At 28.2% G+C, this 44,260-nt stretch carries 42 protein-coding genes, 1 tRNA gene, 2 pseudogenes and 1 riboswitch; of the genes and pseudogenes, 42 read left to right on the forward strand and 3 right to left on the reverse strand.

From position 1 onward, the window contains the following. From B3603_RS06455 to yfcE, 7 genes and pseudogenes are all read left to right on the forward strand, one after another. Positions 1–1,269, forward strand: a 1,269-nt coding sequence (locus B3603_RS06455; protein WP_291562163.1) for an FtsW/RodA/SpoVE family cell cycle protein, incomplete at its 5' end; no start/stop codon positions are given. Positions 1,270–1,420: 151 nt separating this feature from the next. Then, positions 1,421–1,759, forward strand: a complete 339-nt coding sequence (locus B3603_RS06460) for a PadR family transcriptional regulator (RefSeq protein ID WP_291562166.1) — start codon at positions 1,421–1,423, stop codon at positions 1,757–1,759. Then, positions 1,759–3,033 carry an FtsW/RodA/SpoVE family cell cycle protein gene (locus tag B3603_RS06465; RefSeq protein ID WP_291562168.1) on the forward strand — a complete coding sequence of 425 codons (1,275 nt, stop codon included), beginning with the start codon at positions 1,759–1,761 and terminating at the stop codon, positions 3,031–3,033. Before B3603_RS06460 ends, B3603_RS06465 begins: the two co-directional genes overlap by 1 nt. A gap of 276 nt (positions 3,034–3,309) precedes the next feature. Continuing rightward, positions 3,310–4,251, forward strand: coding sequence for a hypothetical protein (locus B3603_RS06470; protein ID WP_291562170.1), 942 nt, complete (start codon positions 3,310–3,312; stop codon positions 4,249–4,251). Positions 4,252–4,665: 414 nt separating this feature from the next. Then, a pseudogene (locus B3603_RS06475) lies at positions 4,666–5,081 on the forward strand (MaoC family dehydratase). A 168-nt stretch (positions 5,082–5,249) separates the two neighbouring features. Further along, on the forward strand, positions 5,250–6,065 hold the full coding sequence (locus B3603_RS06480) for an alpha/beta fold hydrolase (RefSeq protein WP_291562173.1): 816 nt from the start codon (positions 5,250–5,252) through the stop codon (positions 6,063–6,065). A gap of 59 nt (positions 6,066–6,124) precedes the next feature. Then, on the forward strand, positions 6,125–6,676 hold the full coding sequence (gene yfcE / locus B3603_RS06485; RefSeq protein WP_291562177.1) for a phosphodiesterase: 552 nt from the start codon (positions 6,125–6,127) through the stop codon (positions 6,674–6,676). Between the two features lie 655 nt (positions 6,677–7,331). Here the strand turns inward: yfcE and B3603_RS06490 are convergent. Beyond that, positions 7,332–8,315, reverse strand: a complete 984-nt coding sequence (locus B3603_RS06490; RefSeq protein WP_291562180.1) for a haloacid dehalogenase-like hydrolase — start codon at positions 8,313–8,315, stop codon at positions 7,332–7,334. 635 nt (positions 8,316–8,950) lie between these two features. On the opposite strand from B3603_RS06490, the gene B3603_RS06495 reads away from it, so the two are divergent. From B3603_RS06495 to B3603_RS06650, 32 genes and pseudogenes are all read left to right on the forward strand, one after another. Beyond that, complete coding sequence (locus tag B3603_RS06495) at positions 8,951–9,238, forward strand: SIS domain-containing protein (protein WP_291562182.1); 288 nt, start codon at positions 8,951–8,953, stop codon at positions 9,236–9,238. An 800-nt stretch (positions 9,239–10,038) separates the two neighbouring features. Next, positions 10,039–10,215: riboswitch (cobalamin riboswitch) on the forward strand. Positions 10,216–10,332: 117 nt separating this feature from the next. After that, entirely contained in the window at positions 10,333–11,835 is a 1,503-nt protein-coding gene (locus tag B3603_RS06500) for a cobyric acid synthase (protein WP_291562184.1), read from the forward strand. Between the two features lie 15 nt (positions 11,836–11,850). Then, positions 11,851–12,813, forward strand: a complete 963-nt coding sequence (gene cbiB, locus B3603_RS06505; RefSeq protein WP_291562186.1) for an adenosylcobinamide-phosphate synthase CbiB — start codon at positions 11,851–11,853, stop codon at positions 12,811–12,813. A 26-nt stretch (positions 12,814–12,839) separates the two neighbouring features. Next, a complete protein-coding gene (locus B3603_RS06510; RefSeq protein ID WP_291562278.1) occupies positions 12,840–13,949 on the forward strand; it encodes a pyridoxal phosphate-dependent aminotransferase in 1,110 nt (369 codons plus the stop codon). A 24-nt stretch (positions 13,950–13,973) separates the two neighbouring features. Beyond that, positions 13,974–14,618, forward strand: coding sequence for an NAD(P)-dependent oxidoreductase (locus B3603_RS06515; protein WP_291562188.1), 645 nt, complete (start codon positions 13,974–13,976; stop codon positions 14,616–14,618). Then, entirely contained in the window at positions 14,587–15,459 is an 873-nt protein-coding gene (gene hemC, locus B3603_RS06520) for a hydroxymethylbilane synthase (protein WP_291562282.1), read from the forward strand. Before B3603_RS06515 ends, hemC begins: the two co-directional genes overlap by 32 nt. An 8-nt stretch (positions 15,460–15,467) precedes the next feature. Then, positions 15,468–16,937, forward strand: a complete 1,470-nt coding sequence (gene cobA, locus B3603_RS06525) for a uroporphyrinogen-III C-methyltransferase (protein ID WP_291562191.1) — start codon at positions 15,468–15,470, stop codon at positions 16,935–16,937. A gap of 20 nt (positions 16,938–16,957) precedes the next feature. Continuing rightward, positions 16,958–17,926, forward strand: coding sequence for a porphobilinogen synthase (gene hemB / locus B3603_RS06530; protein WP_291562194.1), 969 nt, complete (start codon positions 16,958–16,960; stop codon positions 17,924–17,926). Between the two features lie 21 nt (positions 17,927–17,947). After that, positions 17,948–19,279, forward strand: coding sequence for a cobyrinate a,c-diamide synthase (locus tag B3603_RS06535; protein ID WP_291562196.1), 1,332 nt, complete (start codon positions 17,948–17,950; stop codon positions 19,277–19,279). A gap of 252 nt (positions 19,280–19,531) precedes the next feature. Beyond that, complete coding sequence (locus tag B3603_RS06540; protein WP_291562199.1) at positions 19,532–20,158, forward strand: precorrin-8X methylmutase; 627 nt, start codon at positions 19,532–19,534, stop codon at positions 20,156–20,158. Positions 20,159–20,180: 22 nt separating this feature from the next. Next, positions 20,181–21,278, forward strand: coding sequence for a cobalt-precorrin-5B (C(1))-methyltransferase CbiD (gene cbiD, locus B3603_RS06545; RefSeq protein ID WP_291562202.1), 1,098 nt, complete (start codon positions 20,181–20,183; stop codon positions 21,276–21,278). Between the two features lie 2 nt (positions 21,279–21,280). Further along, entirely contained in the window at positions 21,281–21,883 is a 603-nt protein-coding gene (cbiE, locus tag B3603_RS06550) for a precorrin-6y C5,15-methyltransferase (decarboxylating) subunit CbiE (protein WP_291562206.1), read from the forward strand. A gap of 14 nt (positions 21,884–21,897) precedes the next feature. Beyond that, positions 21,898–22,464, forward strand: a complete 567-nt coding sequence (cbiT, locus tag B3603_RS06555; RefSeq protein WP_291562210.1) for a precorrin-6Y C5,15-methyltransferase (decarboxylating) subunit CbiT — start codon at positions 21,898–21,900, stop codon at positions 22,462–22,464. A 27-nt stretch (positions 22,465–22,491) separates the two neighbouring features. Beyond that, positions 22,492–23,175, forward strand: coding sequence for a cobalt-factor II C(20)-methyltransferase (locus tag B3603_RS06560; RefSeq protein WP_291562213.1), 684 nt, complete (start codon positions 22,492–22,494; stop codon positions 23,173–23,175). A gap of 16 nt (positions 23,176–23,191) precedes the next feature. Next, positions 23,192–23,968, forward strand: coding sequence for a precorrin-4 C(11)-methyltransferase (gene cobM / locus B3603_RS06565; RefSeq protein ID WP_291562217.1), 777 nt, complete (start codon positions 23,192–23,194; stop codon positions 23,966–23,968). Continuing rightward, on the forward strand, positions 23,928–24,944 hold the full coding sequence (gene cbiG, locus B3603_RS06570) for a cobalt-precorrin 5A hydrolase (RefSeq protein WP_291562219.1): 1,017 nt from the start codon (positions 23,928–23,930) through the stop codon (positions 24,942–24,944). Before cobM ends, cbiG begins: the two co-directional genes overlap by 41 nt. A 16-nt stretch (positions 24,945–24,960) precedes the next feature. Next, positions 24,961–25,677, forward strand: a complete 717-nt coding sequence (gene cobJ, locus B3603_RS06575) for a precorrin-3B C(17)-methyltransferase (RefSeq protein WP_291562222.1) — start codon at positions 24,961–24,963, stop codon at positions 25,675–25,677. 12 nt (positions 25,678–25,689) lie between these two features. Continuing rightward, entirely contained in the window at positions 25,690–26,460 is a 771-nt protein-coding gene (locus B3603_RS06580; protein ID WP_291562225.1) for a cobalt-precorrin-6A reductase, read from the forward strand. Positions 26,461–26,585: 125 nt separating this feature from the next. Further along, on the forward strand, positions 26,586–27,089 hold the full coding sequence (locus tag B3603_RS06585; RefSeq protein ID WP_291562228.1) for an ECF transporter S component: 504 nt from the start codon (positions 26,586–26,588) through the stop codon (positions 27,087–27,089). Positions 27,090–27,192: 103 nt separating this feature from the next. Next, the gene (locus B3603_RS06590; RefSeq protein WP_291562230.1) at positions 27,193–27,978 is read left to right on the forward strand and encodes a sirohydrochlorin cobaltochelatase; all 786 of its coding nucleotides are present in this window, start codon (positions 27,193–27,195) and stop codon (positions 27,976–27,978) included. Positions 27,979–28,235: 257 nt separating this feature from the next. Beyond that, positions 28,236–28,808: a GDSL-type esterase/lipase family protein gene (locus B3603_RS06595; protein WP_291562233.1), complete on the forward strand. Its 573-nt coding sequence runs from the start codon at positions 28,236–28,238 to the stop codon at positions 28,806–28,808. A gap of 100 nt (positions 28,809–28,908) precedes the next feature. After that, positions 28,909–30,363: a catalase gene (locus B3603_RS06600; protein WP_291562236.1), complete on the forward strand. Its 1,455-nt coding sequence runs from the start codon at positions 28,909–28,911 to the stop codon at positions 30,361–30,363. A gap of 330 nt (positions 30,364–30,693) precedes the next feature. Further along, positions 30,694–30,768, forward strand: a tRNA-Glu gene (locus tag B3603_RS06605). A 604-nt stretch (positions 30,769–31,372) separates the two neighbouring features. Beyond that, the gene (locus B3603_RS06610) at positions 31,373–31,507 is read left to right on the forward strand and encodes a hypothetical protein (RefSeq protein ID WP_291562239.1); all 135 of its coding nucleotides are present in this window, start codon (positions 31,373–31,375) and stop codon (positions 31,505–31,507) included. Further along, the gene (locus B3603_RS06615) at positions 31,504–31,800 is read left to right on the forward strand and encodes a GNAT family N-acetyltransferase (protein ID WP_414632367.1); all 297 of its coding nucleotides are present in this window, start codon (positions 31,504–31,506) and stop codon (positions 31,798–31,800) included. The genes B3603_RS06610 and B3603_RS06615 overlap by 4 nt, the downstream gene beginning before the upstream one ends. An 860-nt stretch (positions 31,801–32,660) precedes the next feature. Next, positions 32,661–33,440 (forward strand): GNAT family N-acetyltransferase, encoded by a 780-nt coding sequence (locus B3603_RS06620; RefSeq protein ID WP_291562245.1) that lies wholly within the window; start codon positions 32,661–32,663, stop codon positions 33,438–33,440. 677 nt (positions 33,441–34,117) lie between these two features. Beyond that, the gene (locus B3603_RS06625; RefSeq protein WP_291562248.1) at positions 34,118–34,564 is read left to right on the forward strand and encodes a GNAT family N-acetyltransferase; all 447 of its coding nucleotides are present in this window, start codon (positions 34,118–34,120) and stop codon (positions 34,562–34,564) included. A gap of 314 nt (positions 34,565–34,878) precedes the next feature. Then, positions 34,879–35,696, forward strand: a pseudogene (locus B3603_RS06630) (alpha/beta fold hydrolase). Positions 35,697–35,895: 199 nt separating this feature from the next. Then, positions 35,896–36,768: an aminoglycoside 6-adenylyltransferase gene (locus B3603_RS06635; RefSeq protein ID WP_291562251.1), complete on the forward strand. Its 873-nt coding sequence runs from the start codon at positions 35,896–35,898 to the stop codon at positions 36,766–36,768. 312 nt (positions 36,769–37,080) lie between these two features. Continuing rightward, on the forward strand, positions 37,081–37,608 hold the full coding sequence (locus tag B3603_RS06640; protein ID WP_291562254.1) for a flavodoxin domain-containing protein: 528 nt from the start codon (positions 37,081–37,083) through the stop codon (positions 37,606–37,608). Between the two features lie 709 nt (positions 37,609–38,317). Continuing rightward, positions 38,318–38,557, forward strand: coding sequence for a PepSY domain-containing protein (locus B3603_RS06645; protein WP_291562257.1), 240 nt, complete (start codon positions 38,318–38,320; stop codon positions 38,555–38,557). 408 nt (positions 38,558–38,965) lie between these two features. Next, positions 38,966–39,550, forward strand: coding sequence for an ATP-dependent Clp protease proteolytic subunit (locus B3603_RS06650; protein WP_291562260.1), 585 nt, complete (start codon positions 38,966–38,968; stop codon positions 39,548–39,550). A 171-nt stretch (positions 39,551–39,721) separates the two neighbouring features. Here the strand turns inward: B3603_RS06650 and B3603_RS06655 are convergent, their stop codons facing one another. Continuing rightward, positions 39,722–40,087: a YmaF family protein gene (locus tag B3603_RS06655; protein ID WP_291562263.1), complete on the reverse strand. Its 366-nt coding sequence runs from the start codon at positions 40,085–40,087 to the stop codon at positions 39,722–39,724. Positions 40,088–40,553: 466 nt separating this feature from the next. Between B3603_RS06655 and B3603_RS06660 the strand changes: the two genes are divergently transcribed. Next, positions 40,554–40,718: an aspartyl-phosphate phosphatase Spo0E family protein gene (locus B3603_RS06660; RefSeq protein WP_039629872.1), complete on the forward strand. Its 165-nt coding sequence runs from the start codon at positions 40,554–40,556 to the stop codon at positions 40,716–40,718. Between the two features lie 795 nt (positions 40,719–41,513). Here the strand turns inward: B3603_RS06660 and B3603_RS06665 are convergent. Beyond that, entirely contained in the window at positions 41,514–42,215 is a 702-nt protein-coding gene (locus B3603_RS06665; RefSeq protein WP_291562269.1) for a 5'-methylthioadenosine/adenosylhomocysteine nucleosidase, read from the reverse strand. A gap of 149 nt (positions 42,216–42,364) precedes the next feature. On the opposite strand from B3603_RS06665, the gene B3603_RS06670 reads away from it, so the two are divergent. After that, positions 42,365–43,039, forward strand: a complete 675-nt coding sequence (locus B3603_RS06670) for a response regulator transcription factor (protein WP_291562272.1) — start codon at positions 42,365–42,367, stop codon at positions 43,037–43,039. A gap of 218 nt (positions 43,040–43,257) precedes the next feature. Further along, positions 43,258–43,974 (forward strand): sensor histidine kinase, encoded by a 717-nt coding sequence (locus B3603_RS06675; RefSeq protein ID WP_291562275.1) that lies wholly within the window; start codon positions 43,258–43,260, stop codon positions 43,972–43,974. Positions 43,975–44,260: the final 286 nt, after the last annotated feature.

A 44,260-nucleotide genomic window follows, 5' to 3' on the forward strand; every position in this document is an offset into this window, starting at 1 on the left:
GTTAACTCTTACTTAGAAGAAATTTGTAGTGTTATTAAATGTAAAGAAGTCCATGATGAAATAAAAGAGGAGATGAAAAGCCATATTGAAGAATTGTCCTTAGAATATATAGACAATGGATATGAAAAAAATGAAGCTTATAAATTAGCTATAAAAGACATGGGAGATTCAGGAGAAATAGGATTTAAGCTTAATAAGGTATATGAGAAAAAAATAGAATATAAAACTTTGATTATTGCTATATTATTAAGTTTGTTCGGCCTTAGTTTTACATTTATTTTAAATAATAAATTAAGTAGATATACTTCTCCAGCAGTAAATCAAATGATATCTTTTATTATAGGAATAGGGGCATTTATAGGTCTCTATTATTTTGATTACAGAAAATTAGAGAAATATTCTTATCATATATTTGGAATTTCTATATTTTTTTCATTTATTCAAGTAGCATTTGGAAATCTAATAAAAGGAAGACCAACTTTTATAGTTGCAAATTTTGAAATATTTACTTTAATAGGATTTTTAATTTCTATTAGTGGGATTATTAAAGGCTTTAATTTTAAAGAAAAAAAGCAAATACTCATTGCTATAGGAATTTTTATTATAGGAAATTTTTCTTTACTTTACATGAAGAATATAGTTAATAATTTTATTTTTACTGCTACATTTATCATTTTACTTTTTCAGAATAGTGATAATAGATTTATACCTAGCGCCTTTGGGATAGCTACCTTAGGAAGTATTATAGTTCCGATTATAAGTCGTGAATATTTTAGAAAGAGGTTATTCACATTTTTAAACTATAAAAGTGATCCTTATGGTATGGGATATCAAAACATGGAAATTTCAAAAATATTATCATCTTCTAATATTGTAGGAAAATTCGATACAAGTAAAATAGAATCATTACCTGAGGCCGGTACAGATCTTGTATTTACTTCAATAATATCTGTAATGGGTTGGATAGTAGCTTTAGCTATAATAATATTAGTTTTAACTTTTATAGTTATATTGTTTAAAAATATTAAGATGATAAAAAATAGATATGGAAAAAATATAATGATAAGTATAACTACAGTCTTTGGGATACAATTTGTCCTTAATATATTAATGTCAATGAATTTATCTCCAATTTTAATTGTTGCATTGCCTTTTATAGGATATGGTGGCTCATCTATGTTAAGCAGTATGATAATGTTAGGTTTAATATCCAGTATATATTCAAGAAAAAATCTTAAAAATAGTTTTGATAATGTCATAAGTTCATAGAACTATTATATTTTCCAAAAAAACAAATAGATTTTATAGATTAAAAAATTGTAGTGTTAATTATATATCTTATTAGAATTTCTAGGGTATATATTTTATTAGATACATAGATTTACTATGTATTGTTAATCTATGTATAGGAGGTGGAACTATGAAAATTAGTAAAGAATTATTAAAAGGAAGTACAGTAATTTTAATTTTAAGTCTTTTAAAAGAAAAGCCCATGTATGGCTATGAGATGATTAAAAAAATTGAAGAAAAGTCCAGTGGAATTTTTACTTTTAAAGAAGGTACCTTATATCCTATACTCCATAGTTTAGAGGGGGAAAATGCAGTTGAAGCTTATTGGGTTGAAAGTGATGAGGGAAGAAAAAGAAAATATTATAAGATTACTAAAAGTGGCATTAAACTTTTAAAAGAAAAAGAAGTGGAGTGGAAAACTTTTAAAGGAGCAGTTGACAATCTTTTATACCAGGGGGTGTTGATGTAATGGATGGAGTTAACTCTTACTTAGAAGAAATTTGTAGTGTTATTAAATGTAAAGAAGTCCATGATGAAATAAAAGAAGAAATAAGAAATCATATTGAGGAATTAGCCTTAGAATATGTAGATAATGGATATACTTCAGATGAAGCTTATAAATTAGCTATAAGAGATATGGGAGATTCAGGAGAAATAGGTTTTAAGCTTAATAAAGTATATGAGAAAAGAATAGAGTATAAAACTTTGATTATAGGAATCTTATTATCATTGTTCGGTATAGTAGTTAATTTTTTAATAACTAGCAATTTAATGCAGAGATATGAGAATCAAACCGTTAAAAGTATATTTTGTTTTCTACTAGGAATAGGAGTGTTTTTAGGCATATATTATTTTGATTATAGAAAGCTAGAAAAGTATTCATATCATATTTATGGAATATCAACTGTAGTAGGATTACTTTCTTATATATCAAAAAGTGGAATGTCAATAGTTAGAGATGAAATTATGTTAGGATCATTAATCATGCTTCTTTATTTAATTTCAATAAGTGGAATTATAAATAATATGGACTTTAAATATAAAAATAATATATTTAGGCTTATTGGGATGTTTATTTTATCTAATTATATTTTATTTTTAGAAATGAATAAGATATATGCTGTAATATTTACTTTTGTATTTATAGTGTTAACAATTAAAAATTGTAAAAATAAAAAAATACCAATAATTTTTACTTTTTCATCAGTTTTAGGAGGTTTATTTTATTGTTTTATGAATCCCTATCGTTTAGCAAGACTAACAAGTTTTATAGATTTTAGAGACATTAATAAGGGTGCAGCTTACATAAATAATATAATATTTAAAATTATGGATTCTTCTCAATTTATAGGAAGAACATTAAATCAAGATATAATCAATATGATATCTTTTGATGCGAATGACATTACATTTACTCTAATATTATGTTATTTTGGATGGGCTGCTGCACTTTTTATAATAGTATTATCTATTATTTTTATAATATCTTTATTTAGAAATATAAAATTAATAAAAAATAATTACGGAAAAAATATAATTTTAGGAATTACAATCTCTTTTCTTATTCAGTTTACAATTAGTATTATGATGTGCCTTAATCTTGCACCAATAATTGGAGTTGTATTGCCTTTCATTGGATATAGAGTCACATCAATGATTACTAATATGGCTATGTTAGGGCTCATATCCAGTATATATTCAAGAAAAAATCTTAAAAAAAGCTTTAAAAAGATAAGTTTATAAACTTATTTTTTTAAGGCTTTGAGACTAAAAAAGTTCTATTTTTTAAAGTTTTCAATGTTATAAATTGCTATATAGGTTATTGTATATTCAAGATTACTTATAGAATCAAATTGAAATATTGACTTAAAATGGTATGATATTAATTAGAGAAGGAACAAAATCTTCTCTAATTTTTTTAATAATATTTTGAAAATTCATAAATTTTACAACTGATGGCTATATTATTATAATTAGATAAGGTTTATATTACATAGGACATAGTTTAGGAGGAAGAATATGGGTTTTAAAAACAAAGAAACAAGGAGGAAATATAAGTTATCTACTATTTTTGCAATTATAGCCGTTATATTTCTTATAATTGGTGGAAAACTTTACGCAACAGAGTCTGTATTTGTAAGAAAATTAAACGATTTTAAAAAGTATTTCACTGTAAATAATCAAGTAGAAGCACACAAGATTTATGACGAAACAAAAAAAGAAAAGCACAAAGAAAAAATAGATACATATTTATTAGATCAGTTAGAGGCTTTAAAATTTAGTTTAGAAAATAACACTATTGAAAATGAAAAAGCAGAAGAGTCTATAGTTAATTTTAAATATTATGGAGATAAATCGAAAAAAATTAAAATAGAATATGATAAGATGCTTAATTATATACAAGATGATAAGCATTATAAAAATGGAATAAAATATTTTGAAGAGAAAGAGTTTATTAAGGCAAAGGAAGAGTTTGCTCTAGTTAGGGAAAGTTATAAGTTCTATGAGCAGGCACAGGATACATTAAAAGTCATACCTGAAAGAGCTAAAGAGTTTGCGTTAAAGAAATTGGATAGCTTTATTAAAGATGGCGATTTCCAAAAGGCATTATCAAAAATTGATGAAGCTTTACAGTTAAATAATAATGATAAAGATTTATTGGCAGAAAAAGACAAAATACAAAAGGAAAAAGTAGAGTATTTAAAAAATACAAAAGAAGTAAAGGCTGCTCTTGAGAAAATTAATAAACTACAATGGCTTAAAGATATAAAAAATGTATATGTAGAAGAGATTACTTATAATAATGAACCATATTATAAAGTAATAGAAAAAGACAACAAAGGAAATAATCTATGGCAATATGACCTATATGTTCACAGTAAAAAAGATGAAGTATTATTAATAAAGGGAAAAGAAGTTAAAAATCTTAACAAATTTTTAGAAGAAAATAAAGAATCTTAAACTTGTGGATTTTAAATTTACGTAATAATTTGTTTTAATATAATAATTATAGATATAAAGTTGAATTAGGTATTTAGAAAAGAAAATTTTATATACTGATTTATAAAGAATCTTTTAAGATGAGAAACCATTATCTTAAAAGATTCTTTTTCTTATATTAATTTTTGTTAATATAAGAAGTTCTAAAATAGGAGGGTTATATAAACTTAAACTGATTTGAGGGGATTAGAACTTAAAATAAATTATTAAAAGGATTTGGCACGTAATGCATAAAATAAAAATATAATTAGGAGAGAACTTCTAAATATTAAATAATTATTCTAGCAATTTTTCAGCTGATTTAATAAGATTACACTCAATTGTAGCACCACTATTGTTTAATTTATATATTAAAAACAAGAGGGGATATATTTTATAAAAGGTAAAACCATTGAGGAAATTAATTTAGGAGATAAAGCCTCTTTTGAAAAAACTATAAGTGAAAGTGATGTTTATTTATTTGCAGGAATTACTGAGACTTAAATCCTGCTCATATTAATGAAGAAGCTTCTTCTAAAACTATGTTTAAGAGCAGAATTGTTCATGGAATTTTAGTTTCAGGACTTATTTCGACAGTATTAGGAATGTATTTACCAGGACCGGAAACTATATATTTAGCACAGAATTTAAAATTTTTAGTTCCTATGAAGATTGGAAATACAGTAAAAGCTGAAGTAGAAGTTATAGAAATTAATAGAGAAAAAAATAGAGTAAAACTTAAAACTACTGTGGTAAATGAAGAAGGAAAGATTGTTATCGACGGTGTGGCAACAGTTATGCCGCCAAAATAAATTTGAGTATTGCTAATATTAGCAGTGCTTAAATTATCTATAAATAAGTATGCTTAATTAAAAATACAATATATAAAGGAATTTATATTTAAAATGATTAATAATTAAGAAGGAGTTAATAGAAGAAAAATAGAAATTATTTATAGAATAGAAAACTAGGAGGAAAATATGCCGAAATTAAATATTGAAGACTATAATATTCATTACGAAAGCTACGGAAGTGGAGAGCCAATTATATTTTTATCTGGGATAATGATGAGTACAATAAGCTGGCACCCATTTAGAAAAAGTTTTAATGATTACAATTTAATATTAATTGATTTGATAGATCAAGGACAATCTTCTAGCGCTAACTTTCAATATGATCAAAATCTTCAAGTAGAAATACTGTATAAATTTATTGAAAAATTAAATATAGACAAATGTCATATTATGGGCATATCCTACGGTGGAGAAGTAGCATTGCAATTTGCACTAAAATATCCTCATAAGCTAAAGTCGGTGATATTGTCTAATACAACCTGTCATAATAGCAATATAATGAAAGATATAAAAGAACTATGGGATTTTGCAGCGAGCACTTATGATGGAAGAATACTTTTTAAAGCTACAATGCCTTATATATATTCACATAAGTTTTATGAGGAAAATATACAATGGATTAAGAAAAAGGAAGAAGCATTTTCAATGGGGCTTACTAAACAGTGGTACGACTCTTTTAAAATGCTAATTAAGAGTGGAGCAGATTTAAATCTTGTAGAAGAAATAAAAAATATAAGTTTACCTACTATGATAATAGGTAGTGAATATGATATTTTAACACCTATAAATTATCAAAAATTAATAAAAGAAAGAATCAAAAATTCTAGGATGATTGTAATTGAAGAAGCAGGCCATGCAGTTATCTATGAAAAACCTGTAGAATTTATAGCTGCAATAAAAGGTTTTTTACAAACTTATAATCAAAAGATAAAAATACTTTAATAATAGATTTTATTATATTATAGTTATAATATATAAAATTAGAAAAAGGTGATGTATTAATGAAGTTATTTTTTATGTCGGATATACATGGCTCATTAAAATATGCGAAACTAGGTGTTGAGGCCTTTATAAAAGAAAGAGCGGATTATATGGTTATCTTGGGAGATGTACTTTATCATGGCCCGAGAAATCCTCTTCCAGAGGAATACAATCCTAAAGAAGTAGCAAATTTATTAAATGAATACTCAGAAAAAATTATAGGAGTAAGAGGAAATTGTGATGCGGAGGTTGATCAAATGCTCCTTACATATCCTTGCATGATGGATTACAATGTGATTTTAGCTCAAAATAGAAGAATTTTTGCAACTCATGGCCACATTTATAATGAGAATAATCTTCCTAATATATCAAAAGGGGATATTATAATTTATGGACATACTCATATACCAGTGGCAAAAAGTGAGAATGGCATATTTATTTTTAACCCTGGTTCTATTGCATATCCTAAGGAAAATAATCCACATAGCTATGGAGTTATTGATGGAAATAGGTTTTACATTAAAAATTTAGAAGGAGAAGTTATTAAAGAAATTGATATTTTGGTGAAGTAAATCAAGATATGGAATTTCGAAGATTTTTTCGCAAGAGGATGCAGAATGTCCTGGCTGAAAGCATTTTTTTGGCTATTCTCATAACTTAAAAAAGAGTTCATTGAACTCTCTTTTTTAACTCGCAATTATGGATATTTCTCAGTTATCACTAAGAAATTTTTAATTGCCCTGTAGCGGCGAACAGTGTTCGCCACATAACTAGCAATGCAATTGCTAGTAAAAAGAATATATTAAAGAAATTATTTTGCCTAAAAATAATTTCAACTTAAATTGTGCATTGTTTTAAGTTGTGAATTGTTTAAAGTTATTCACATATTTGACTTTTTATAATTCCTTATAGAATAAAAAAATACATAGCAAAATCCAGCTAAATAGAACTGGATTTTGTTAAAAAATACTGCCTAATTTTAAATTTTAAAAAACAGGTGTTTCGAAAAAAGCTCTATATTGGAAAGGATTATTTAAATGCTCCAATTTAAAAATATATTTAAATTACTATAAAAAAATAAGAGCTGAGCATCAGCGATTTTTAATCGTTAATGCGACAGCTCCTTTTATTTTGACATATTTTATATTCTAATAAAGTTTATATTTTAGCAATTTTACTATTTCACTGATATACTTTTAACAATGCAATCAATTACAATTGCTTGTATTATTTAAGTAACTTTTCTTCTTTACTTCCTAGGAATACAGATTTTTGGCTTGGTCTAAATTCACCAGTGTTTTCATCTCTTCCTTGTAAGTAATATCTAGCATCTGATTTACCTATAGTATCAGCAGCTTCTTTTGAAAGCTTACCAAGTTCATCGCCTTTGCATCTGTTAACGATTAAGCTAAATTTAGTATCTTTAAAGTCAGATAGCATAGCAACGTCACCAGCGCTATCTCCACCAACGATTAATGGACCTTGGCCACCATGGTTTTCAACTAAAAACTTTTCTATAGTTTTAGTTTTACCTTTGCTTTGAGTTTGATCGTAGCCTTTTCTAAATTCAGCCTTAATTACACCTTTGTCATCTCTTTCAAGTTCCATAGCAAATACATTTTCTTTTGGAAGTTCATATCCGAACTTAGGATTAGTAGCAAATGTTCTAACAACATCTATAAATGATGCTGAGCAGATATAAACATCTATTCCGTTATCCATTAAAGTTTTGTAAAGGTTTTGTTGCTCTTTTATTGTTCTTAAACCAGAGTGGAATTTAACTGAAACAACGCCAGCTTTACCTGCTAATTCCTTTGGACTAGTCCAAGTTTCTTCACCAAGTTCATGGTTTAACCAATAATCATTTGATTTTTCAGTTAACTCAGAAACTTCCTTTTCAGTCATCCCTGCAAATAGGTAAGTTACCCATGGATAGCTTACATCAGAACTAAAAGATTCACCGATTGAATTATAAAGGTATCTAGTTTTAGCTATAAAATCTTTGTATTCAGGAGTAGCTTTAATCTCATCTAAAGATTTAGTTCCTTTGAAACCTTTATAGTTTTCATATAAGAATTTGTAGTCAGAATCAATATCAGCACCAACTAATTCGATGTTAACAGGTTTTCCTTCATCGTTATTGCAGGCTTCTACAAAGTTGTCCTTTGGAATGTTTATTCTAATAGTATTGCTAAATTCTTCAGGAGTCATTTTAAATTCAAGATTTTCTAACTGATATGCAAGTAACGCTTCTTCAACATCATTGATTATTGATGTGTTATCCCAGTCAAATACAGCGTAAGGCTTTTTCTTTTCATCATAATCCTTACTGNNTTTTTGCCGTATTTTTCTATAAGGTCTGTTAAAGCAGCATAATTTTCAGGAGCCCAGTTACCCTTTTCAAGTTTAACTTCCTTTTTGTTATCAGTTTGTTCTACTTTAGTGTCATTTTTAGTTTCTTCTGTTTTAGCAGAATTTCCACATGCAACTAAAGAAAAAGACATAATGCATGCTAATGATAAGCCAAGAGTTTTTCTTTTAAAATTATTCATAAGTTATCTCTCCTTATTTGTGTCATTTGTGATTTCAATTTTTAATAGAAATAGTTAAATATGCCAAATAAAACTTATTGTTAAAACTTATTAACCGTATTTAACATAAACTTTACAATTAATTTATATAACGAGCATCAAAAAATGTCAATATAAAGTTGGGTTTCCCTATTCTTGGAATTAATTTTAAATTTAATTTAAAGAACTTCTAAAAAATATGAAAATGAGCTATGCATTAGGAGTTGTATCTTTTCATGAACAAGATAAGAGCAGCCAAGAGTTATAAGAGATGCTATGAAATCAAAAGTTGATATAAATGAGCAGATTAAATTAGATGAGATTAAAATCACAATGATAGATGAGCATTCTCTTTTAATTGTTACAAGTCAAGCAGGAGAAACTGCCAATACCTTAGCGGTTTTAAGACTTGCAAAATCAAAGGCAGCAAGAATTATTGTTGTAACTAATGTAGTAGGAATAACAGTTTCAAAAGAAGCAGAAGAAATTCTAAACAATAAAGATGCTCTACAAAGATTCGCAAGCTTATGCAGGGGGAGCATTAGAAAAAAAGCAAATAATTAGTAAGAATGGGATATGGATTGTCAGCACTTTTTAATAAAATTTTTATTTGGTCATTAGGTGTCATATAATTGGGAGCACTGTGAATACGTTTATAATTAAACCTGAATTATTCACCAAATTTATTTCAATATTATGTTAGCTGTTATACTTTGGTGATTAATTTTTTGCTTCAACTTAGAAATTTTTCATATGAAATCTTTAATTTCTTATTTTTAGTCTGATCATATCTTAAAAAATGATATATTTTCACTAAGGAGCATCTTAAATTAATTTATATTCTATGAAATAAAGACTTTAGATCCATTAAGAGATATGGAAGCTGTAATAAAAATGATGAAAAGTTACAAGAAATTGTTTCAGTAGTTTCTCATGCTACTATATTTAGAAATGATAGCGAAAGAAATCCACAAATTTTCGTTGATGTTTTCAATTTAACTATAGCTAAATTAATGAGATTGACTCCAAAAATTTCTTATATTCATAGTGTGGGCATAAAAATTCGGAAGTGAAAAAATTAGCACTTAGAGAATGGGATTGTATAAATCGTAAGGTATACCACTATAGAGAAATAAATGCTAATAAAAATCCACTAAAATTAATAATATAATAGTGATTATTGAGGTTGGAATGACTTTTTGACTAAGGTAAAGTTGTTCCAATAGAAATATTAATCATGATGTTATGATTTAAATGAAGGAATTGGCAATAGTTCATAAAGTTACATAACTTGACACGGAATTAATTTAAATCTATAATTTTAGTTGTAACATATTTAAATTGAGATTAAGGAACAATAAAAATTAAATAATAAGAATTTAGGTGCTTTTATAAGTGAAAAGGGAATGTGGTTAAACTCCACAGCAGCCCCCGCTACTGTAAATGATGACGAACCTTAAATTATACCACTCTTTTAAAGGGGAAGGTTAAGGAGAGAATGAATCAAAAGCCAGGAGACCTGCCTAAATCTTAAGTAAAAGCTTTCGGAGGGAAAGTTCTATTAGTATGAGGGGACATTCTGCAGATTATTTATACAAATAGAGGTGAACTTAGAGAGTTTACCTCTATTATTTTTTTATTTGAAAGGGAGTTTTGATATGGCGAAGATAATGGTGCAAGGAACAGCATCTTCCGTGGGCAAGAGTATATTAGTTACAGCACTATGTAGAATTTTTAAACAGGATGGATACAAGGTGTGTCCATATAAATCACAAAATATGTCATTAAATTCATACATAACTTTAGATGGTAAAGAGATGGGTCGTGCTCAAGTATTACAAGCTTATGCTTGTGGATTAGAGCCAGAAGCATATATGAATCCTATACTATTAAAGCCAACTAGTGATAAGAAGTGTCAAATAATTGTAAACGGAGAGGTTTACGGAAATAGCACAGCAATGGAATATCATAATATGAAATTAGAGTTTAGAGATATGCTAAAAACTCAATTTGAAGAGTTAGAAAATCAATTTGACATTATAGTTATGGAAGGTGCAGGTAGTCCAGCAGAAATAAATTTACGAGATAGAGATATAGTAAATATGGGAATGGCAGAACTTGTAGATGCGCCTGTAGTCTTAGTTGGAGATATTGATAAAGGTGGAGTTTTTGCTTCATTAGTAGGAACACTAATGCTTCTTACGGAAGAAGAAAGAGAAAGAGTAAAGGGAACTATCATCAATAAATTTAGAGGTGATGTAGATATATTAAAGCCAGGTATTGACATGCTTGAGGATATATCTAAAAAACAGTGTATAGGAGTTGTACCACATTGTACATTAGCTCTAGAAGATGAGGATGGAGCTGTAGAATTAAATAAAAAGATAACAAATAAAATTGATATAGCTGTTATTAAACTTCCTAGAATCTCAAATTTTACTGATGTAGATGCACTTAAAAATGAAGAAGATGTTTCAGTAAGATTTATAACTTCTGTAGAAGAATTTAAAAATCCTGATTTATTAATTATACCAGGAAGTAAAAATACCATTGAAGATTTAAATGCACTTAAAACTTCTGGACTTTTTGATAAGATTAAAGAATATAGCAAAAATGGAGAAATAATAGGAATTTGTGGTGGATATCAAATGTTAGGTAAGAAAATCACAGATCCATATGGTGTAGAAACAGAACTATTAGAAATAGAAGGATTAGGACTTTTAGACATAGAGACAGTCTTTGAACAGAAAAAGGTAACTACTAGAGTAGAAGCAGATTTAATTGATAATAAAGTCTTCGCCACTGATAGAGATAAATTATCTGTATACGGTTATGAAATTCATATGGGGATTTGCAAATACGGTAAAAATGCCAATCCACTATTTAATATAAAGACTCAAAATACAAAAAAAGTAAATTATAATGATGGAGCCATTAATGAATATGGCAATATAATGGGATCTTATATCCACGGAATTTTTGATAAAACAGATTTTAGAGAAGTTATAGTTAACAAGCTTAGAAGTAAAAAGGGTATAGAATTAAAAGAATCAAAACCATATGAAAGTTTAAGAGAAGAAGAACTTGATAAACTTGCAGATTTAGTAAGAAAAACTTTAGATATGGATGAAATATATAAAATCATGGGAATTAAAAGATAGTTAGGAGATAAAATAATGTTTAATTTTAATTTGAAAGCTAACATTATTTACGTATTAATAGCTATGATTATAGACTTCGTTTTGGGGGATCCTGCTTGGCTTCCTCATCCAATTATCTATATTGGGAAGCTTATAGCTAAGTTAGAAAACTATTTTAGAAAAGGTGAAAAAAGTGATGAAGGCTTAAGAATCTGTGGAGGGTTAATTGTTTTAATAGTATGTTTTATAACTTATACTATTCCTTATGCCTTATTAAAATTATCATTGATTAATGAATATTTATTTCATGGTTTAAATATCTTTATAATTTGGACTACATTAGCAGCAAAAAGTTTGCATGGTGCGGCTATTGAAGTTTATAAATCTTTAGAAAAAAGAGATATAGAGGATGCAAGGGTAAAGCTTTCTTATATAGTAGGTAGAGATACAGCTAGCCTTGAAGAAGATGAAATTATAAGAGCAGATATAGAAACTGTAGCAGAAAATGCTTCTGATGGTATAATTGCTCCTATGTTTTACGCTATATTAGGAGGAGCTCCACTAGCTATGATGTATAAAGGCGTTAATACTATGGATTCAATGCTAGGATATTTGAATGAAAAGTTCAAATATATTGGTTTTTTCCCAGCTAAAGTAGATGATTTGTTCAATTTAATACCTGCAAGACTTACAGGAATTTTAATGTGCTTAACTTCTTTTGTTGTAGGTGGAAATATAGAAGATAGCTTTAGAATAATGATTAGAGATAGGAAAAATCATAAGAGTCCAAACTGTGCTTATCCTGAGGCAGCAGCAGCAGGTGCGATGAAAATTCAGCTTGGTGGAACAAATGTTTATTTTGGAGAGATAGTGTATAAGCCAACTCTTGGAGATAGAATTAAAAACTTAGAAGCTAGAGATATAAAGCAAAGTATAAAGCTTATGTATTCAAGTGAGATATTGTTAGTACTTATATCATTAATTTTGGTGGTAATTTAAAAAAAACTAGTTAGGACGTGAAGAAATTGAAGCATGGTGGAGATATATATAGTGAAGGATTATTAAAAGGAAGAAAACTATTGGATTTTAGTTCTAATATAAATCCTCTCGGTGTACCTAAAGGATTTATTGAGAATATTAATGAAGGAATAGAAATGCTTCAAGTTTATCCTGATATAAAATATAGAACATTAAAGGATAACATAATTAATTATTTGAATAAATGCAGTTATTATTTTGGAGGAGAAACTAATGAGTTAAATTTAACTCATGAAAATATTTTATTAGGGAACGGAGCTTCCGAAATAATAGATCTAGCTGTTAGATATTTAAAGTCTATAACTATAGTAGTACCTTCCTTTGTAGAATATGAAGATAATAGTCATAGATATAATTTAGAAGTAAATTATTCATATTTAAAAGATGATTTTACTTATGACTATGAGGATATATTAAGTAAATTAAATAATAGTGAAGGTCTTATAATTGGAAATCCTAATAATCCTAATGGTTCAATTATAGATAAAGAAAAGTTTACAAGTATTTTAGATTTTTGTGAAGAAAATAATAAGATAGTTCTAATAGACGAAGCTTTTATCGAGTTTACAGGAAGCTTTAACTATAGCCTTTTGAATTTAGTAGAAAAATATAAATGTTTATTTATCATTAAGGCGATAACAAAATTTTATGGATTGCCTGGCGTAAGATTAGGTTTTGGAATAACAAAAAATGAAGAATTAATTGATTATATAGTTTCAATGCAAAATCCATGGAATATTAATTGCTTTGCTGAATTAAGTGCTAAATATGCATTAAGTGATGAAGCATATATACGAGATTCTCTTAAGTGGATTGAAACAGAAAGAAAATATATGATAGATGAACTAAATAAAATTTCCATAATTGAAAGGTGTCATAATAGTTATGGAAATTACGTTCTTTGCAAATTAAAGGGAATAAACTGTGATAAACTTTACAGTTACTTAGAAGAAAAATGTATTATAATAAGAAAGTGCAATAATTACAGAGGACTAGATGATAAGTTTGTTAGATTTGCAATAAAGGATAGAAGCTCTAATGAAAAGCTGATAGAGCACTTAAAAAATATAGATCCATTAAAAATTAAGGATATTTAACCCTTAGCTAGAGAAGGTGGATAAATGAAAAATTTGGAGCAGTGCTTTTTATCTATTAAAAGTGATAAGCTTAAGGTTCTTATAGTTGGTGGAGGAAAAGCAGGATATATAAAGTGTAAATCCTTTTTAACTAAAGGAGCAGAGGTTAAGGTTATTGCATTAGATATATGTAAAGAAGTACTATCTTTACAGCATTTTGAAAAGTTAAGTATTGAAAAAACTACTTATAATAAGGAAATGTTAGTAAAATATCATCTAGTGGTCATTGCAACTGATGATGAATTTTTAAATCGTAATATTAAAATGGATTGTGATGAACTTTGTAAATTTTATATAAATTCTTCTAATGTAGAGGAAAGCATGTGTATAACTCCTACCGTAGGAGAAAGTAAAAGTACAGTTTTTGCAATTCATACAAAAAAATTTAGTCCCAAAACTTCACTATTTATAAGGGATAATCTAGAAACTCATCTAAAAAAATACGATAGTTATATAGATTTTTCAGTAAATTTAAGAAATTCTCTAAAGAATCATGCTAGAAAGAATGAAATTTTAAATTTCATATCCACAGAGGATTTTCTATATATTTTTAATAAGGGATACGGTGAAAAAATTATAAATTTATTTTATGGAGGCAATAGAATTGAGAATAGCAACGAGAAAGAGTAAGTTAGCACAGGTACAAACAGAGTTTGTAATGGAGCTTATAGATAAGACTCACAACATTAAATGTGAAAAGGTATTAACGGATACTTTAGGAGATAAAAGGTTAGATGTTACACTTGATAAAATAGGTGGTAAAGGACTGTTTATTAAGGAATTAGAGCAGCTTATATTAGATGGACACGCAGAAGCTGGCGTTCATAGTATGAAGGATATGCCTTATGAATTGCCAGAAGGTTTTATAGTTGCAGCAATGCCTATTAGAGAAGATGTAAGAGATGCCTTCGTATCTATAAATGGAGTAAAATTTAAAGATTTAAAAAAAGGTGCTAAGATAGGTACTAGTAGTAATAGAAGAGCTAGTCAATTAAAAATTTTAAGACCAGATATAGAAATAGTACCTATAAGAGGTAATGTTCAAACTAGAATTGATAAAATAAAAAAAGAAAATTTAGATGGAATAATTCTAGCAGCAGCAGGACTTAAAAGATTAGGTATGGATGAGATAATAACTGATTATTTTGAGCCTCATGAAATGATTCCTGCTATAGGTCAAGGTGCACTAGGAATTGAAATACATGAAAGTTGTAAAGATAAAGAAGTTTTCACAACTCTTGATGATTATGAGACTAGAGTTTGTGTTGAAGCGGAAAGAAGTTTTATGGCAGCTTTAAAAGGAGATTGCCACGCTGCTATAGGAGCTTATGCGGTGTTAAAGGATAATACAATCAATATGGTTGGTATTTACGAAGTTAATGGAAACCTTGTAAGAAAAGAAGTAACAGGACCAGTAAATGAAAATATTAAGCTAGGAGAAGAGCTTGCTTCTTTAATTTTAAATTCTTAGGAGGAATTATGAGTAAAGTATATTTAATAGGTGCAGGACCAGGACATGAAGAACTTATTACGATGAGAGCAATAAATGTTTTAAAACAGTGTACCGCTATTATGTATGATAGATTATGCGGAGAAAGTTTTTTACAATATATAAATCCAAATGCAGAAATATATTACTGTGGAAAAGAACCAGGATGCCATTATAAAAATCAAAATGAAATTAATGATATGATAGTGGAGCTAGCTAAGAAAGGACATATTGTAGGAAGAGTAAAGGGCGGAGATCCTTATATATTTGGTAGAGGAGGAGAAGAAGCACTTAGATTATTAGAAGAAAACATAGAATTTGAAGTAGTGCCAGGAATAACTTCTCCAATATCTGTACTAAATTATGCTGGAATCCCTGTAACGCATAGAGGAATAGCTAGAGGATTTCATATATTTACAGGAAAAAGTAATGACAATATGGACTTAAATTTTGAAGTTATTTCAAAACTTAATGGAACATTAATATTTCTTATGAGTTTTGAGAAGTTGGAGATTATTACTAAAAGCTTGATGGAAAATGGTATGAGTAGTGATACCCCAGCAGCGGTAGTGATGAGAGGAACTACATCTAAACAAAAAAAAGCTATAGGAACATTAAGTAATATTGTAGAAAAAGCATTAGAAAACAACTTATCAAATCCTAGTATAATTGTAGTAGGCGAAGTAGTTCAGTTCCATGATAAATTAAATTGGTTTGAAAGAAGACCTCTTTTTGGGAAAAATATATGTATTACAAGAACTAAAGAGCAAAGTAAAGAAATAAAAACCAAGCTACTAAATTTAGGAGCAGAAGTTACAGAAATAAACTCTATAAAAATTAAGCCTACACCGGAAAAATTAGAACCATATTTAGATAAATTATCATTATATGATTACATTGTTATAACCAGTGCTAATGCGGCGAGAGTTTTCTTTGAATATTTAATAGAAAGAGAAATTGATGTTAGAACTATAAAAGCGCAAATTATAACCATAGGACCAGCTAGTGATAGTGCAATTAGAAGTTATGGGGTAATACCAAAGCTTTGTGCTCAAGAATATGTAGCAGAAAATTTATTTAGTCATATGGAAAGTTTTATAAAAGAAAATGACAAAATACTTCTTCCACGATCTAAGAATGCAAGAGTTTTTTTAACAGAAGCATTTGAAAGCAAAGGATGCATAGTAGATGAATGTCATATATATGAAACAGAAACGGGAGAAGCTGTAGGGCTTAACAGATTTGTAGATTGTGATGCGGTTGTATTTACAAGTCCAAGTACCTTAACTAATATGATTAAGCTTGTAGGTATTGAAGAGATTAAGAAAAAAACAGTGGTATCTATAGGACCGATTACTTCAGTAGAACTTAACAAACATAATATAGAGCATATTGTATGTGATGAGAGTAGTAATGAGGGAATGATAAATAAATTAATTGAAATTTATTCAGAGTCCTAAGAATTAAGGGAGTGGAAGTTATGTTAACACAACATAGAAGATTAAGAGAAAATTCAGCTATAAGAAGCTTAGTAAGAGAAACAGTTTTAAATCCAAATGATTTTATATTTCCTATATTCGTAGTTGAAGGCGAAAATATTAAGGAAGAAATTTCTTCTTTAAAAGGAATTTATCATTGGTCTATAGATAGATTACATGAGGTTATAAATGAAGTCAAAGCTGCAAAAGTAAAAGGTGTAATACTTTTTGGATTACCAGATCATAAAGATGAAATAGCAACTTCTGCTTTTGCAGAAGACGGAATTGTTCAAAAGGCAATTAGAAAAATAAAAGAATTAGATAAAGACCTATTTGTAATAACTGATGTTTGCATGTGCCAATATACAGATCATGGACACTGCGGAATAGTTGAAAATGGAAGAGTACTTAATGATGCTTCAGTAGAGATTATAGCTAAAATAGCATTATCTCATGCTAAAGCAGGAGCAGATATGGTAGCACCTTCTGATATGATGGATGGAAGAATAGGAGCTATAAGAGAAATTTTAGATGAGAATAACTTTGACTATGTTTCTATAATGGCTTATAGTGCAAAATATTGTTCAGCTATGTATGGACCATTTAGAGCAGCGGCAAATTCAACGCCACAATTTGGAGATAGAAAAACTTATCAGATGGATCCGGCAAATGGTAAAGAGGCGCTAAGAGAAATTGAAGAAGATATCTTAGAAGGTGCAGATATAATAATCGTTAAACCTGCCATGATTTATTTAGATATTATAAAAGCAGCTTCAGATAATTTTAATATTCCAATTGCAGCTTATAACGTAAGTGGAGAATATGCAATGATAAAATGTGCTTCAGAAAATGGACTATTAAATGAAAAGGAAGCAGCACTAGAAATGCTAACTTCAATGAAAAGAGCAGGTGCAAACTTAATAATAACATACTATGCACTTGAAGCTTGTAAGTGGTTAAGCGAAGAATAGTAAAAAGAAAGATGTGAAAAGATGAAAGGTATAGTTATATCTTCTAATTGTAGTGGTGGAGGAAAAACCACCATTACACTTGGAATAATGAAAGCGTTAATGAAACTTGGTTTTGATGTGCAAGGCTATAAAGTAGGACCAGACTATATAGATCCAGCTTTCCATTCCACTATAACTAAGAAGCCATCTAGAAATTTAGATTTATTTTTAATGGGAGAAGAAGGCGTAAAGGCTGCATTTTCAAGAGGTTATGGAGATATGGCTGTAATAGAAGGTGTAATGGGGCTCTTTGATGGAAAAGGAATAGATAGTAGGTTTTCTACAGCACATGTAGCAAAAACTCTAGAGCTTCCCATAATTCTTATACTAAGTCCTAAAGCAGCAAGTGCAACTTTAGCAGCTGAAATTCAAGGGTTGTTAGATTATTGTGATGAATGGGTAAAAAAGCCTAATGTAAAGGGAATTATATTAAACAATATATCTTCTAGCTATTACAATCTTTTAAAGCTCATAATAGAAACTCATTGTAATATTAAAGTCTATGGTTACATACCTAAAGATGAGGAAATATCATTAAAGTCAAGACATTTAGGACTTATTCAATGTAGTGAAGTAGAAGATATAGAATATAAAATTAACAAATGCAGCGAACATATTTTATCCAATGTAAACATGGATGAATTAATTTCTACTTTTAGTGAAGTAAAGAAATATGAAGATGATTTTCATATAGAAAATAAAAATTTAAAAATAGCAGTTGCTAAAGACGAAGCTTTCAGTTTTTATTACACAGAAAACCTAGAGCTTCTTAAAGAGGCAGGAGAAATTGTATATTTTAGCCCATTACATGATGAAAAATTACCTGATAATATAGACTTTTTATACTTAGGAGGAGGGTATCCAGAAGTTTTTATTAAAAAACTTACTAGTAATACATCAATGCTTAAATCTATAAAAAGTGAATTAGATAATGGATTAAAATGCTATGCAGAGTGTGGAGGACTTATGTATTTAACAGAGTCAATAAGCACTTTAGATTGTAAAGAATTTAATACTGTTGGCTTCTTTAAAGGAAAAAGTATTATGACTACAAGACTTCAAAATTTTGGATATTGCGCTATTAATATAGATGAAAAAAGTCCACTTTTAAAAGACTTGTCAATCAATGCACATGAATTTCATAAATCAAAGGTAGAATTAGATGAAAATTATATATACAACCTCACAAAGAACAGTTATGATGGTTCTATTAAAAACTGGAGTTGTGGGTATGTAAAAAATAATACTTTAGGCGCCTATGGACACATTCATTTTTTTGGCAATATAAACTTTTTAAAAGAGTTATTGAAATAAAATTATTCCTTAAAAACTAAGATTAAGTTAATCATCTTAGGGGAGCAATATAAAGTTTGTTAAAGTTAAGGCATTTATAAAAAATAATAAGTAAATATATTATACTATTTTAATAATAGTGCTTTGTCAGAATATCATGACAGCCATGTTATCATGGGAATCTATATTCTAGATGATTCAAATATACCACCATTTTTGACTTGTTATTTTCCTTTATATGCCTAAAAAATCTTTGAAAAGGAATGAAGTAGAATGAAAGAATATATAAAAGATCCAATGGGAATAGAGATTAGAAGCTTTGAAATAATTGGAGAGGAAATGGGACCTCATAATTTTGATGAAAAACAGTTGCAAATAGTTAAAAGAGTAATACATACTACTGCAGATTTTGATTATCAAAACATAATTCATTTTAGTGAAGATGCTATTGAAAAGGCTAAGGACATATTATCTAAGGGTGTGACTATATACACAGATACTAATATGGCACTTTCAGGAATGAGTAAGCCAGCATTAAAAAAACTTAATTGCAATGTAGAGTGTTATGTAGCAAGAGAAGATGTAAGAGCTATTGCTAAGGAAAAGAAAATAACTCGTTCTATGGCTGGGGTTGAAAAAGCTGTTGAAGAAGGAGTAGAATTCTTTGTATTTGGAAATGCACCTACAGCAATTTTTAAATTATTAGAATTAGTAGAAGAAGGTAAAGCAAAACCTAAATTTGTTATAGGTGCTCCTGTAGGATTTGTAGGAGCTAAAGAAAGTAAAGAACTACTAGAAAAATACAATATTCCAACAATAACGATTAGGGGAAGAAAAGGTGGAAGTACAGTGGTAGCAGCAATTATGAATGCTATTATGTACATGATGGTTGAAAGATAGTACTAAGAGTGAAGGTGTAAATATGCTAGATTTATATGTAGAAGCAAATGGAAAAAGATTGAGGTGTGGATATACCACTGGTTCCTGTGCAGCAGCAGCTTCTAAAGCAGCAACAATGATGCTTTATGATAAAGAGAAAACACCAATAGATAAAGTTAAAATAGATACTCCTAAGGGAATAGAATTAAATTTAGAGGTTCACGATATTACCTTTGGAGAAGATTATGTGGAGTGTGCAATAATAAAGGATGGCGGAGATGATATCGATGCTACCAATGGAATAAAAATATTTGCTCGTGCCACTAAAAAAGCTAGTGGATACTCGTTAAAAGGTGGTAAGGGTGTAGGAGTAGTTTGTGGAGAAGGACTTTATATTAAAAAAGGAGAGCCAGCTATAAATCCTATACCAAGAAAAATGATTGAGAAGGAAGTAACTGAAGTGCTTCCTAAAGATTTTGGAGTAGAGATTACTATATTTGTTCCTCGAGGTGAGGAAATTGCTAAAAAAACCTTTAATCCTAGATTAAACATATTAGGCGGGATTTCTATACTGGGGACTACTGGTATAGTAATGCCCATGTCAGAAGAAGCTTTAACTGAATCAGTAAAATTAGAGATAAGCCAAAAGGTAGCAAGTGGAAGCAAAGAACTCATATTGTTATTTGGAAATATGGGCGAAGATATGGCAAATAAACTTAAACTTAATGAAAAAGACATGGTCATTATTTCTAATTATGTAGGCATAGCCTTAGATTCTGTAATTTCTAAAGGAATAAAGAAAATTACAATAGTGGGCCATATAGGTAAGCTTTGCAAGGTGGCTAGCGGAGTTTTTAATACTCACAGTAGAGTTTGTGATGTAAGGCTTGAAACACTGGCATTAGAGTTAGCACTTATGGGTTATGACTTAGAACTAGTTAAAAAGATTTATAATGAAAAAACCACAGAAGGTGCTGTAGAGCTTTTAGGTGATGGCTTTGAAAAACTTTATGAAAATATAGGTCAAAAGGTTATAAATAGAATTAAAATTTATAGCTATGACCAGTTAGAAGTAGATGCAATTATGTATTCTATGAAGAGAGGAATACTTTATAATTCCTTAGAAGAAAAGGAGAGATAATTATGGTTTATATTATAGGGCTTGGACCTGGACATAAAGATTATATTCTTCCTATAGCGGATAAAACTATGGAAAACTCTGATATAGTAGTAGGATTTGGAAGAGCTATTAAAAGCATAGACCATATAAAAACTCCTAAACTTGAATTTAAAAGTATAGTATCAATTGTAGATTATATTAGTGAAAATAAAGATAAAAACATATCTATAATAGCTTCTGGAGATCCTGGCTTTTATGGTATTACCGAATATATAAAGAAAAATTATGATAGTGAAATAAAAGTGATCCCAGGAATAAGTTCTTTTCAATACTTTATGAGCAAGTTGAATCAGTCATGGCATAATGTTCATTTGGGAAGTATGCATGGAAGAGAAGAAGACTTTTTAGGAAATATTTCTAAATACTCACAGGTAATATTTTTGACAGATAATAAGAATTCACCAAGTGAGCTTTGTAGAATTCTTTATGAAAACAACATAAATTGTGAAGTTTATGTTGGGGAAAATCTTTCCTATGAAGATGAAGTAATATCCTTTGGAAGTCCAAAAGAACTTATGAAATATAACTTTGGAAAGCTAGCAGTTATGTACATAAAGCTAAAGTAATGGAGTTGAAGTAGATGAAATTTATTAAAGATGAAGAATTTATTCGTGGAAATTGTCCAATGACTAAAGAAGAGGTAAGAATTTTAAGCCTATCTAAATTAGAACTAGAGAAGAATTCAAGAGTTCTTGATATAGGTGCAGGCACAGGCTCTGTTACTATACAAATGAGTAAAATTTGTAATAGTGGTGAAGTTGTTGCAGTAGAAATGGACGAAGAAGCAATAGAAGTTATTAAAAAGAATATAGAAAAATTTGAAGCAAATAATGTAACTTTAGTGGAAAGTGAAGCCTATGAGGCAATAAATAACATAAAGGGAGAATTTGATGGAATTTTTATCGGTGGCAGCGGTGGAAATATAGATAAGATAATCTATGAATATGGAAAAATGCTTAAACCACAGGGAAAAATGGTGTTGAATTTTATTACTATAAGTAATTTATACAAGGCAATGGAAGCTTTAAAAGAAAATGGATATAAAGTTGAGGTAAGCCAAATAGCAGTAGCAAGAGGAAGAGGAAATAGTTGCATGCTCATGGCAAATAACCCTATATTCATAATTTGTGGCGAAAAGATTAGCTAATTTGAAATTAACGGAGGATTTAAGTATATGAAGAAACAAGGAACTTTATATGGCGTTGGAGTTGGACCAGGAGGAGAAGAACTACTTACTTTAAAGGCTGTAAGAGTAATAGAGAATTGTGATGTTATTATAGCACCAAGTGCAAAAGCTGGCGGAGTTAGTATCGCATATGAAACAGCAAAAAACTTTATAAAGGATAACCAAGAAGTGATTATTAGTCATTTTCCAATGGGAAAACCAGATAAAGAAGAAAAGGTTTATGATGCATTTAAAACTATAGAAGAATATTTAAAAGATGGTAAGGATGTTGCATTTTTAACTATAGGAGATGCCTTTGTTTATAGTACGTATATATATTTATTAAAACACATAAAAGAACAAAATTATAAAACTGAAACTGTTCCAGGGATAACTTCTTTCTGTGCCAGTGCAAGTATTGCAGATAGAATATTGGTAATAGGAGATGAACCATTATTAATAGTTCCAGGAAGTAGAATTGATTCTATAAAAGATGAAAAATATGTGGTTATTATGAAATTCTACAACCAAGAAGAAAAAGTATTAGATTTCTTAGATGAAAGAGGCTTTGACTATGTATGTGTTCAAAGAGCATATAGAGAAGGTGAAAAAGTACTGTCTACTAGAGAAGAAATTTTAAATGAAAAAGATTATATGTCATTAATAATTGCTCATAGAAATAGCGAGATATAGTATGGAGGAAATAAATATGGAAAATATAGTTTATTTTATAGGTGCTGGTCCAGGAGACCCAGATTTAATAACAGTAAAGGGAAGAAAAGTATTAGAAGAAGCAGATGTAATAATTTTTGCTGGTTCACTAGTTAGTCCTGCACATTTTGAATATTGTAAAAAGGATGTAGAAATACATAATTCAGCTTCAATGACCTTAGATGAAGTTATTGCAGTGATAAAAAGAGCCCATAGTGAAGATAAAAAAATTGTTAGACTTCATACTGGAGATCCTGCTATTTATGGAGCAATTAAAGAGCAAATGGATGAGCTTGATAAACTAAACATAGGTTATAAAGTAATTCCAGGAGTTAGTTCCTTTACTGCAGCAGCAGCAAGCATAAAGAAAGAATTTACTCTACCAAGTGTTTCTCAAACAGTAATACTTACTAGAATGGAAGGTAGAACACCAGTTCCTGAAAAGGAAGACTTAGAGAGACTTGCTAGTATAGGTGCATCAATGGCGCTATTTCTATCTGTGGGTATGATCGATAAAGTGACTGAAAAGTTAAGACGTGGTTATGGAAGAAATGTACCTGTAGCTGTAATACAAAGAGCTACTTGGGGTGATGAGAAATATGTTATTGGAACATTAGACGATATTGCAGAAAAAGTTAAAGAAGCTAATATAACAAAAACTGCACAAATATTAGTAGGAGATTTCATAGATAGTGAATATGAAAAAAGCTTATTATATGATGCAGGCTTCACTCATGAGTATAGAAAGGCAAAAGATGAAAATAGCAATAATTAGTGTTACTAATAGTGGAGATAGAATATCACAATCTTTAAAAGAAAACCTTGAAGTCTATCATAAATATAGTTGCCATATATACACTAAGGATGAGGTTAAGACTTTAACTTTAAATAAAATATGTAGTGAAGCTATGGAGAATTTTCAAGGAATTATATTTATCAGTTCCACAGGAATTGCAGTAAGAGGAATTGCACCTTTTATTAAAAGTAAAGACAAGGACCCAGCAGTGGTAGTGGTAGATAATTCAGTAAAATATGCTATAAGCCTTTTAAGTGGGCACTTAGGTGGAGCCAATACTCTTACAGAGGAAGTAAGCTGTATACTTAAATGTATTCCTATAATTACTACTGCTACTGATGGATTAAAAATAGAAGCTCCGGATATGGTGGCGAAAAACAATAATTTAATTATTGACAATCTGAAAGATGCTAAAGATATAGCAGCACTTTTAGTAGAAGGAAAAAAAGTTGCTTTTATAGATGGAAAATCTTTAATAAACATACCAAAAGGATATGTTGAAGAGGAAAATCAAGCTGATGGAGTAGTATATGTAACTCATAAGTTAGAAGTTGAGAATATTACTCATAAAACTTTAAAGCTTATAAGAAGGGACATTGTACTTGGTATTGGCTGTAGAAAAGATTATGATATAAATTCTATGGAGCAGAATGTAATGCAGGCATTAAGAGAAAACAATATTGATTTTCGAAGTGTTAAAAAAATTGTTACTGTAGAAATTAAAGCAAAGGAAAAAGCAATTTTATCCCTTAAAGATAAACTAAACTGTGAATTAGAGATATTCACAATTGAAGAAATTAAGAAGATTGAACATAAGTATCAAGGTAGTGATTTTGTACGAAAAACACTAGGAATAGGCTCTGTATGTGAGCCTTCTGTAGAGCTTAGTGGAGGAAAAATCATAAAAAACAAAATGAAATTAAATGGAATGACACTTAGTATTGGAGTGTTATAAAGTAGGAGGAAATAATATGGGTAAATTATACGTAGTTGGAATTGGACCAGGTGGACTTGACCATATGACAGTGAGAGCAAAAGAAGTAATAGAAAATTGTGATATAGTAGTTGGATATACTAAATATCTTGAAATGATTAAGCCTCTTATAGAAAATAAAGAAGTATTTTCTACTGGAATGCGTGGAGAAGAAGAAAGATGTAGAAAAGCACTAGAGTTATCTAAGGATAAAGATGTAGCAGTTGTAAGTACAGGAGATGCTGGAATATATGGAATGGCTGGTCTTATACTTCAAATGGCAGAAGGTGAAGAGGTTGAAATAGTACCAGGAGTTACAGCTTCAAGTGCCGCAGCTTCTGTAGTTGGTGCACCATTAATGCATGACAATTGTAACATTAGTTTAAGTGATTTATTAACACCATATGAACTAATAAAGAAAAGAATTCGTCTTGCAGCGGAAGGAGATTTTATAATATCTCTTTATAATCCCAAAAGTAATGGAAGACCTCATTACTTAAGAGAAGCTATTGAAACTGTAAAGGAATTTAGAAATGGAAATGTGCCAGTAGCAGTAGTTAAGCATGCATTAAGAGAAGGACAAGAAGTTCATCTATATACATTAGAAAACTTTGATGATAGTAAAGTGGATATGTTCTCTATAGTAATCATAGGAAATAGTAATAGCTTTATGAAAGATAATAAATTTATAACTCCAAGAGGATATAAATTATAAGGAGCGACAATTGTGATAGCATTAATTTTAGGAACAAGCGAAGGAAAAGTTATAGTAGAAAATTTAAACAAATATACCGATGATTTATTACTGTCTGTTGCTAGTTCATATGGTGGAAGTCTGTTAGAGAATTATAAGTACAAAATTTTAAATGATAAGCCGCTAACGAAAGATGAACTTAAGGAAATGCTAAAGGTCAATGGTGTAAAATTATTAATAGATGCATCTCATCCTTACGCAGTAGAAATAACTTATAATGCTTTAGAAATTTGTAACAGTTTAAACATTAATTATATTAGATATGAAAGAGCCTCTATTGTAGATAAATATACAAATTCACCTAATATAATGGAAGTGGAAAGCTATGAGGAATTAGACAAAGTGTTAAAAAATATAGATGGAACTATATTAAACACTACAGGAAGTAGAAATATCAATAAAATATTAGATTTAAATTTAAATAATAGAATAATTCATAGAGTATTACCTACCTTAAAGGTACTTTCAGAATGTGAAGAGCTAGGAGTTAAGGTAGAAGATATTATTGCGATGAAGGGACCTTTTTCTAAAGAACTTAATTTGTGCTTTATAAATGAATTTGATGTTAAAGCTATGTTGCTTAAAGATAGTGGCATAGTAGGAGGTACTTTAGAAAAATTAGAAGCTATAATAGAAAGCAATATCTATGGAATTGTTATAGGTAGAAAGAAAATAAATTATCCAATAGCTTTTAGTGATGATAAAGAATTATTAAATTATTTAATTGAAAAGAACTTTATTTAAGAAAATTCTTTTCTAGGGTAGTTGGAACAATGCACAATTATCTCTAATTGTTTATAAAAATGCAGGAAGAAGTTTATAATTGTGCATTGGAAACTATGAATTGTATATTAACAATGGAGGTATTTATGAAGGTAAAAAAAATAGTTTTAATAGGGCTTTTTATAGCATTAAGTGCAATTGGAGCTAATATTAAAGTTTTTCAAACAGTTGCATTTGATTCAATGCCAGGATTTTTATCAGCAATTATATTAGGGCCTTTAGCAGGAGCAGTGGTTGGTGCAATAGGTCATCTTATAACTTCAACTATCAGTGGATTTCCAATGTCATTACCAGTTCACTTAGTTATATGTATAGATATGGCATTAACTATGTATTTCTTTGGAATAACTTATAAGGTTTTAAGAAAAAAAGGAGAACTAATATCAAATATATCTTCTGCTATAGTAGGAGCTTTAATTAATGGACCTATATCCGTTTTTATGTTATTAATATTGAATAAATTTATGGCATTTATGCCAAATGAAGTTTTGATAGGTATGATACCTGTTTTAACAATGGTGGCTGCATTTAATATTATAATCGCACTTATTGTAAATAAATTTATACCAGAGAATTATAAAACTAATTAGTAATTTGGGATATGTATATAGTCAAGGGCTGTAGTTAATTCTCAGTTTGCTAGGAGTTTATAATAATAGATTTTTAAAATATAATTTTAAGGAGAATGAACATATGAGTAAAAAGGGCATATTAGTTGTAAGCTTTGGAACAAGCTATGAACATCCACTTAAAAGTTGTATAGAAGCTACAGAGAATTTTATAAGGAATAATTTTAAGGAGTTTGAAATTAGAAGAGCTTTTACTTCTAATATGATAATAAAGAAGCTTAAAAGTAGAGATAATCTTCACGTAGACACAGTAGGAGAAGCACTTTTAAAGATGCGTGAGGAAGGATTTAATGAGGTTTATGTTCAACCACTACATATAATATATGGAGAAGAATATAATAAGATTAAATCTTCCATAGATCAATATAGAGAAGAAAAGGTCTTTGAAAAAATAGAACTTGGAAGACCATTACTTTATAAAAATGAAGATTATTTTGAGGCTGTTGAAGCTTTAAAAGCTCAGCTTCCGGAATTAAATAAAAATTCAGCAGTAGTGTTAATGGGACATGGAACTGAACATCATGCAAACTCATGTTATTTCCAATTTGAATACGTTGCTCGTAAAATGGATTTGGAAAATATCTACATGGCAACAGTAGAAGGATATCCAGAAATAGAGCATATAATTCCAGAGTTAAAGGCAAAAAATATAGAGGAAATAACTTTAATGCCATTTATGTTAGTAGCTGGAGACCATGCTCAAAACGATATGGCATCTGATGAAGAAGATTCATGGAAATCCATATTAGAAGGTGAAGGCTTTAAAATAGACACTTACCTTAAAGGATTAGGGGAAAATAATAAATTCCAAAATATATATGTTAGCCATTTAGAAGATATAATGAAATAGTATAAAAGACTCAATAATTAAAATAAAGTTATTGAGTCTTTATATTTATATAATTCTTTATTTAATATTTAATTATTTAAATTTACAAGGAGAAAATTATAATTTACGGAATAAGTTATAAAATATAATTAATTTTATTTCAAAGGAATAAAAATATAAATATTGTTATAAAGTAAAGATAAAATTTAAGAGCTTTTAGAAATAGTTACTTACCTTTACCAATGGAAATTGAAAATTAAGGGAGGGATTTAAATAATATGAATTCAATAGTGTGCATAGGAGATAGTCTTACATATGGATATGGAGTTAATAGCAAAAGTAGCTGGGTTGAATTATTAAAGAAGAGGTTAGAGAATGTTAATGTGATAAATGCAGGAGTAAATGGAGATACAACCATTGGTATGGTTAATAGATTTACGGAGGATGTAGTCTATAATAATCCAGATGTTGTTATTATTTTAGGTGGAACCAATGATTTTTTAGCTAATCGAAATTCAGAGAATTCTCTTAAAAATATAAATATAATGGTGAAAGAAGCAATAGAAAATAATATTATACCAATAGTTTTATCACCACCAAAAGCAATAGAGGACTTAGCTTTAAATTGTTGGGATAGTTGTTGTGACTACACTAAGGTAAACTCTTTAGTAGAGCAGTTTGGAGATATCCTTAGTAAGTTTTGCTCTAATGAAGATATTTCTTTTGTAAATTTAAATGATGTTTTTGATAAAAAAGAAGACAATAGGCATTTGTATACTGATGGAATTCACCTTAGTGAAGAGGGAAATAAATTGCTATTTGAAGTAGTGGCTAATGTAATTAAAGTATAAGTTTTATTAATAAACCACTATTTTAAAAAAGGTATAATACTTTTCCATATCTATTAATATAATATAGTTATGATATTAATGGAATTTATTGGAGGAATTTATGAGTGATAGGAACTTGAAAAATAGTGAATATCTAACTACAAATCAAGGTGTGGGTATAACCAATAACCAAAGCTCATTAACTGTTGGAGAGAGAGGACCTGTTTTACTTCAAGATGTGGAGTTAATTGAAAAGTTAGCTAGTTTTGATAGAGAGAGAATTCCAGAGAGGGTGGTACATGCTAAAGGAGCCGGAGCTCATGGTTACTTTACACTTTGTAATTCTATGGGAAGATATACAAGGGCTAAATTTCTTAATGAGATAAATAAACAAATACCGGTGTTTGTCCGTTTTTCTACAGTTATAGGTTCAAAAGGTTCTGCAGATACCTTACGTGATCCAAGAGGATTTGCTGTAAAATTTTATACAGAACAGGGGAACTATGATTTAGTAGGAAACAACTTACCAATATTTTTTATAAGAGATGCCATGAAATTTCCAGATATGATTCATGCTTTTAAACCTTCACCAGACACTAATATACCAGATCCAAATAGGTTTTGGGACTTTATATCTAATACACCAGAAGCTACCCATATGATTACATGGATTTTCTCAGATAGAGGAACAATTAAAAGCTATAGGACCATGGAAGGCTTCGGCGTAAATACTTATATATGGTTAAATGAAAAAGGAAAAAGGACTTATGTAAAATATCATTGGAAGCCTACATTAGGAATTAAAACTATAACAAGACAGGAATCTGAAATATTGGCAGGATTAGATCCAGATGTGGCAACAAGAGATTTATATGATACTCTTAATAGAGGAAAAACCGTTGATTATGAACTATTTGTACAAATTATGGATATTGAAGATGAATTTAAACAAGAATTTGACCCTTTAGATGCTACAAAAACTTGGCCTGAAAAGGCATTTCCACTTATAAAAGTAGGAAAACTTACCTTAACTACAGCACCTAAAAACTTTTTTGCTGAAGTTGAGCAAGTAGCTTTTTGTCCTGCAAATTTAATAGATGGTATTGAAGTTTCTGCAGATAAACTTTTGCAAGGAAGATTATTTTCATATTCTGATACTCAACGTCATAGAATAGGTGCTAATTTTGCTCAATTACCAATAAATAGACCTCAAGTGCCAGTTATAAATGATCAACAAGATGGAGATATGAGATACTTCGCAAATTGTGGAAAAGTTAACTATGAACCAAATACGTTAAATTGCGGAGAACCTAGAGAAGCGCCATCATCACCATCAAAGCCACAATATATATGTGGTAATATTGAAAAGAAAAAAATAAAGCTAACAAACGATTTCCAGCAAGCAGGAGAAAAATATCGTTCCTATGATAAAGAAGAAAAAGATCATTTAATAGATAATTTGGTAAATGATTTATGGAGTGTAGAGGAAAAAATTCAATTAAAAGTTATAGAGTATTTTACTAAAGCAGATAGAGAATATGGAGAGAGAGTAAGAAGAGGTCTTAAAATTAAATAATTATAGATAAGTTATATTTAAAAATTGCTAGTTGGTATTGTGGTGTATTTAATTTGCAAGATAAAATGCATAATTAAGGTTGACTTAATTTCTTTTATAATTTTTATAAAAAATATTAATATTTATAAAGTGTAGAATGTGAAATATCAGATACTGTTTAAATAAAGTGGCCACTTAAACTTAAAGATAAATTAAAATGGCCACTTTTCTATAGTTGTAGTATCATCTATAGAAAAATATAATAATATATTTACATATTGATTATTTGCGAGTAATATATGGACTGTAGAGATTATAATATCACTTATAAAATAATTTTAAAATATATATGGCTCCTTGGTCAAGCGGTTAAGACACCACCCTCTCACGGTGGTATCAGGGGTTCGATTCCCCTAGGAGTCACCATATTGAAATAAGATGGTTAACAGAAATGTTAACCATCTTATTTTTTTATTTTCCTAAGTTATGGTATTTTATATAACTATACATGTTTAGAAGGAGAAATATCTTTGTAGCGGCGAACAGTGTTCGCTAAATATCAACTTAAGATTTCAATAAAAAATACTTAAGAGCATTGATATAACTATGATGATTCAAGCCGATGATACAAGAGATAAAAAAGAAAACTGGCGAACATTGTTCACCCCTACGACATCATAAATAATAGAATAGATGAAAAACATGCTACAAAGGAAATTAACTATTAAATTTGAGAAATTATAGACAATTTATATTATTTATAAAGTTATACAATATTATTTTTTAGATATTATTATTTTATGTAATGACGTAAATTGAATAAAAGGCGATGTAACTATTTAAATTGAAAATACGAACAATGTTCTTTAAAAACTGAATAATACAGTGTTAAAAGGTAAAGGTCTTTTACTTTTATTACAAAAGTAAGCATATAAAGCTGAGCCAATATGATATAATTACCATTAGTTAAATTAAAATAGTAATTTTATATGTAGTAAAGATTATTTATATTTTGTGAGGTGTGAGGAAAATGGATTTTGGATATGAAATAACAATTCCAATGGAGGAAGAAGCTGAGTATATCGGAAATATGTTGCTGGAATTTAATCTTCAATTAAAGCCGCTTTCACAGGAAAACCATTTATCAGTATTAATAGATGCATAAAAGATGAAAACGGAGAGATTATTGGCGGAATCTTGGCATGTTTAGCATTATGGCACATTCTCAGTATTGACACATTATGGGTAAAAAAAGAATTTCGTAACCAGGGAGTTGCGAAACAATTATTGAGCCTTGTGGAAACTGAGGCGAGAAATATGGGTTGCCATATTGTATATCTGAGTACATATGACTTCCAGGCGAAAGATTTTTATTTGAAAAATGGATATGAAATTTTCGGCGTATTAGAAGATTGCCCCAAAGAGCACAAGCTTTATCATTTATCCAAGAGATTATAATAGCAACATGTAATATCACGATTATGACACAACATTCTTATTTAACGTAACAACTGAGAAGACGAACCATTTACTAAAACACTGTATTATTCAAATTTGAGTTTTACAGTGTTTTTACATCGTAATTCAAATATAAGACGAATTAAAATTGAAATATGTTCTTTGAAAATTGAATAATGTGGTATTTATAAAATATGTTATAATTGATTTGCAATAGTAAAATAATTTTAAGTAAAAATTATTTTTATAAGACATATAGATAAATAAGAATTTGTCAGTGAGCTATTTTCGGTTAAGAATAATTGTATTATAATACAAGCTAGATAAATTATGAATTTGAGGTGAAATGCTATGGACAAATATACAAAAGAAGAATTGATAGAAGCACTNNAAATCATTAATAACAGATGAAATTAGTAAAAGAGGTTAATTCCCAGTTTTTCGGTGAGATTATGAGTATAACTCTAAGCTAGACAAATTTCAATTTAAAAAATAAGTATAAAATAATATATTAAAATACCGCAGTATTTATAAGTGAATTTGCGGTATTTTTTATGTCGTGATTTGATTAAAAGGCGAATTAAAATGAAAATATGTTCTTTGAAAATTAAATAATACGGTATTTACAATATATGTTATAATTAATTTGTAATAGTAAGATGTTGTGCACGAGTAACAAATGTGATGGTAGGAGGGACAAATAAAATGCGAAGTAAAAATTATTTGTATAAGATATATAGATAAATAGGAATTTATGAATTAGTTAATTATTTAGAGTGAAGAGTGAATATTTTATTTTACGAACTAATTAGTTTAAATAAATGTTAACTAATTTAAAAGCAAATTGAGAAGGAGATTTTATGATAGAATTAACAAAACAAGAAATGACTTCTATTATTCCGCTAATCAAGGAATGCAGAGATAGAGATGTTGAACTACGGGCTTTAGTTGAAGGAAAGATGGAGGGAGTAGCTTGGGTAGATAATAAAGAAAATCCATCAACTGCAATAGTTTTAGTTGCAGACTTTTGTTTTTTACTAGGTATCAATGAGAAGAAAGAAGAAGAAAGTTATATAAAGCATATTCTTGAACAATATAAGGGTAAACTGATTGTTAATTATGATAAGTATTGGGATATATTTATAGAAAAGCATTTTGCAACTAATCATAAGAAAAGTATTAGATATGCAATAAAAAAAGAAACAGATGTTTTTGACGGAGAAAAACTTAAGAGGTTTATTAAGAATATTGAACAAGAATTTCAGATTGAGAAAATAGATGCAACTAATTATAACAAGGTATTAGAAGATGATTTTATGGCAGATTGTTGCTCAAATTTCTCATCCCTAGATGATTTTGAGGACAATGGAATTGGATATATAATTATTCATGAAGATGAAATAATTTCAGGAGCATCTTCATACAGTTATTGTAATGGTATTATTGACATCACCATTGGAACCAAAAGAAAATATAGAAAAAGGGGACTAGCATTAGCCTGTGCGTCAAAGGTTATATTGGAGTGTTTAGATAAAAATATATATCCTAAGTGGGATGCCTCCAATGTAGAGTCTGTGGCACTTGCTGAGAAATTAGGGTATCATTTTGATAAGGAATATTATGTATATTCAATTAGTTAAAGATATCTGATTGATTATAAATATAGTATAGTTTGTAATCTAAGTATTGAACGACCTAGATAAATTCCAATTTGTAATGAACTTAAAAAGTAAATATAAAATAATATATTAAGATACCGCAGTATTCATAAGGGGATTTGCAGTATTTTTGCGTCGTAATACAAATATATTATGAAGGATACTTGACCAGCGTGGTTATCGCCTTTTAAGAAATAGAAGATTATAGGTAAAATATGAGTACAAAAGTGCTAAAATGAAAGGAATGTGAGCATTATAAATATACTTCTGTAATGGTAGAGAGCAGTGGAAGTATTAAGACTTCATAACTAAAAAATAAACATATTTGTAAGTTTAACAAAGGAAAATATTTGGAGATTTTTTCAAGTGAGTTAAGAACAAGTCCTCAATATTGTCCTAAAAGAACAGGAACGAGTTAGTTTGCAAATTGATTATTTTATTAAGTAACTGCTGAAATTTAAGATACAAAAAATGCTCTTTAAAAATTGGATAATGCGGTGTTAGAAATGACTATATAAGATCATATAAATATGATATAATCACCATTAGTTAAGGCAAAATGGTAAGATGTTGTGAATTAATATATTTGCATTAACATCCATTAAATTTTATTGACTTAATTAAGAATTCCCTAAGACAGTTTAAGGAGGATATATAATATGATTGATATAGAAATTTTAAATAATATTGATGAGGAAGATATGGATAATATATTAGATGTCTGGGAATCATCGGTAAGAGCAACACATACTTTTTTAAATGAAGAAGATATAATATCAATAAAACCCCAAGTTAAAGAAGGCGCTTATTATGTTAGCAAACTTGTGTGTATAAGAGATAATGAAGGTACTATACAAGCATTTATGGGTGTGCATGATGGTAAGATTGAAATGTTATTTGTAAGTGATGAATGTAGAGGTAAGGGCATAGGAAAAAGGCTTATAGAATACGCAATAAATAGTTTAAATATAAAATATGTAGATGTAAATGAGCAGAATATACAAGGTGTAGGATTCTATAAACATATAGGATTTGATATATTTAAAAGGTCAGAACTTGATGCACAAGGAAATCCGTTTCCTATACTTCATATGAAATTAAAGTAAATATATTTAACTAATAATTTTCTTATTTAGAGTCATAACTGAAAAAACGAATAATTTACTAAAATACCGCATTATTCAACGTGAATATACGGTATTTTTTATGTTGTAATTTGATTAAAGAATATAACAAATACATAGATATTAGATATAAAAATAATGTTCTTTGAAAATTGAATAACACAGCATTTATGAATAATCATATTGTACCATGTTATACAAATATAAATACAATTCTATTGAATTTATGTTAAAATTAACCTATGACTGGTTTGAAGATGTAAAAAATATGCACTATATAAAATGGAGGAAAAAGAATGGAGTGCAAGATACAAAATATATCTATAAATTATGAAATAATAGGAGATGGGAAACCAATTGTTATGCTGCATGGTTATTCTCTAGATCACAGACTAATGACTGGATGTATGAACCTATATTTAGCACTAAAGATAGTTATAAAAGGATATATATTGACTTACCAGGCATGGGCAAATCAGAGAGTGCAGGGTGGATTACTAGTTCTGATATTATGCTTGAAATTATAATTGATTTTATTAAAAAGATCATTCCAAATGAAAATTTTTTACTTGTAGATGAGTCATATGGTGGCTATATATCAAGAGGAATAATCTACAAAATGGCAGATAAGGTAGAGGGTGTTTTGTTAATTTGTCCGCTTATAATAGCAGATAATAAAAAACGAAATGTTCCCGAACATGTTGTGTTAGTGAAAGATAATATGTTATTGTCTAAACTGACACTAGAAGCTGCTAAGGAATTTAGTTCTATGTCAGTGATTCAAAGTAACACAATCTACGAAAGATATAAAAAAGAAATGATATCTGGTGCTAAAATAGCAGATATTAGATTTTTAGAAAGTCTTAAAGAAAATGGCTATGAATTCTCATTTGATGTAGATAAGATAAATAAAAAATTTGATAAACCTGCTCTTATACTGTTAGGTAAACAAGATTCCTGTGTAGGATATAAGGATGCATGGAATATCTTAGAGAATTTTCCGAGAGCAATTTTTGCTGTACTGGATGAAGCAGGACATAATTTACAGATAGAAAAAGAAGAGCTATTCAATTCCCTAATTAATGAATGGATTATAAGAGTTAATAGAACATAATATTCTTATTTAACGCAATAAATATAAAAATCAAATAGCTATTTAAAAGACTGTATTATTCAAAGTTGAATTTATGATATTTTTATGCCTTATTTTAAAGTATTTTATGACTTTATATTAATTTTAATAAGCAAATTATAATACTATTATAATTAGTTATATGCTGGGATTAAAAATATTTATCTTTTTGGAGGTTAAAATGCGTACAGAACAAGAAATGTTTAATTTAATATTAGATATTGCAAAGAATGATAAAAGGATTCGTGCAGTTATTATGAACGGATCCAGAACAAATCCAAATGCTATAAAAGATATTTTTCAGGACTATGATATCGTATATGTTGTTGAGGAAACAAAATCATTTCGTGATCAGAAAAATTGGATTGACCAATTTGGTGAACGATTATATATGCAGTATCCTGAAGAAAGTTCTTACTATCCAAATGATATAGAGAATTGTTATGGATGGCTTATTCAATTTACTGATGGAAATCGTCTGGACTTGCATGTGTCTACATTATCATATGTGTTAAAAGAAATTAAAGAGGACAGGCTTTGTAGAATATTACTTGATAAAGATAAATGTTTACCTAAGATGCCAAAAGAAACTGATGAAGATTATTGGGTAAAGAAACCAACAGAGTGCCAATTTTTTGATACCTGTAATGAATATTGGTGGAGCTTAAATAATGTTGCAAAGGGATTATGGCGAGAAGAAATACCATATGTAATGGATATGATAAATTATTGTGTTCGTCCTCAATTAATATGTTTATTAGAATGGAAAATAGGATTCAAAACAAATTTTACCGTTAGTGTTGGAAAATCAGGAAAGTATATGTATAGGTGGTTGGAAAACAAAGAGTGGAATACATTTTTGAAAACATATCCTTCTGGAAATATAAAAGATATCTGGAAATCAGTTTTTATTATGTGTGACTTATTTAATGATATTGCCAATGAAGTATCATATAACATGAGCATTATATATAACGAAATTGAAGCGAATAATAGTTTAAAGTTTTTAAAGGATGTTTACTTATTGCCAAAAGATGCAAAGGAAATATATTAGTTAATATTTAAGGGTAAATCTAAGTTTTGTTTGTACAAAACTTAGATAATTAATAATCTTGGGATATTACGAAGATAAATATAAAAATAAAATTAATTAAAATACCGTATTATTCAAACTTGAATTTTACGGTATTTTTATGTGGTGATTTGATTATAGGATGAATTAATTAATAGAAATGTTCTTTGAAAGTTTATAATGAAATATTAGGGTAATATGTTATAATTTTCTTATAATAGGTAAACAAGGTAAAGGTAAACTTGAATTTTAACGAAGATAATTTATATTTTCTTAGGATAGGAGAGTGACATTATGAGCGATAAAAAAGTTGTTGTTATTTACAAATCTAATACAGGATTTACACGAAAATATTCAGAGTGGATTAGTGATACTTTGGGTTGTACCGCAATATCATTAAGTGAGGCTAACTCTTTGAAATTAAACCAGTATGATATCATTATTTTTGGCGGTGGTATGCACGCCAGTAAAATAAATGGTATAAAATTTATTAAAGACAACCTTTCTGCATTTAAAAATAAACAAGTTATTATCTTTGCAACAGGGGGAACAGCACCTATTCCTGAAGAAATAGAGAAATTCAGGAAAAATAATATTCCAGAAAATGAAAGTATACCATTTTTCTATTTTCAAAGTGGTATAAACTATGAAAAAATGAAAGGTGCAGATAAAATGCTGATGAACATATTTAAATTTATATTAAAAATGTCAAAAAGCAAGTCTGACATAGAACGAGGAACTGAAGAGGCAATCCAAAATTCTTATGATTATTCGAGCCGCGAGCAGATTGAGCCATTGCTGAAATATGTGAAATCTCTATAATAATTGATCTGGTTAACATTTTGTGCGTTTTTTTTAGAATAGTATGTACAAGTAAAAATAAATACAAGATTAAAATATCGCATTATTCAGAGATGAATTTGCGATATTTTTTATGCCGTAATACAAATATTTTATGAGGCAAAGAAGAAAAAATACAAAGTGAATAAGATAAAATAATTAAAGGATAAGTATAGAGTAAAAAAATGGGAATGTAACAGTATAAAATAAGGATGAATAACAATAACAACTAAATTAGAAAATAATGATTTAACAGCTACTTATGAAGTAAGTAAATAATTAAAGGTATCTAGGAAATTAGGTGCTTTTTAATTCACTTTTTTATAGCACTTAGAATAATCTAGGTGTTATTTTTATGTATAGAGTTAAAAAGTAGGTGAGAGGTATGAAGCTAACTAAAAAAGAAAAAATTATTATGGCTTAGAAGATACCAATGTAAACATAAATTATATTTAACTATAGGTTATTATTGTAGGGTACTACATAATTATATTAATCAATAAAACAATACCTGGCTTAGATGCTATGATTCTAGAAAGGTTTAAGGGGTAGAGTACAAGGGATAGTTTAAAATAGTAAATGGAAATGTTAGACAGAAGTAGTTTGGTATTATATATTGTTAAGAAGTACCAATATTTAAGGGTTTGAATACAATAATCATATAATTACTAAAAAGGAAGAGATTAATATAATGGGTGGTTTTTACTATAAATTATGGGATAATTATCGGGGAACTTATCGAATTAGTCCTGAAGAAGCTATCCAAATTGCTTTAGAATATATTCCTTATGAATTAGTAGAAGTTGGATTAGGCACTGAGAACGATATATTAATTTATAAAGTTAGTATAAGAACTCCTATTGGAATGTATGAAGTAAAAGTAGATACTAGGACAGGAAAGGTACTTGGAATCAGTGAGAAGTCTGAGTAAAGTAAAAAGGTCTTAAGCAATTGATAGAAAAATATGTAACTATACAAGATGGTCAATATTTAAAGATACATGATGATTCAATTAAAGTAGAAATTAAAATAAAGAGGATTATTAGTATTTATATCTAGTAATCCTCTTTTATTTTCCTACACTAAAAAAGCGTAGAACCTAATATTTTTCAAATATTGATAATTTAATTTCCATAATTTCAAATAGCTATATATTCATCAATTCTCCTACAATATATTTAATCATATAAAGAAAAGTAAATAATTAAGTTAATATTTTAAACTTGTAATTAACAATTTTTGGCTTATTATGTTATAATTAATTAAGTTAAAAGTAGCTGATGATAACTATATTATTATCATTAGATTTAAATATATTAATTGATAGGAGAATGATATTATGAATAATGAAGAGCAAAAAAAAGAAAAAGAAACTCCAAGTTTAGTGCTAGAAAAACTATTGCAATCTAGATCAATTGTAATTTCTGGAGAGATTAATCAAGCTTTAGCAGAAAAGGTAACTACACAACTTTTAATCCTACAAGAAATGGGAGATGAACCAATAAAATTATTTATCAACAGCCAAGGTGGTCATGTTGAAGCTGGTGATACAATTCACGATATGATTAAGTTTATTAAACCACGTGTTATTGTAATTGGTACTGGTTGGGTTGCAAGTGCTGCTATCACAATTTATCTTGCAGCTGAAAAACAAGATCGTTATTCTTTAGCAAATACAAGATATCTGATACATCAACCATTAGGAGGTTTCAGTGGTCAAGCTACAGATATTGGTATTGAAGCAGAAGAGATATTGAGAGTACGTAAGAGGATTAATAGCATAATCAGTGAAGCTACTGGTCAATCATTAGAAAAAGTAGAGAAAGACACAGATAGAAATTATTGGTTAAATTCTTATGAAGCAGTTGATTATGGAATAGTAAATCAAGTTATTTCAAAATACGATGAGCTAACGAATCTATAATTTATTAGTATATTAATCTATATAATATAAAACAACAAGTCTTATAAATAAGGCTTGTTGTTTTTGCCTTTATTAGTATTTATGAGTATAAGCATACTCATAAATATCTTAAATTCTCCATAAACAGTATTCAAATTTAAAAGGGAGGCAAAAGCCTCCCTCATTTTATTATTAAGTCAAAGGACTTTCAATAAGCGTTGTGAAAATAAATGGATGATTATGACCATCATCTACTGTAGTAACACCTCTTACTAAGTGAACATGTTTACCATTACCAACATCAATAGCTAGTCCTGTAATTACACCTATTTCATGATGGTGATTTAAGAAAAAGTCAGTATTCACTAAGATAGCGTGAACATGAGAGTTACCCATAGGAATAACTTGGCTTGTAACACCAGCAAATCTATGATTATGCCTATCTTCTCCTTGTTCAGCTAATTGAGTGCTTCCTAAGAATTCATGAACGTGAGTTTGACAATCATCAGTATTTTCATTACAATTACAACTTTTAAATCTTAAGCCTTCATCTGACATGACGGTACCTCCTTATATGCTGTTTAGTAAATAAAATTTTCACATTGTTAAATTATTTAGAAAGGTGTGAGAGATGTGGCAAAGAAAGCAAATCCATAGATGTCTATCTTTCAATTGTTAAGCTAATTTAGCACTTTCTAAGAGTTTAAGGATTACTAATATACATTGTTATAGTAATAATATTTATACCTTAAGAGTTCATCTAACGAACACACTTTCTTATATATATAAATATTCACAAAATAAAATTTTGATACTATGTGAATGTTTAGAAAGTTGTAAAAAAAGTGTATGGAGAGCACATAAAAGATTCTATAAATAATACATTTTCCTTTGATAGGCTTTAAGCCTATCTTTTTTTATATATTTGAAAGCTAGTTTATAAAATATATTTTTATTAAATTTATAACAACATAATATCCATTTTTTCATTTAATATAGTTTACATAATGAAAGGAGGGATATTATGTCAGAAAAACAGGAAATAATACAAAAGATTGAAGAACTGAGAAACTTAATGCATTTGTTAATGAACCAAAGTGAGACATTGACCAACAGTGAATTAGTAGAAATTAGCCAAGAATTAGACAAACTACTAAACCAGTACAATAGACTTTTGATGAGTGAGTAGATCTATACATTGCTCAATTACTAGAAATTAGGTAAGGTACTTGATTAAGATAATATTCTTAATCAAGTACCTTATTCAATTAGATTAGGACAATGTGTATAGATGACCGGTTCTAAAATTAATATATATGTGAAAATAATTGTACTTTTTAGTATTATAATTAGAACTGTTGAATTCATAATTCGCAATGCAAAATTCATAATTGTGGGTATTTCTTAGTAGAAGCTGAGAAATTTAAAATTGATTATTTTTAAAGTTACGAAGTAACTTCCTATGAAAAACTAGCAACTGTAGTATCTCCATAGTATTAGCTAAATTTATTAATGTTGTTCCAAACTATACTGCACCTCAGGGGAACCTTAAAGGGCTTCCCTACTATTACCCAGAGGTGAAAAAGCTAGCAATTGTATTGGTAGTAAAAAATCTATTAAAGAAATTAGTTTTAATTAAAAATAATTTCAACTTTAATTGTGAATTGAAATACTTAAGGGTGTAGTTATATTTAGCTACACATTAATTTTTAACGTAGTTTATCTGTATGGATACAACGTGAAAGCTTAGAATATAATCTGAAAGATAAATTTTCTATAAAAATAGTTTAACTCTTTGAAAATTGAGAATTAATAGTTAAGAATACGAATTGAGGATAAAATTAACTAAGGGTGAATTTATTTGTATGGCTTATCTTTTATAATTTAATTTATAGCGAGTTAATTCTATAAAAATAGGTTTTCAATATGAATGTTTAATATTCATATTGAAAACCTATAGAATTTTAAATATTTAATATAATTTTCAATCAATTCTATCATTGATTATTTTGAGCATATTTAATACTAAATTACTGGAGTTATTAGCTGATATTTTCTCAAAATTATCATAGCTAATATGTGCATCACAATCAGCATTATCAGAAATACTTCTAATCACAATAAAAGGAATTTTATTAATATAGGCTACATGTCCAATTGCAGAACCTTCCATTTCAACGCAATGAGGAGAATAATTTTTTATAATTTTACTTTTTAACTCATTATCTGATATAAAAGCTTCACCAGTTACAATTCTTCCAACATGATAATTGAATTCTTTTATCTTCATATTTTTATAAGCTTGTATAGCAATTTCTACTAATAAGTTGCTTGTTTCAAAATGCTCAACGAAAGGAAACCATCCTTTCATCTGCTCCTTACGAACATCATGATAAGTAAGATTGTTGGAGATTACTATATCACATATTTTTACTTCATTATTTAAGCTTCCTGCTATACCAGTGTTAATTATAGTAGTAACTCCAAATCTATCAATTAGTATTTGAGTACAAGCTGCTGCATTAACTTTCCCAATACTGCAAGAAGTTAACACCAAATTTACATCTTTAAAAACTCCAATATAAAATTTAAAACCAGCATAAATTTCTTCCTTTAATATGGTTATGCTATTTTTGATAAGTTCAATTTCTAAATCCATTGCTCCAATTATACCTATAGTTTGCAAAGATCATCCCCCCTTAACATTACATAATAATTAACAGTTATGATATATTTTATATATGAGTATATCATAATTTTAGATATATAAAATGTTAAAATTAATATATTAAACTAAATAAAATGAAGATTTTAAGTATATAGGGGGGAAAGGATATGTATAACATTCTTTTAATTGAAGATGATTGCAATTTATCTAAAGAGATAAAGTTAGCTCTTAGTAAATGGCAGTTTAATGTTGAGGTTTTAAAGGATTTTGAAAATATAATTGAAGAATTTATATCGATTAATCCTCATTTAGTTATTATGGATATAAATTTACCTTATTTTGATGGATTTTATTGGTGTAAAAAAATTAGAGAAATATCTAAAGTCCCAATGATTTTTCTTTCTTCTAGGGATTCTAATATGGATATAATTATGGCAATTAACAATGGGGGAGATGATTATATAACTAAGCCCTTTCAAATAGATATTTTGATAGCAAAATTAAATGCTTTTTTAAGAAGGGTCTATTCCTATGGAGATGAGAAGGGACATTTTATAAGTTATAAGAATGTTATGTTAGATATAGAGAAAGGAATTTTAATATATAAAGATGAAAAACTAGAGCTTACCAAAAATGAGCTTAAAATATTAGTTGTATTAATGAAAAATCAAAGAAAAATAATATCAAGAGATAAGCTTATGATGAGTCTTTGGGAGAATGATGAATTTATAAATGACAATGCTCTAACTGTAAATATCAATAGGCTTAGAACAAAGATTAGGGAAATAGGTATTGAGGAATTTATAAAAACTAAGAAAGGCTTAGGATATATAATAGAATGAATATCTATAAATACTTAAAAGAAAATAAACTTTTTATCTATTGCCAAATAGTAATACTTATAACTTTAAATTTATTTATATATAGTAATACAAGTGTAAATAAGGTTTTAATAGATATTTTATATATAAATTTTTTAGTAATTTCAATATTTCTCATTTACATATTTATTTCCTATAAAAAATGGAATACAAGATATAAAGAATTTAAAAAGCTAGTAATGGAATCTAGTGATATAGGGTGTTTAGATATAAAGGGAGAATCAACTCAAGATGAAATTATAAGAGATATTCTAATTTTAAAGGATAGAATAAAATATGATGAAATTAAAAGTTTAAAGGAAAACATAGATGAAATTAATGAATATATTTCAAAATGGATTCATGAAATAAAAATTCCTATTTCTGTTTGTAATCTTATAACAGATAGATTAGAAGATATAGAGGCTTCAAGAAATATAAAAAATCAAATGGATAGAATTAATTTTTTAGTAAATCAAGTATTATATAGTACTAGAGCAAATAGCTATTCAGAAGATTTGTTAATACAGGAACTTTCTTTAGAAAAGATTGTACGAGAAGGGGTTAAAAAGAATTCGTATTCTTTTATAACTAATAAAATTGATTTAGAACTTAATAATTTAGATTACAATGTTCTTACAGATAAGAAATGGATTCTTTATATACTAGATCAAATAATTAATAATGCTATTAAATATTCTAGGGAAAATGGAAAAGTTGAGATTTATAGTAATGAAGATGAAAAAATCATTAACCTTCATATTAGAGATAATGGTATAGGAATATTACAAGAAGATATAGAGAGGGTTTTCAATAAAGGATATACAGGTACTAATGGAAGAGCAAAAACCTACAAATCTACAGGTATGGGATTATATTTTTCTAAGAAGATGGCAGATAAACAGGTCATAAAATGAAAGTAGTATCAAAAGAAAATGAATTTACTGAATTCATCATAAGTTTTTATAAAATATCAGATTATTTTAATATTACAAAAATGTAACTTTAAGTGCTATAAAGTAATCTAAAGAGAGGGAAAATGTTTTTCTGTTAGATTAAACTTAAAGTACAGAATAGATAAACTATGCAAAATGTAGAATTATTATTGAAATCAATTTTTATAAATTAATTTCTTCAAATGGACTTTTCAATGAAAGTGATTGTGTTACTTCAAAAAAATCACTTCAAAACTTCTCTTATAAA

The organism is Clostridium sp. UBA2485 (assembly GCF_002341865.1).
GTDB lineage: Bacteria > Bacillota > Clostridia > Clostridiales > Clostridiaceae > Clostridium_J.

What these genes read in the sequence shown, in the direction of transcription:
- B3603_RS06645 (WP_291562257.1), top strand. Translation starts at nt 38,318, where the DNA reads ATGGGTGGTTTTTACTATAAATTATGGGATAATTATCGGGGAACTTAT.
- B3603_RS06500 (WP_291562184.1), top strand. Translation starts at nt 10,333, where the DNA reads ATGGCGAAGATAATGGTGCAAGGAACAGCATCTTCCGTGGGCAAGAGT.
- cbiD (WP_291562202.1), top strand. Translation starts at nt 20,181, where the DNA reads ATGCTAGATTTATATGTAGAAGCAAATGGAAAAAGATTGAGGTGTGGA.
- cbiT (WP_291562210.1), top strand. Translation starts at nt 21,898, where the DNA reads ATGAAATTTATTAAAGATGAAGAATTTATTCGTGGAAATTGTCCAATG.
- B3603_RS06460 (WP_291562166.1), top strand. Translation starts at nt 1,421, where the DNA reads ATGAAAATTAGTAAAGAATTATTAAAAGGAAGTACAGTAATTTTAATT.
- B3603_RS06660 (WP_039629872.1), top strand. Translation starts at nt 40,554, where the DNA reads ATGTCAGAAAAACAGGAAATAATACAAAAGATTGAAGAACTGAGAAAC.
- B3603_RS06490 (WP_291562180.1), bottom strand. Translation starts at nt 8,315, where the DNA reads ATGACTCCTGAAGAATTTAGCAATACTATTAGAATAAACATTCCAAAG.
- B3603_RS06535 (WP_291562196.1), top strand. Translation starts at nt 17,948, where the DNA reads ATGAAAGGTATAGTTATATCTTCTAATTGTAGTGGTGGAGGAAAAACC.
- B3603_RS06655 (WP_291562263.1), bottom strand. Translation starts at nt 40,087, where the DNA reads ATGTCAGATGAAGGCTTAAGATTTAAAAGTTGTAATTGTAATGAAAAT.
- B3603_RS06495 (WP_291562182.1), top strand. Translation starts at nt 8,951, where the DNA reads ATGAAATCAAAAGTTGATATAAATGAGCAGATTAAATTAGATGAGATT.
- B3603_RS06595 (WP_291562233.1), top strand. Translation starts at nt 28,236, where the DNA reads ATGAATTCAATAGTGTGCATAGGAGATAGTCTTACATATGGATATGGA.
- B3603_RS06650 (WP_291562260.1), top strand. Translation starts at nt 38,966, where the DNA reads ATGAATAATGAAGAGCAAAAAAAAGAAAAAGAAACTCCAAGTTTAGTG.
- cbiG (WP_291562219.1), top strand. Translation starts at nt 23,928, where the DNA reads ATGAGTATAGAAAGGCAAAAGATGAAAATAGCAATAATTAGTGTTACT.
- B3603_RS06610 (WP_291562239.1), top strand. Translation starts at nt 31,373, where the DNA reads ATGGATTTTGGATATGAAATAACAATTCCAATGGAGGAAGAAGCTGAG.
- B3603_RS06620 (WP_291562245.1), top strand. Translation starts at nt 32,661, where the DNA reads ATGATAGAATTAACAAAACAAGAAATGACTTCTATTATTCCGCTAATC.
- hemB (WP_291562194.1), top strand. Translation starts at nt 16,958, where the DNA reads ATGTTAACACAACATAGAAGATTAAGAGAAAATTCAGCTATAAGAAGC.
- B3603_RS06625 (WP_291562248.1), top strand. Translation starts at nt 34,118, where the DNA reads ATGATTGATATAGAAATTTTAAATAATATTGATGAGGAAGATATGGAT.
- B3603_RS06670 (WP_291562272.1), top strand. Translation starts at nt 42,365, where the DNA reads ATGTATAACATTCTTTTAATTGAAGATGATTGCAATTTATCTAAAGAG.
- B3603_RS06470 (WP_291562170.1), top strand. Translation starts at nt 3,310, where the DNA reads ATGGGTTTTAAAAACAAAGAAACAAGGAGGAAATATAAGTTATCTACT.
- B3603_RS06560 (WP_291562213.1), top strand. Translation starts at nt 22,492, where the DNA reads ATGAAGAAACAAGGAACTTTATATGGCGTTGGAGTTGGACCAGGAGGA.
- B3603_RS06640 (WP_291562254.1), top strand. Translation starts at nt 37,081, where the DNA reads ATGAGCGATAAAAAAGTTGTTGTTATTTACAAATCTAATACAGGATTT.
- B3603_RS06585 (WP_291562228.1), top strand. Translation starts at nt 26,586, where the DNA reads ATGAAGGTAAAAAAAATAGTTTTAATAGGGCTTTTTATAGCATTAAGT.
- B3603_RS06515 (WP_291562188.1), top strand. Translation starts at nt 13,974, where the DNA reads ATGAAAAATTTGGAGCAGTGCTTTTTATCTATTAAAAGTGATAAGCTT.
- cbiB (WP_291562186.1), top strand. Translation starts at nt 11,851, where the DNA reads ATGTTTAATTTTAATTTGAAAGCTAACATTATTTACGTATTAATAGCT.
- cobM (WP_291562217.1), top strand. Translation starts at nt 23,192, where the DNA reads ATGGAAAATATAGTTTATTTTATAGGTGCTGGTCCAGGAGACCCAGAT.
- B3603_RS06540 (WP_291562199.1), top strand. Translation starts at nt 19,532, where the DNA reads ATGAAAGAATATATAAAAGATCCAATGGGAATAGAGATTAGAAGCTTT.
- B3603_RS06480 (WP_291562173.1), top strand. Translation starts at nt 5,250, where the DNA reads ATGCCGAAATTAAATATTGAAGACTATAATATTCATTACGAAAGCTAC.
- B3603_RS06675 (WP_291562275.1), top strand. Translation starts at nt 43,258, where the DNA reads ATGGAATCTAGTGATATAGGGTGTTTAGATATAAAGGGAGAATCAACT.
- B3603_RS06635 (WP_291562251.1), top strand. Translation starts at nt 35,896, where the DNA reads ATGCGTACAGAACAAGAAATGTTTAATTTAATATTAGATATTGCAAAG.
- yfcE (WP_291562177.1), top strand. Translation starts at nt 6,125, where the DNA reads ATGAAGTTATTTTTTATGTCGGATATACATGGCTCATTAAAATATGCG.
- B3603_RS06600 (WP_291562236.1), top strand. Translation starts at nt 28,909, where the DNA reads ATGAGTGATAGGAACTTGAAAAATAGTGAATATCTAACTACAAATCAA.
- B3603_RS06590 (WP_291562230.1), top strand. Translation starts at nt 27,193, where the DNA reads ATGAGTAAAAAGGGCATATTAGTTGTAAGCTTTGGAACAAGCTATGAA.
- B3603_RS06465 (WP_291562168.1), top strand. Translation starts at nt 1,759, where the DNA reads ATGGATGGAGTTAACTCTTACTTAGAAGAAATTTGTAGTGTTATTAAA.
- cobJ (WP_291562222.1), top strand. Translation starts at nt 24,961, where the DNA reads ATGGGTAAATTATACGTAGTTGGAATTGGACCAGGTGGACTTGACCAT.
- cobA (WP_291562191.1), top strand. Translation starts at nt 15,468, where the DNA reads ATGAGTAAAGTATATTTAATAGGTGCAGGACCAGGACATGAAGAACTT.
- cbiE (WP_291562206.1), top strand. Translation starts at nt 21,281, where the DNA reads ATGGTTTATATTATAGGGCTTGGACCTGGACATAAAGATTATATTCTT.